Origin of the sequence: Pseudochrobactrum sp. B5 (genome assembly GCF_001939785.1) — a bacterium.
In the GTDB taxonomy this organism is placed as follows: domain Bacteria; phylum Pseudomonadota; class Alphaproteobacteria; order Rhizobiales; family Rhizobiaceae; genus Pseudochrobactrum; species Pseudochrobactrum saccharolyticum.
Genome location: NZ_MOYL01000004.1, coordinates 173,014 through 230,684, shown reverse-complemented (window position 1 = coordinate 230,684; position 57,671 = coordinate 173,014). Strand labels below are relative to the sequence as shown.

The 57,671-nt window shown below is 50.0% G+C and carries 51 protein-coding genes and 3 pseudogenes (2 of these 54 only partly in view); 37 read left to right on the top strand and 17 right to left on the bottom strand.

Annotated features, from left to right (window positions below; all coding sequences use genetic code 11):
- The 9 genes from BKD14_RS13330 to BKD14_RS13290 all read right to left on the bottom strand — a co-directional run.
- A protein-coding gene (locus BKD14_RS13330) for a 3-hydroxyacyl-CoA dehydrogenase NAD-binding domain-containing protein (protein ID WP_245293643.1) crosses the window boundary here: on the bottom strand, positions 1 to 522 show its 5' end (the start). Its footprint begins 1,473 nt before the window's first position; 522 of the gene's 1,995 nt are visible here — the first part of the coding sequence; it begins with the start codon at positions 520 to 522; its stop codon lies off the left edge, out of view.
- A 42-nt stretch (positions 523 to 564) separates the two neighbouring features.
- Positions 565 to 960: a RidA family protein gene (locus BKD14_RS13325; protein WP_022709570.1), complete on the bottom strand. Its 396-nt coding sequence runs from the start codon at positions 958 to 960 to the stop codon at positions 565 to 567.
- Positions 953 to 1,369, bottom strand: a complete 417-nt coding sequence (locus tag BKD14_RS13320) for a thioesterase family protein (protein WP_075656744.1) — start codon at positions 1,367 to 1,369, stop codon at positions 953 to 955. The genes BKD14_RS13325 and BKD14_RS13320 overlap by 8 nt, the downstream gene beginning before the upstream one ends.
- Before the next feature lie 10 nt (positions 1,370 to 1,379).
- Positions 1,380 to 2,558 carry an acyl-CoA dehydrogenase family protein gene (locus BKD14_RS13315; RefSeq protein ID WP_075656742.1) on the bottom strand — a complete coding sequence of 393 codons (1,179 nt, stop codon included), beginning with the start codon at positions 2,556 to 2,558 and terminating at the stop codon, positions 1,380 to 1,382.
- A 2-nt stretch (positions 2,559 to 2,560) separates the two neighbouring features.
- Positions 2,561 to 3,412, bottom strand: a complete 852-nt coding sequence (locus BKD14_RS13310) for an enoyl-CoA hydratase family protein (RefSeq protein WP_022709567.1) — start codon at positions 3,410 to 3,412, stop codon at positions 2,561 to 2,563.
- Positions 3,409 to 4,209, bottom strand: coding sequence for an SDR family NAD(P)-dependent oxidoreductase (locus tag BKD14_RS13305; RefSeq protein WP_075656740.1), 801 nt, complete (start codon positions 4,207 to 4,209; stop codon positions 3,409 to 3,411). Before BKD14_RS13305 ends, BKD14_RS13310 begins: the two co-directional genes overlap by 4 nt.
- 17 nt (positions 4,210 to 4,226) lie before the next feature.
- Entirely contained in the window at positions 4,227 to 6,560 is a 2,334-nt protein-coding gene (locus tag BKD14_RS13300; RefSeq protein ID WP_075656738.1) for a bifunctional salicylyl-CoA 5-hydroxylase/oxidoreductase, read from the bottom strand.
- A 156-nt stretch (positions 6,561 to 6,716) separates the two neighbouring features.
- Positions 6,717 to 8,336, bottom strand: a complete 1,620-nt coding sequence (locus tag BKD14_RS13295) for an AMP-binding protein (RefSeq protein ID WP_075656736.1) — start codon at positions 8,334 to 8,336, stop codon at positions 6,717 to 6,719.
- A 112-nt stretch (positions 8,337 to 8,448) separates the two neighbouring features.
- Complete coding sequence (locus tag BKD14_RS13290) at positions 8,449 to 8,952, bottom strand: MarR family transcriptional regulator (protein ID WP_075656734.1); 504 nt, start codon at positions 8,950 to 8,952, stop codon at positions 8,449 to 8,451.
- A 165-nt stretch (positions 8,953 to 9,117) separates the two neighbouring features.
- On the opposite strand from BKD14_RS13290, the gene BKD14_RS13285 reads away from it, so the two are divergent.
- From BKD14_RS13285 to BKD14_RS13260, 6 genes are all read left to right on the top strand, one after another.
- Complete coding sequence (locus tag BKD14_RS13285; protein ID WP_139316420.1) at positions 9,118 to 9,996, top strand: alpha/beta hydrolase; 879 nt, start codon at positions 9,118 to 9,120, stop codon at positions 9,994 to 9,996.
- A gap of 121 nt (positions 9,997 to 10,117) precedes the next feature.
- On the top strand, positions 10,118 to 11,266 hold the full coding sequence (locus BKD14_RS13280) for an ABC transporter substrate-binding protein (protein ID WP_075656732.1): 1,149 nt from the start codon (positions 10,118 to 10,120) through the stop codon (positions 11,264 to 11,266).
- 157 nt (positions 11,267 to 11,423) lie between these two features.
- Positions 11,424 to 12,344 carry a branched-chain amino acid ABC transporter permease gene (locus tag BKD14_RS13275; protein ID WP_075656730.1) on the top strand — a complete coding sequence of 307 codons (921 nt, stop codon included), beginning with the start codon at positions 11,424 to 11,426 and terminating at the stop codon, positions 12,342 to 12,344.
- Positions 12,345 to 12,416: 72 nt separating this feature from the next.
- Positions 12,417 to 13,397: a branched-chain amino acid ABC transporter permease gene (locus BKD14_RS13270; RefSeq protein ID WP_075656728.1), complete on the top strand. Its 981-nt coding sequence runs from the start codon at positions 12,417 to 12,419 to the stop codon at positions 13,395 to 13,397.
- Positions 13,390 to 14,139: an ABC transporter ATP-binding protein gene (locus BKD14_RS13265; RefSeq protein WP_022709557.1), complete on the top strand. Its 750-nt coding sequence runs from the start codon at positions 13,390 to 13,392 to the stop codon at positions 14,137 to 14,139. Before BKD14_RS13270 ends, BKD14_RS13265 begins: the two co-directional genes overlap by 8 nt.
- A complete protein-coding gene (locus BKD14_RS13260) occupies positions 14,136 to 14,822 on the top strand; it encodes an ABC transporter ATP-binding protein (RefSeq protein WP_175576103.1) in 687 nt (228 codons plus the stop codon). The genes BKD14_RS13265 and BKD14_RS13260 overlap by 4 nt, the downstream gene beginning before the upstream one ends.
- 94 nt (positions 14,823 to 14,916) lie before the next feature.
- On the opposite strand, the gene BKD14_RS13255 is transcribed toward BKD14_RS13260, so the two are convergent.
- The 4 genes from BKD14_RS13255 to BKD14_RS13240 all read right to left on the bottom strand — a co-directional run bounded on the left by BKD14_RS13255 (position 14,917) and on the right by BKD14_RS13240 (position 18,079).
- Positions 14,917 to 15,606 carry a DUF899 domain-containing protein gene (locus BKD14_RS13255; protein ID WP_075656726.1) on the bottom strand — a complete coding sequence of 230 codons (690 nt, stop codon included), beginning with the start codon at positions 15,604 to 15,606 and terminating at the stop codon, positions 14,917 to 14,919.
- A gap of 458 nt (positions 15,607 to 16,064) precedes the next feature.
- A complete protein-coding gene (locus BKD14_RS13250; protein ID WP_075656724.1) occupies positions 16,065 to 16,367 on the bottom strand; it encodes a hypothetical protein in 303 nt (100 codons plus the stop codon).
- Positions 16,368 to 16,370: 3 nt separating this feature from the next.
- The gene (locus tag BKD14_RS13245) at positions 16,371 to 16,877 is read right to left on the bottom strand and encodes an acyltransferase (protein WP_075656721.1); all 507 of its coding nucleotides are present in this window, start codon (positions 16,875 to 16,877) and stop codon (positions 16,371 to 16,373) included.
- Between the two features lie 224 nt (positions 16,878 to 17,101).
- Positions 17,102 to 18,079, bottom strand: coding sequence for a 3'-5' exonuclease (locus BKD14_RS13240; protein ID WP_075656719.1), 978 nt, complete (start codon positions 18,077 to 18,079; stop codon positions 17,102 to 17,104).
- Between the two features lie 495 nt (positions 18,080 to 18,574).
- On the opposite strand from BKD14_RS13240, the gene ahpC reads away from it, so the two are divergent.
- The 20 genes from ahpC (at position 18,575) to ugpC (ending at position 43,399) form a co-directional block, all read left to right on the top strand.
- The gene (ahpC, locus tag BKD14_RS13235) at positions 18,575 to 19,138 is read left to right on the top strand and encodes an alkyl hydroperoxide reductase subunit C (RefSeq protein ID WP_022709552.1); all 564 of its coding nucleotides are present in this window, start codon (positions 18,575 to 18,577) and stop codon (positions 19,136 to 19,138) included.
- An 80-nt stretch (positions 19,139 to 19,218) separates the two neighbouring features.
- Complete coding sequence (ahpF, locus tag BKD14_RS13230) at positions 19,219 to 20,787, top strand: alkyl hydroperoxide reductase subunit F (protein ID WP_075656717.1); 1,569 nt, start codon at positions 19,219 to 19,221, stop codon at positions 20,785 to 20,787.
- A 13-nt stretch (positions 20,788 to 20,800) separates the two neighbouring features.
- Entirely contained in the window at positions 20,801 to 21,706 is a 906-nt protein-coding gene (locus BKD14_RS13225; protein ID WP_075656715.1) for a LysR substrate-binding domain-containing protein, read from the top strand.
- A gap of 520 nt (positions 21,707 to 22,226) precedes the next feature.
- Complete coding sequence (locus BKD14_RS13220) at positions 22,227 to 23,897, top strand: carbon starvation protein A (protein ID WP_210215515.1); 1,671 nt, start codon at positions 22,227 to 22,229, stop codon at positions 23,895 to 23,897.
- Between the two features lie 4 nt (positions 23,898 to 23,901).
- On the top strand, positions 23,902 to 24,186 hold the full coding sequence (locus BKD14_RS13215; protein ID WP_075656711.1) for a cory-CC-star protein: 285 nt from the start codon (positions 23,902 to 23,904) through the stop codon (positions 24,184 to 24,186).
- A complete protein-coding gene (locus BKD14_RS13210; protein WP_075656709.1) occupies positions 24,177 to 25,166 on the top strand; it encodes an ArsA family ATPase in 990 nt (329 codons plus the stop codon). Before BKD14_RS13215 ends, BKD14_RS13210 begins: the two co-directional genes overlap by 10 nt.
- Before the next feature lie 149 nt (positions 25,167 to 25,315).
- Positions 25,316 to 26,662, top strand: coding sequence for an extracellular solute-binding protein (locus BKD14_RS13205; protein ID WP_075656707.1), 1,347 nt, complete (start codon positions 25,316 to 25,318; stop codon positions 26,660 to 26,662).
- Positions 26,663 to 26,678: 16 nt separating this feature from the next.
- Positions 26,679 to 28,574 carry a HAMP domain-containing histidine kinase gene (locus BKD14_RS13200; protein WP_075656936.1) on the top strand — a complete coding sequence of 632 codons (1,896 nt, stop codon included), beginning with the start codon at positions 26,679 to 26,681 and terminating at the stop codon, positions 28,572 to 28,574.
- Positions 28,571 to 29,908 carry a sigma-54 dependent transcriptional regulator gene (locus BKD14_RS13195; RefSeq protein WP_075656705.1) on the top strand — a complete coding sequence of 446 codons (1,338 nt, stop codon included), beginning with the start codon at positions 28,571 to 28,573 and terminating at the stop codon, positions 29,906 to 29,908. Before BKD14_RS13200 ends, BKD14_RS13195 begins: the two co-directional genes overlap by 4 nt.
- A gap of 156 nt (positions 29,909 to 30,064) precedes the next feature.
- Positions 30,065 to 31,384 carry an extracellular solute-binding protein gene (locus BKD14_RS13190; RefSeq protein ID WP_075656703.1) on the top strand — a complete coding sequence of 440 codons (1,320 nt, stop codon included), beginning with the start codon at positions 30,065 to 30,067 and terminating at the stop codon, positions 31,382 to 31,384.
- Between the two features lie 165 nt (positions 31,385 to 31,549).
- Positions 31,550 to 33,259: an iron ABC transporter permease gene (locus BKD14_RS13180; protein ID WP_075656699.1), complete on the top strand. Its 1,710-nt coding sequence runs from the start codon at positions 31,550 to 31,552 to the stop codon at positions 33,257 to 33,259.
- A 17-nt stretch (positions 33,260 to 33,276) separates the two neighbouring features.
- Complete coding sequence (locus BKD14_RS13175) at positions 33,277 to 34,377, top strand: ABC transporter ATP-binding protein (RefSeq protein WP_075656697.1); 1,101 nt, start codon at positions 33,277 to 33,279, stop codon at positions 34,375 to 34,377.
- 85 nt (positions 34,378 to 34,462) lie between these two features.
- Positions 34,463 to 35,119 (top strand): histidine phosphatase family protein, encoded by a 657-nt coding sequence (locus BKD14_RS13170; RefSeq protein ID WP_075656695.1) that lies wholly within the window; start codon positions 34,463 to 34,465, stop codon positions 35,117 to 35,119.
- A gap of 51 nt (positions 35,120 to 35,170) precedes the next feature.
- Positions 35,171 to 36,586: a pyruvate kinase gene (pyk, locus tag BKD14_RS13165; RefSeq protein ID WP_075656693.1), complete on the top strand. Its 1,416-nt coding sequence runs from the start codon at positions 35,171 to 35,173 to the stop codon at positions 36,584 to 36,586.
- Positions 36,587 to 36,748: 162 nt separating this feature from the next.
- Positions 36,749 to 37,801 (top strand): LacI family DNA-binding transcriptional regulator, encoded by a 1,053-nt coding sequence (locus BKD14_RS13160; RefSeq protein ID WP_245293642.1) that lies wholly within the window; start codon positions 36,749 to 36,751, stop codon positions 37,799 to 37,801.
- Positions 37,802 to 37,863: 62 nt separating this feature from the next.
- On the top strand, positions 37,864 to 38,760 hold the full coding sequence (locus BKD14_RS13155) for an ABC transporter permease subunit (protein ID WP_075656691.1): 897 nt from the start codon (positions 37,864 to 37,866) through the stop codon (positions 38,758 to 38,760).
- Complete coding sequence (locus tag BKD14_RS13150; protein WP_083647129.1) at positions 38,760 to 39,662, top strand: carbohydrate ABC transporter permease; 903 nt, start codon at positions 38,760 to 38,762, stop codon at positions 39,660 to 39,662. The genes BKD14_RS13155 and BKD14_RS13150 overlap by 1 nt, the downstream gene beginning before the upstream one ends.
- 31 nt (positions 39,663 to 39,693) lie before the next feature.
- Positions 39,694 to 41,115, top strand: coding sequence for an extracellular solute-binding protein (locus tag BKD14_RS13145; protein ID WP_075656689.1), 1,422 nt, complete (start codon positions 39,694 to 39,696; stop codon positions 41,113 to 41,115).
- A complete protein-coding gene (locus BKD14_RS13140) occupies positions 41,112 to 42,308 on the top strand; it encodes an ADP-ribosylglycohydrolase family protein (protein ID WP_075656687.1) in 1,197 nt (398 codons plus the stop codon). The genes BKD14_RS13145 and BKD14_RS13140 overlap by 4 nt, the downstream gene beginning before the upstream one ends.
- Positions 42,309 to 42,346: 38 nt before the next feature.
- Entirely contained in the window at positions 42,347 to 43,399 is a 1,053-nt protein-coding gene (ugpC, locus tag BKD14_RS13135; RefSeq protein ID WP_075656685.1) for a sn-glycerol-3-phosphate ABC transporter ATP-binding protein UgpC, read from the top strand.
- Positions 43,400 to 43,636: 237 nt separating this feature from the next.
- On the opposite strand, the gene BKD14_RS13130 is transcribed toward ugpC, so the two are convergent.
- From BKD14_RS13130 to BKD14_RS19560, 4 genes and pseudogenes are all read right to left on the bottom strand, one after another.
- Positions 43,637 to 43,870 carry a hypothetical protein gene (locus BKD14_RS13130; protein ID WP_306401455.1) on the bottom strand — a complete coding sequence of 78 codons (234 nt, stop codon included), beginning with the start codon at positions 43,868 to 43,870 and terminating at the stop codon, positions 43,637 to 43,639.
- Positions 43,797 to 44,021: pseudogene (locus BKD14_RS19025) on the bottom strand (ISL3 family transposase); the annotation flags it as partial. The pseudogene BKD14_RS19025 and the gene BKD14_RS13130, both read right to left, overlap by 74 nt.
- 240 nt (positions 44,022 to 44,261) lie before the next feature.
- Entirely contained in the window at positions 44,262 to 44,474 is a 213-nt protein-coding gene (locus BKD14_RS13125) for a hypothetical protein (protein WP_139316418.1), read from the bottom strand.
- Between the two features lie 172 nt (positions 44,475 to 44,646).
- Positions 44,647 to 44,748 (bottom strand): annotated as a pseudogene (locus BKD14_RS19560) (IS5/IS1182 family transposase); the annotation flags it as partial.
- A gap of 171 nt (positions 44,749 to 44,919) precedes the next feature.
- On the opposite strand from BKD14_RS19560, the gene BKD14_RS13120 reads away from it, so the two are divergent.
- From BKD14_RS13120 to BKD14_RS13060, 11 genes and pseudogenes are all read left to right on the top strand, one after another.
- Complete coding sequence (locus tag BKD14_RS13120) at positions 44,920 to 46,197, top strand: ABC transporter substrate-binding protein (protein ID WP_075656681.1); 1,278 nt, start codon at positions 44,920 to 44,922, stop codon at positions 46,195 to 46,197.
- Positions 46,198 to 46,295: 98 nt separating this feature from the next.
- Positions 46,296 to 47,195 (top strand): sugar ABC transporter permease, encoded by a 900-nt coding sequence (locus BKD14_RS13115; RefSeq protein WP_245293653.1) that lies wholly within the window; start codon positions 46,296 to 46,298, stop codon positions 47,193 to 47,195.
- A 2-nt stretch (positions 47,196 to 47,197) separates the two neighbouring features.
- The gene (locus BKD14_RS13110; RefSeq protein WP_175576114.1) at positions 47,198 to 48,025 is read left to right on the top strand and encodes a carbohydrate ABC transporter permease; all 828 of its coding nucleotides are present in this window, start codon (positions 47,198 to 47,200) and stop codon (positions 48,023 to 48,025) included.
- A gap of 5 nt (positions 48,026 to 48,030) precedes the next feature.
- Positions 48,031 to 49,059, top strand: a complete 1,029-nt coding sequence (locus BKD14_RS13105; RefSeq protein WP_075656677.1) for an ABC transporter ATP-binding protein — start codon at positions 48,031 to 48,033, stop codon at positions 49,057 to 49,059.
- Positions 49,060 to 49,072: 13 nt separating this feature from the next.
- Complete coding sequence (locus BKD14_RS13100) at positions 49,073 to 49,849, top strand: ThuA domain-containing protein (protein WP_075656675.1); 777 nt, start codon at positions 49,073 to 49,075, stop codon at positions 49,847 to 49,849.
- 18 nt (positions 49,850 to 49,867) lie between these two features.
- Positions 49,868 to 50,887 (top strand): Gfo/Idh/MocA family oxidoreductase, encoded by a 1,020-nt coding sequence (locus BKD14_RS13095; RefSeq protein WP_075656673.1) that lies wholly within the window; start codon positions 49,868 to 49,870, stop codon positions 50,885 to 50,887.
- A gap of 18 nt (positions 50,888 to 50,905) precedes the next feature.
- The gene (locus tag BKD14_RS13090; protein ID WP_083647125.1) at positions 50,906 to 52,261 is read left to right on the top strand and encodes a hypothetical protein; all 1,356 of its coding nucleotides are present in this window, start codon (positions 50,906 to 50,908) and stop codon (positions 52,259 to 52,261) included.
- 11 nt (positions 52,262 to 52,272) lie between these two features.
- On the top strand, positions 52,273 to 53,559 hold the full coding sequence (locus BKD14_RS13085; RefSeq protein WP_348625529.1) for a glycosyltransferase family 2 protein: 1,287 nt from the start codon (positions 52,273 to 52,275) through the stop codon (positions 53,557 to 53,559).
- Between the two features lie 35 nt (positions 53,560 to 53,594).
- Entirely contained in the window at positions 53,595 to 55,028 is a 1,434-nt protein-coding gene (locus BKD14_RS13080) for a radical SAM protein (RefSeq protein WP_075656669.1), read from the top strand.
- A 403-nt stretch (positions 55,029 to 55,431) separates the two neighbouring features.
- Positions 55,432 to 55,912, top strand: a pseudogene (locus BKD14_RS19555) (transposase); the annotation flags it as partial.
- A 694-nt stretch (positions 55,913 to 56,606) separates the two neighbouring features.
- Positions 56,607 to 57,671, top strand: partial view of an extracellular solute-binding protein gene (locus tag BKD14_RS13060; protein WP_075656663.1) — the 5' portion only. The gene runs 87 nt beyond the window's last position; 1,065 of the gene's 1,152 nt are visible here — the first part of the coding sequence; it begins with the start codon at positions 56,607 to 56,609; its stop codon lies off the right edge, out of view.

Here is a 57,671-nt window from a genome sequence, read left to right as displayed (position 1 = left end):
TGCGGAAATAGTTTTGCCTGATGCGATCATATCGATTGCAACAACAAGGCCGGTCAGCCGTGGCAGACGCTGGGTGCCGCCCGCACCCGGCACAAGCCCGAGTTTCACTTCCGGCAGGCCGAACTTGGCTTTCTCAACAGCCAGCCGGTAATGGCAAGCGAGGATAATCTCGCATCCGCCGCCAAGGGCTGCACCATTAATGACGGCAATCACCGGCTTAGCGGATGCTTCAATCCGTGCTGTCACCTGCGGCAAAGTCGGATCGCTCGGCGGCAGATCAAATTCTTTGATATCCGCACCGGCGGCAAAGAATTTGCCTTCACCGCGCAAAGTGAGGGCACGGATCTCGGCAGACTTCTCTGCCAAAGCCAGCGCTTGCATCAATCCTTCGCGGATGGCGGCTGAAATCGCATTCACCGGCGGATTTGACAGTGTGAGATGCAACACACCATCCTGCACCACACCGGTAACGGCAGATGAAAAACTGATCGGCTGCTGCGTGTCAGAAGGGCTGTGCATCATATGTCCTGTCCGGATTTTCAGTCGCTTACTCAGGCAATTACTTTAGTCGGGCACAACAGCTGTGGCCTGAATCTCGATCTTGGCACGATCTTCAATCAATCCTGCAACTTGCATTGCTGCCATTGCCGGAAAATGCTTGCCGATAACATCGCGATAGGCCTGACCAAGACCGCGCATATTGGCTTTGTATTCCTGCTTGTCGGTGAAATACCAGGTCATGCTGGTAATATGTTCCGGCCCTGCACCATCCACAGCAAGAATGGCGACAATGTTTTTCAGGGTCTGGTGAACCTGTTCAACAAAATCATCGGTTTCGAATTCACATTGTTCATTCCAGCCGATCTGCCCACCGATAAAAATGGTGCGTCCGCGTGCCGAGATGCCGTTGGAATAGCCGATCGGGGCAACCCAGTTATCCGGCTGTAAAATCTTATGCATGAACTGTCTCCAGATGATTGAGAAGCGCGGCGCGGATATCATCGGGCCATGCGCGGGCTTTATGAGTTGTGCTTGAAGTGGCGACGAGCTTGTGTTTCGCGGTCCATAACAGAACGCCATTGGCGCGCACTTCATGGTCGAGCGAGAGCGAACTGCCACCAACCGCAGTGACTTTGAGCGTGAAGTCCAGCTGGTCAGCATGGAAGCCAGGTTTTACAAAAGTCAGATCAAGCCGCACGGTTGGTGTTGCGATCTGCCGGTCATGATTGAGGCTTTTCCAGTCGGCTCCGATTGAGGCGAAGAAGTCCTCCAGAACCCCGATCAGAATATTAAGATAAGACGGGAAATAAGCGATGCCCGAAGGATCACAATCGCCGAACCGCAAAGGTCTTGTGGTGTGAAAAGCCATGATCCGCCCTTTAAACCGTTTTCAGCAATTCGCGGGCGATAATCAGTTTCTGAACCTCTGTTGCCCCTTCATAAATGCGCAGGCTACGGATTTCCCGATAGAGTTTTTCGGTAATTGCTCCGCTTTGCACACCGCGTCCGCCAAACATCTGCAAAGCGCGGTCAATAATCATCTGGGCGGATTCCGTTGCCGCCATTTTAGCCATTGCCGCCTGCTGGGTGGTTGGCAGTTTCTGCACATCGCGACGCCATGCGGCGCGGTAGGTCAGCAGGGTTGCGGCCTCCAGTTCTGTCGCCATATCGCCAAGTGCGGCCTGTGTCAGTTGCAGATCGCTGAGTGTTGCGCCAAATATCTGCCGTTTACGCGCATGGTTGAGCGCCTCATCCAAGGCGCGGCGGGCAAAGCCAAGGGCGGCGGCTGCCACGGAAGCACGGAAAATATCCAGCGTGCGCATGGCAATTTTAAAACCTTCGCCGCCTGCACCCAAACGCCGTGAAGCGGGGATACGGCAATTCTCAAAACGGATTGTAGCGAGCGGATGCGGTGCGATCACTTCAAGCCGCTCGGCAATGGAAAAGCCCGGATCAGTGGCATAGACCACAAAGGCCGAGATGCCGCGTGTGCCCGCAGCCTCACCTGTGCGGGCAAAGACGGTGTAAACATCGGCGATGCCGCCATTGGAAATCCAGGTTTTCTCGCCATTGAGAATATAATCATCGCCGTCCTGTGTTGCGGCGCATTGCATGGCGGCGACATCGGAACCGGCCTCTTTCTCCGACAGGGCAAAGGCCGACAACCACTCGCCGGAAGAGATTTTCGGCAGGATATGCTGTTTGAGTTCATCAGAACCGGTCAGACCGATCGCACCGGTGCCCAGCCCCTGCATGGCAAAGGCAAAATCCGCCAGCCCGTCATGCCATGCCAGTGTTTCGCGCGCCAGACAGACCGAGCGGGAGTCAATCTCGGTCTTGCCGCTGTTACCGGTGACACTATCGAGAAGTCCTGCTTGCCCAAGCAGTTTCACCAGTTTACGGCAGGCAGCATCGGTGTCGTGATGATCGATGTTTTTCAAAACACCGGATGCGGCAAATTCCTTGAGCTTTTGAGCAAAATCACGCTGCTGCTGCTCGAAAAACGGCAGTTCCAGATGTTCATGAACGGGGGTTTCGCGGCAGGCTGTATCTGACATGTTCAGTTCCCTTCAAATTCAGGGCGGCGTTTGGCGGCAAAGGCTTCAAATGCGCGGCGGAAATCCTGTGTCGCCATGCAAATGGCTTGCGCCTGCGCTTCCGATTCAATCATTTCGTCAATGCCCATTGCCCATTCCTGAGCCAGCATGGTTTTGGTAATGCCATGTGCAAAATAAGGGCCGTCAGCGAGGGTTTTGGCGAGTTTTTGTGCCTCTGCCAGCAGGTTTTCACCATCATGCAGATGGTTGTAGAAACCCCAGTCTTTGCCTTCGGTGGCCGACATGAAACGGCCGGTATAAAGCAGCTCCGCCGCACGCCCCTGACCGATAATGCGGGGCAGGATTCCACAGGCACCCATATCCGCACCGGCAAGACCGACACGGGTAAACAGGAATGCGGTTTTCGCCTCATGGGTGGCAAGGCGTAAATCGGAGGCCATTGCGAGAATGGCACCGGCACCGGCGCAAATACCGTCCACAGCCGCAATCACGGGCTGCGGACATTTGCGCATGGCCTTTACCACATCACCGGTCATGCGTGTGAAGGCCAGCAGTTCCGGCATTGGCATTTTCGTCAAAGGCTCGATGATCTCGAAGACATCACCGCCGGAAGAGAAATTACCGCCCGCTCCGGTCACCACTACGGCACGAATATCCGATGCATAGGCCAAATCGCGGAACAGATCACGCAGCTCCGCATAGCTTTCAAAGGTCAGCGGGTTTTTACGATCAGGGCGGTTGAGCGTGAGGGTGGCAACGCGCCCGTCTTCGCTCACCTCCCACAGAAAATGCTGTGCCTGATAGTTCTTAAAAGCTTTCAGATGACTGTTCATGCTGATGGTTTGTTCGCTCATCCTGCCAATACCTCGCCACCGGCAACTGCAATTGCCTGTCCGTTGATTGAGGCGGCATCAGGGGATGCCAGCCATAAGACTGTGTGTGCCACTTCCTCCGGTTTAATCAGCCGGTTTTGCGGATTGGCTTTTACAAAATGCGCCAGCGCTTCTTCTTCAGAGCGTCCGGTTTTCTGCATGATCTGTGCAATGGCTTCACGGATAATCGGTGTATCGGTAAAACCCGGACACACGGCATTGACGGTAATGCCCTTTGTTGCGAGCTCCAGCGCCAAAGCACGGGTGAGGCCGATTACACCATGTTTTGCTGCGCAATAGGCCGAGACATAGGCATAGCCGGTCAGCCCTGCCGTGGACGCGATATTGATAATACGCGCATTTGTGCCATAGGTTTTCAGATCCGGCAGCACAGCCTGTGTCACCTGAAAAACACCGGTCAGATCAACCGCAAGCACCTGCGACCACATCTCAAGACTGGTTTTTTCAAAGGGTGCGGAAGGCGCTTCACCGGCATTATTGACGAGAATACTCACCGGCCCGAAAGCCGTTTGTGCCGCCTGCAAACCTGTGCTGATCGCCTGCGCATTCGTCACGTCAAAACCGCTGGCGACAAAACAGGCTTTGCGTCCCGCAGCCTGATCGAGCTCTGCGGCCAGTGCCGCCAGAGGCTCATGACGCCTGCCGGACAAAGTGACATTGGCACCGGACAAAGCAAAGTCACGGGCAATTGCCGCACCGATACCGCTGCCTGCGCCGGTGATTAAAACATGTCTGCCGTGGAATTTATTATTGCTCATATCCGGTCTCATTCTGGTTATTTCAATGCGGCAGCCGCAGCGGCTTCACGAGCCAGATTGGTTTCATACTGGGTTTTGCCGGAGTAATATTGCTTCGGCCAAGGCACGGAGGTCAGCCCGATTTTTGCCGCCTCATGCAATACCCAAGCGGGGTCTGCGAGATGCGGGCGGGCCACGGCGCAAAGATCAGCACGTCCTGCGGAGATTACCGAATTGGCGTGATCGGCTTCCGATATCGCACCCACAGCAATTGTCGGGATGCCTACCTCATTGCGGATTTTGTCTGAAAACGGGGTCTGGAACAGACGGCCATAAACCGGTTTTTCATGTTTAACGACCTGACCGGACGAACAGTCGATGAGATCTGCACCGGCATTTTTAAACATCTGCGCAAAAATCGCTGCATCATCAGGCGTATTGCCGCCTTCCGCCCAGTCATGACAGGAGAGGCGCACCGAAATTGGCTTATCCTGCGGCCAGACCGCACGAATGGCCTTGAACACTTCCAGCGGAAAACGCGCACGATTTGCGTGGCTGCCGCCATATTCATCCTCGCGCTGATTGGTCAGCGGCGAGAGGAAACTGGAGAGCAGATAACCATGCGCGGCATGGAGCTCCAGCCAGTCTGCACCGGTACTTGCGGCAAGCTCAGTCGCGCGCACAAAATCGGCAATTACCCGATCCATATCTTCGCGCGTCATAGGTTTCGGCTTCTGGCTGTTGACCAGATAAGGCTCTGCCGAGGCAGAAATCAGCGGCCAGCCGCTCGCTGCATCAACCGGCTGGTCAATGCCTTCCCAAGCGGGTTTGGTGGCGCCTTTGCGCCCCGCATGACCCAGCTGAATAGCCACTTTGGCATCGCTGTTTTGATGCACGAAATCGACGAGACGTTTCCAGCCGTCGCGCTGTTCTTGGTTCCACAGTCCCAGACAATTCGGAGTGATACGGGCATCGGGGGAAACGCAGGTCATTTCCGCAAAGATCAGACCGGCACCGCCAAGCGCACGGGAACCGAGATGCACCATATGGAAATCATTGATCAGTCCATCGGTTGCCGAATACATCGCCATCGGCGACATGACGATACGGTTCGCCAAGGTCACACCGCGCAGCTGATAAGGCGTGAACATCGGCGGCACATGGCGTGTGCTGCTGTTGCTCTCTACCGGCAGGCCGGACTTTTTGGCAAACCAGTTTTCATAGCCCTGCAACCAGTTTCTATCGCGCAGACGCAGGTTTTCATGGCTGATACGCTGTGAGCGCGTCAGCATGGAATACATGAATTGTTCCGGCTCAAAATGATCCGCATAGCGCCGGCCAACCACCTCAAACCATTCCATCGCATTGCGCGCGGCATTCTGAATGCGCGCCACATCCACACGGCGGATTTCCTCATAGGTTTCCAGCGCTGCAGGAATATGACTTTTGTCATGACCGTGCAGGTTAAACTGGTTGGTCAGTTCAATCGCATCATCAATCGCCAGCTTGGTGCCGGAACCAATGGCAAAATGAGCGGTATGGGCGGCATCGCCCATCAGCACCACATGGGAATTACCATTATAATGGCTCCACTTGCCGCAGATCAGCCGGTTGAAATTCAACCAAGCCGAGCCGCGCAAATGCCGCGCATTGGTCATCAGCGGTGCGCCTTCCAGCACTTCCGAGAAAAGATTTTCGCAGAAAGAAATGGAATCCTGCTGTGACATCTCATCAAGACCATGCGCCTGATAGGCTTCTTCTGTGGTCTCGATAATGAAAGTCGAGGTCTTGTCATCGAATTTGTAAATATGCGCCTGAAACCAGCCATGATCCGTTTTGCGGAAATCAAAGGTAAAGGCGTCAAAGAGCTTATTGGTGCCAAGCCAGATATAACGGTTTGGCCGCACGATCATATCCGGCTCGAATATATCGGCATAACGATGACGGATTTTAGAATTCAGCCCGTCAGAGGCGATAATCAGATCAGCATCGGGATATTGCGTATCTGCATCCACATCGGTTTCAAATATCAGCTCAACGCCCAGATCTTCGCAGCGTTTTTGCAGAATATTCAGCAGTTTTTTGCGGCCGATACCGACAAAGCCATGACCGCTTGTGCGCTGGCGTGTGCCTTTGAACAGCACTTCAATATCGTCCCAATGGTTGAATGCATCCTGAATTTCCGCCGCACTGGTTTCATCCCAGACTTTCATCGCTTCCATCGTGGCATCGGAAAATACAACACCCCAGCCGAATGTGTCATAGGGTTTGTTGCGTTCGACCACGCGGATGTGATGCTCGGGATGGTTCTTTTTCATCAGCAGGGCAAAATACAGTCCGGCCGGACCGCCACCGATACAAACGATACGCATGGTCAAATTCTCCCCTTGAATGCTCTGTTTTCCGCTATACGGCCACAGTCATTTTTATGATGTGCGGTGGTATCGGGTACCGGCGCACAATTTATTTTATACTTAAAACATATGGATGGAATGGATTTGGTCAAGTGATAAATTTGCATGATGCGCTCAGCCTTGCTTACGCAGCATGAAACGCTGGATTTTGCCGGTAACGGTTTTCGGCAGCGCGTCGACAAAACGGACAGAGCGGGGATATTTATAAGGCGCGATCAGCTTTTTAACGTGATCCTGCAAGGCTTTGCCCGTTTCAGGAGATGGCTGAGCACCATTGCGAAGCACAATATGCGCCTCAACAATCTGGCCGCGTTCTTCATCATTCACGCCGATGACCGCGCATTCCTGCACATCTGCATGGGCGAGGAGGGCGGCCTCAACTTCGGGGCCTGCGATATTATAACCGGCAGAAATAATCATATCATCTGCACGGGCGGCAAAGTGGAAATAGCCGTCAGCATCCTGAAAGAAACTGTCGCCGGTCAGGTTCCAGCCATCGCGCACATAGGCCTTCTGGCGTGTATCGGCGAGGTAACGGCAGCCGGTCGGGCCGCGCACCGCCAGACGACCAATTTCCCCGCGCGGCATTTCCTGCATATTTTCATCAACGATTTTGGCCTGATAACCGGTAACAGGTTTGCCTGTGCGGCCGGGGCCGGAATCGCCCAGACGGTTGCTGATAAAAATATGCAACATTTCGGTCGCGCCGATCCCGTCCAGCATCGGTTTGCCGGTCTTCTCTATCCATGCCTCATAAATCGGGGCGGGCAGGGTTTCCCCTGCTGAAACCGCAATGCGCAAGGATGACAGGTCGGCACCCTCATTCATTGCCTGCAACATCACGCGATAGGCTGTCGGGGCTGTAAAGCTGATGGTCGCCTTATAGGTTTCAATCAGCTCGATCATCTTAGGTGGTGTTGCCTGTTCAAGCAGCGCTGCAGCTGCTCCGAAACGCAGCGGGAAAATGGCCAGCCCACCCAGACCAAAGGTGAAAGCAAGTGGCGGTGAGCCGACAAAAATATCATCCGGCTGCACATTCAGCACTTCCCTCGCATAAGTATCGGCAATCAGCAGCAGATCACGGTGAAAATGCATGGTGGCCTTCGGCTCACCGGTAGTACCGGAGGTAAAGCCCAGCAGTGCCACATCATCGCGTCCGGTTTTCACCGCATCAAAACGCACCGGCTTGTTGAGTGCCGCATGGTCAAGTTCCGCATCATGATTGGCGGTGCCGTCAAAACCGATTACTGTTTTAAGAAACGGGCTTTTTGCCGCGCAAATCTGCAAATCTTCCAGCAGTCGCGTGTCACACAGCGCCAGCGAGATTTCTGCTTTATTGACGATTTTTGTCAGTTCATCTGGGCGCAACATCGGCATGGAATTGACCACGACCGCACCGGCTTTGGTAGCCGCCAGCCAGCAGGCAACCATGGCCGGATTATTGGCAGAACGGATCAATATGCGATTGCCCGGTTGCACGCCGTAATCTTCAACCAGCACATGGGCAATGCGGTTGCTCCAGTCGGTGAGTTCCTTATAGGTGCGCCGCCGTCCGTTGCCGATCAGAGCTGTGTGGTCGCCGAACCCTTTTTCCACCATGGCATCGGAAAGTTCATAGCCGGCATTGAGCCATTCGGGATAGGTGATGTCGCCGGATGACAGTTCCGGCCAGTCCTCAACCGGAGGCAGGTTATTTCTGGTAAAATGGTCTGTATGCGCCGTTGGTCCAAGCATTTTTTGTTCCCCTGCGAGCTTTTGCCCGCGTCGTTATTTTTTAAAAAATGGCGGCAGATGATGTGTGTTTTTCGTAACGGATATCCTGATTATTCGAATGGTATGGTGCCGGTTAAGCCAGATGGTCGTGCTCGTCCTGTAAGGCCAGCGCATGCTCGATTGTATCGATAACCGTAACCAGTTCTGCCGATTGTGCCGGTGACAGCACGCTGAAAATCTCGCTGATCCACTGTTCATGGGCTGCGGCCATGGCTTCAAACTCTTCACGTCCCTTTTGGGTGAGGCGCACCAGCATGGCACGTTTGTCGCCCGCAACCGGAACCCGCAAAACGGAACCGTCGCTGACCAGCCGTTCAACAATGCCGGTGACATTGCCGTTGGAAACCCGCAAGGCCGCAGATAATTCAGTCATTTTGAGGCCGCCTTCAAACCGATACAGCGCTGCCATCACGTCGAAACGGGGCAGGGTCGTATCGAATTCCTGACGCAGCTTTTCGCGGATGACTGCTTCAACATGCTTTGTCGATTTGAGAAGCTTCAGCCAGTTGCGCAGGCTCTGCTTATCGGAAGCACGTCCGCCTGCCACTGTTTGTTGCTGATTTTCGGCACTTTTCATGGTCTCACTCCGTTGCCGCCTGCAAAGATTTTATGCATTCGCAGGGCAGCTGATTTCTTTTATGGTGTCACTTACAAAAATAATTTCAAGTATGAAATTTCATGCTTGAAATTATTTTTTATTTATGGAGATATTTGAGAGGCAGTCATGACGGAGGAACGGGGAATGCAGATCAGAGCGGCAGAACCGGTTTTAAAAACCGCGCCCGCTGAACCGGATAGTCCAGCCAATAAAGACTGGGATCTGGCCTATTCGAATGTGCTGCATGTTCAAAATTCTGCGCAATTTCCACCGCAATGGCAGCAAAGATCACAAAGTTTTCGCGAGCAGATGCAGGCGCAGAACCGGTTGATCGCCGATGTGCGCTATGGGTCGGAAGAGCGCAATCTTCTGGATATTGTGATGCCGCAGGGGCAAGCGCGCGGACTGGTTGTGTTCGTGCATGGCGGCTATTGGGTGCGCTTTGACAAATCTTATTTCACCTATCTTGCTGCCGGTGCCACAGCGCATGGTTTTGCCGTAGCGATTCCGTCTTATACACTTTGCCCGCAAGCGAAGATCGGTGAAATTACTGCTGAAATTGGTATGGCGATTGTGCAGGCCGCATCAATGGTTGCAGGCCCGTTACATCTGACAGGGCATTCTGCGGGCGGGCATCTGGTTGCGCGGATGGGAACAGTTACGACTCCTCTGAGTCGCAGCCTGCAACAACGTTTGCGCAAGATCGTACCGATCTCGGCGCTAAGTGATTTGCGACCTTTGCTGAATCTGAAAATGAATGATGATTTCAGGCTTGATCTGGAACAGGCGCGCAAGGAAAGTCCGGCTTTGCTTGAGCCTCTGAACGGTATTGATGTGACAGCATGGGTCGGCGCGGCGGAATTGCCGGAATTTGTCCGGCAAAATCAGGCATTGGCTAATTTGTGGAGCGGTTTTGACCTCTCAATCGATGAAGTGGCGGAACCGCATAAACATCATATGGATATCATTGACGGTCTGGCAGACGCAGACCATGTGCTGACGCGCAGATTACTCTGTTTATAAGGATACAGGCTTAATTTTGCTTCGGAAATGGCAAAAGCGGAGGGAGAAGCAAAAGCGGGCTTGTAAGTAATGGCATTTTATTATTGAACTGCATAATAACAATAATCGCGAGGGAACACTGATGAAACGAATTACTCTTGGCTTATCAATGGCCTGTCTTGGTCTGGGGCTGGCATTTTCCGGTTCTGCAATGGCTGAACCTCTGAAAATCGGCATGATCACAACGCTTTCCGGCGGCGGTGCCGGACTCGGCATTGATATCCGTGACGGCTTTCTGCTGGCGGTCAAACAATCCGGCAATAAAGATGTCAGCGTTATCGTTGAAGATGATGCGCAAAAGCCTGAACTTGCTGTGCAGATCGCTGATAAAATGGTGCAGAGCGATAAGGTCGATATTCTGACCGGTATTGTCTGGTCCAATCTTGCAATGGCCGTGGTGCCAAGCGTTGTCGCGCAGGATAAAATCTACGTTTCCACCAATGCGGGCCCGTCTGCGCTGGCCGGTGCCAAATGCAATGCCAATTACTTTAATGCTGCCTATCAGAATGATAATCTGCATGAAGCTGTCGGCAACTATGCCAATACCGCAGGCTATAAAAACAGTTTTATTCTGGCACCGAATTATCCGGCAGGCACCGATGCTCTGACCGGTTACAAGCGTTTCTATAAAGGCAAACTGGCCGGTGAAATTTACACCAAAGTCGGCCAGACCGATTATGCTGCCGAGATTGCCCAGATCCGTGCTTCCGGTGCAGATTCCGTTTATTTCTTTCTGCCGGGCGGCATGGGCATTGCTTTCATGAAGCAATATTCACAGTCGGGCATGACCATTCCGGTCACCGGCCCCGGCTTCTCCTTCGATCAGGATGTGCTCGGCGCAATCGGTGATGCGGCTGTGGGTGTGAAGAACTCCTCCCACTGGTCAAAAGATCTCGATAATGAAGCCAATAAAGCCTATGTCGAGGCCTTCAAAAAAGAATATGGCCGCTTGCCTTCGCTCTATGCAACACAGGGCTATGATGCAGCCAATCTGATCCTGTCCGCTGCCGCTAAAGCGAGTGTGAATGACAAAGATGCTTTCCGCGCAGCAATGAAAGCGGCGGATTTCAAATCTGTTCGCGGCAAGTTTAAATTCGGCAATAATAACCATCCTATTCAGGATATTTATATGCGCGAAGTGATCAAAGAAGACGGTGTCCTGACTAATAAGATCGTGGCAACAAGCTTTACCGATCATCAGGACAACTATGCAAAAGACTGCAAGCTCTGATGCAACCGGATGCAGCGACAGTGTGAACTGTCGCTGCTTTTCGCTCAGACTGTCTTCAGTACCGGCCGGACTGTTGCCATAACAGGTCTTCGGGCGGCATAGACGACTTTTTTCAAAGATATTTTTATGAGAACCAATCAACAGATCGGACGCGGTTTTGTCTTCTGCACTTTTAATTGAGCAGTTACTCAACGGGTTACAATTCGGCGTTATGCTGTTTTTGATGGCCGCCGGCCTGACCCTGATTTTCGGGGTTATGGGGGTTATCAATCTTGCACATGGATCATTATTTATGGTCGGCGCATTTGCCTGCGCCGTTGTGGCTGCGGCAACCGGCTCTTTCTGGCTCGGGCTCATTGCCAGCCTGATTGCCGCTGCTGCTGCCGGTGCAATCATGGAAATGGTGCTGATCCGCAGATTATATAATCGCAGTCACCTCGATCAGGTTCTGGCCACATTCGCTCTGATCCTGATTTTCTCCGATGCGACACGCTGGATCTTTGGTTCATTCCCGCTTTATCTGGATATTCCGCCGCTTTTGCAGGGTTCTGTTACGCTGCCCGGCGGCTCGCAATATCAGCTATACCGGCTGGCGATTATTGGTGCAGGCATAGCTGTTGCCGTCGGGTTGTATTTTCTCATTGCAAAAACCCGTCTTGGCATGCGCATTCGAGCCGGTGAGGCAGACCGTGAAATGATCGGCGCATTGGGCGTTGATATTGCGAAGCTTAACACGATTGTTTTTGCATTAGGTGCAGCACTTGCAGGCCTTGCCGGTGCATTGGTCGGGGCGCTGCAATCCGTACAGGTCGGTATGGGCGAGCCGGTACTGATCCTCGCTTTTGTGGTGATTGTGATCGGCGGTATCGGCTCGGTTAAAGGTGCGCTGGCGGGTGCTGTTCTGGTTGGCGTGGTGGATACGATGGGGCGCTTTTTGCTGCCCAAACTCTTTGCAATCTTTATGGAACCATCGCAGGCGGCAACAGCAGGAACCGCGCTGGCATCCATGCTGATTTATATTGTTATGGCGATCATTCTTACGGTGCGCCCACAGGGATTGTTTGCAGCCAATGGATAATTTCACAATGTTTTCTTCATGCTGTGATGCAGTTCGGGTGCTGACAGGTAAGACATGTCAGGAGCTGGCACGATGACACGCGAAACAATGATAAGTCTGGTTTTTGCGCTGGCATTGCCAATCATTGCATTGATTGCCAATCAGATGGGCGAGATATTTTATATCTCACTGGTGACACGTATTGCCATTCTGGCTCTGGCAGCCACAGGGCTTAATCTGGTGCTGGGTCTTGGTGGCATGGTGTCTTTCGGTCATGCGGCATTTTTTGGCATCGGCGGTTATATTACCGGTATTCTGGCCAGCCATGCTGCCGACGGATCGGCGCTGATGAGCTGGCCAATGACGATTTCAGGCAGCGACCAGATGCTGATTATCTGGCCTGTTGCTATGCTGGTTGCCGGTCTTGTCGCGCTGCCGATCGGCATTATCAGCCTGCGTACATCGGGCGTGTATTTCATTATGATTACACTGGCATTCGCGCAGATGATTTATTACTTCGCGATTTCATGGCCGGCCTATGGCGGTGAGGACGGTTTGTCCCTCGCATTGCGTAATAATTTCCCCGGCGTGAATACGCTCAAACCGCTGAGCTTTTTCCTGATCGCTTACGGCGTTTTGATGGTGGCACTGTTTCTGTTTTCACGCATCCGCAATTCCCGTTTCGGCGCGGCATTGGAAGGTGCGCGGCAGAATGAATTGCGGCTGGCTTCCGTTGGCATTGGCCCCTTGCGTATCAGACTGGTCGCCTTCGTATTGTCCGCGATGATTACGGCACTTGCCGGTGCTTTATTTGTCGATCTCAATCGTTTTGTCAGTCCATCCATGCTGTCATGGCATATGTCGGGCGAACTGATCGTGCTGATTATTCTTGGCGGCACGGGGCGTTTGTTTGGTCCGTTGATCGGTGCGGTGCTCTATGTGCTGTTTGAATTCGCACTTGGTGGCATGGTTGAACACTGGCAGCTCTTCTTCGGACTGATTTTGCTTGGTGTTGTGATGTTTGCGCGTGGCGGCATTATTGGGCTTGTTGCAGGGAAAATCCGTTATGGCTGAGACTGTTCTCGACATTAAAAACCTGCGTAAAAGCTTTGGCGGGCTGAAAGCCACCGATGATGTCAGTCTGGATTTACGCAAAGGAGAAATCCATGCGCTGATCGGGCCAAACGGAGCCGGAAAATCCACTCTGATCGGCCAGATCGCCGGTACGATTAAGCATGATAGCGGCACAATCCGTTTTGACGGGCAGGACATAGGCTCGCTCGGCGTGACACAGCGTGCGCAGCTGGGGCTGGGGCGGACATTTCAGGTGTCTTCGCTGATGCCGGAATTTTCCGCCTTGCGAAATGTCATGCTGGCTTTGCAGGCATGTCAGGGTTCCAGTTTCCGCTTTTGGAAACCGGTAATGCAGGATGCGGCTTTAAAAGATGAGGCCGCTGCCATTCTGGATCGTGTTCATCTCGGATCGCGGATGCTGGTGTCCAGCGCCGAACTTTCCCATGGTGAACGCCGCCAGCTTGAAATTGCAATTGCATTGGCTCTGCGCTCCAAAGCGCTGTTGCTGGATGAACCGATGGCCGGAATGGGGCCTGAAGGCTCAAAGCAGTTGACGGCATTTCTGGACAAGTTGCGCCATGAAGTGCCGGTGCTGCTGGTTGAGCATGATATGGATGCGGTTTTTGCTTTGGCCGACCGGATTTCCGTTCTGGTTTATGGCCGCGTGGTCGCGACTGGCACTGTGGCTGAAATCCGCAGCAATGCATTGGTACGTGAAGCCTATCTTGGGGAGGCGGTTTGATGTTGCTGGAACTCAATCAGGTAGAGACATTCTACGGCGCTTCACAGGCACTTTTCGGCATTGATCTGCATGTGGAAAAAGGTGAGGTCGTCGCGCTTATGGGGCGCAACGGCATGGGTAAAACCACCACTATCCGTTCGGTTTTCGGACTGACTCCACTACGTCAGGGTAAAGTCAGCTTCATGGGGCGCAATATTTCCGCGATGCAGCCCTATCGTATTGCGCGGCTGGGGCTGGGGCTGGTGCCGGAAGGACGGCGTTGTTTTCCAAATCTGACGGTTACGGAAAATCTGCTGGCTTCTGCCCGCAAAGGGGAATGGACGCTTGAGGCGGTGAATGAGCTGTTTCCCCGACTGAAAGAACGCAGCCAGCAACAGGCGAATACTTTGTCGGGTGGTGAACAACAGATGCTGGCGGTTGGCCGGGCGCTGATGACCAATCCGGAATTGATCGTGCTGGATGAGGCGACCGAGGGGCTCGCGCCGGTGATCCGGCTGGAAATCTGGAAAGCCGTGCGCGAACTGAAACGGCGTGGTCAATCCATTCTGGTTGTTGACAAAACGCTGTCGGAATTACTGCCGGTGGCGGATCGTTGTGTTGTGCTGGAGCGTGGACGCACGGTCTGGCAAGGCACATCCGGTGAAATGACGGCCGATATTCAGGACCGGTATCTCGGTGTGTAATTTGTAGTGCAAGAACGGGGCTCTCCCCGAACATATTCGTTCAGGGAGAGACAGGTAAAGCCTGCCAGCCGGTGAAAATGCAGTTTAAAGCAGTTTAGCGATCATATTCATCGTGACGCCGGTTCCAGACATATGGCTCCGTCTGCGGCCATCCGGCGGGTGAATCTTCCCAAAATTCCTGACGACCATAAGGGGTCAGATCCAGATAGGTCCAAAGACTGCCGAGATACTCGACCCCGCGTGCGCCGTTAAAATAGGTGCGGTAGATATTCTCGCCATCGCGCAGGAAAACACTGACACCATGTATTTCCTGCATGATGTCCGGCGTGGCCGGATCACTCCTTGTAGCGCCCATATCCTGATTAAAATCGTTATGCTGTGAGGAGTACCAGTTCGGATACTGCCAGCCCATGCGCTCCTGATAGTTTTGCAATTTTTCCAGCGGTGCGCGTGAGATGAGTACGAGCGATGTATCCCGTGCATTAAGATGTGCGGGATGGGTCATTGCATCCACAACCCATGAGCAGCCGTCGCAACCCGCCCGCCATTCGGGTGCAAACATAAAGTGATAGACAATCAGCTGCCGACGCCCCTCGAAGAGATCTGCCAGACTGACTTCTCCTGATGGACCGGTAAAGGAATATGGCTTGTCGATTTTAACCATCGGCAGACGTCGGCGTTGTGCATTCAGCTGGTCGCGCGCGCGGGTAAAGGCTTTTTCCCTATTGATTTGTTCTTCGAGTGCGGCTTGCCATTCATTCATCGAAACAATTTCAGGCAGCATTGCAATAAGCTCCTATTGTTGATGGTATCGCTTAAAACCATTCTCTGATGCTGCGAGACAGGGCTGACGGCTCTGTCTTACAAGCATCAGCATCAGAGATCAGGACGTCTGTTGTAACGGAAATGCGGATGCTTCACCACTTTCTTAACAAAGATGGTGTTGGCACCGGAGAATCCGGCTCAATATTCCGGCTGTTAAACAGCCTTATTGAGCACGCTGTTCTGTTTTCTGGAGTTCATAAATGTTCTGCAATAGCGCAAGAGCGGCCGCTCTACGAACCAATATAGCAGACATCCGACAATAATCGTTGCGCTGAAGACCGCGAGGTAAATCAAATACGGGCTCAACGGGATATATGCAGATATTTTAATCATCACTTTAGCGATCAGGCCGAGAAATGCCAGATGCGTCAGGTAAATCGTGTAGGAAGCATCACCGATGAGGCTGAGAATTTTAAATTACGCAGTCCGGAACCCGCTTTTCTCGTAGGACACTGCACCCAAAATAAGCAGACCGAAGCTGAGAGCATAAATGATCTGGAGATACTGATAGCTGATACCGCGGCTTTCCAGAATATAGATGAGAATAAACAAGGCAAGACCGGTCAGAAAAGCCGGTTTCAGATTGATATTCGTGAAACGATGAAAGGCATAAAAAGCTGCCATGCCGATCAGGAAATTAAAGTTTAGCGGGGAAAAATAAGTGGTTAAAGCCGATCTTGAGCCTTCTTCGGCATATTGAAACACTATGCCACCGGTCATCAGCTATGCAGCCAAGATAATTATACCGAATGTTCTGTTCAGAATAAGTGTTGCAAAAATCAGGTAAAATGCAAGTTCGTGAATGAGCGTCCATGCGGGTGTGATCGGTAGTTCGAAACTATCGAGGCGAATTAAAAATATTGTCGATATCCAATTGCTGAAACTTTCCGGCACAATGCTTGCGCTGCCAAATCCCAGCGCCACCAAACCGCAGAAAATCGCTGTATACAGCCAATAGACGGGAAAAAGTCGTGTGAAGCGTTTCAGCAGATATTTCGGGGCACGCTCCGGCTGATTAATGTCTTTGTGATGTGCAAAAACAATAATAAAGCCCGAAAGCACGAAGAAGAAATCTACGCCTAAATTTCCGCGATGCGTAAAATTTAAAAAAACCGCATCATTAAGGTAGCGGGAACTACCGAGCAGCAGAGACAGATGGAAAGCAACAACAGCCATCGCAGCCAAACCACGACCTTGCTGCAAAGATTTTAGCTGAAGCTGCGTACTCATAGAGAATCCTCAAAACGGAAAAATTTTTACGTTCTGAGATATATTTTATAGTAAAAACAGGATTATGAAAAAATTTTGCAAAGCTCGTATGAAGTGTTTATCTCCTGAATTTTATGTGAATACTTGTTCGCCATGTAAATTTAAGCAGTTAATTAATATTAGAATGTATTAATTATTCGTTCATTTAGTAAAATCTCGAACCGGAACATCAGGCAAGAGTGCGACTAACGGCTTTTAAAGCGATCCTGTGCTGTCAGCCTGATGGATAGCGGTTCAGCATCTTTCCAGCGATAGATTTCCGTTTGAAGATAGTGCAACTCGTCGGCATAGTTGTCTTCGTTAACTTCAACCCACCACGCTTTGGGGCGGCCGTCATTACCGTCTGACCACCGGTAACCTCGTTTTTTGAGGTGATCTTTCATGTCAAAGGGACTGTTTTCCGCGTAAATTCTGACACGGGCTTTGCGGCTGGATTTGAGCAGTTCAGTGAAAGGAACGGTTGCGTCCGCCCCTGCGGGCCGGATCAATACTTCCAGTAATGCGTGGCAATCATCTGTCGCACGGTGCCCGTTATGGAACAGCCCGCTCTGGCCAACCAGATAGCCCAGTTTGCTGCCTTCAAAGCCAAACCCCGCCCATTGCACTTCCGCAACGGAGCATGCCCATGCTTTGGATACGAATAATGGAGACAATTTTTCGCAGAATGGTCTGTCAAATCCGGCATTATGAGCAATAATGAGATCGGCAGGTTCGATCATCGCTTCCAGCGACCGGAGATCAAGTGTCTGACCCTGCACCATTGCATCAGTAATACCGGTCAGCCGTGTAATCTCCGCCGGAATTGGAATTGTTGGCTGCTGCATTCCGCTGAAGACGCCAACCACATCACCAAAAGCACCGTCATCATTATAGGTAAAGGCAACGGCACCAACCTCGATGATCTGGTCGGTCACATGGCTCAGTCCGGTTGTTTCCGTATCAATAAGAACAGCAAGCCGCTCAAACGGACTGTCCTCCCGCCTGACAATCGGGCGTGGTGTCAGTTTGCGCAGAATGCGGAACCGTCCTGTTTCTTCCAGTTGTTGCGCTAAGGCTTCTTCATTGTCCGGCACAGATTTGCGGGTGGTGGCAACAGGCGTCACGTCAACCGGATGGCTGGTTTTCGTGTCAAACATATCAAACTGGACTGGCTTTGAATTCATACCGCAAATCTTACTACTGAGACTTTAGAGCATAATTCCTTAAACCTGGATCAGTTTAAGGTAAAATTATGCTCTAATTTTAAAGTGTTAGAGCGTCCTTTGTGTGCCAAGTCTGGCACACGGCGCTCTAGAATGCGCATATTCTAATTAATCTTGGCAAACAAAGTCAAAGTCCATTTGCCAGACAGGGATGGCGGTGTTTTTTTAAAAGAAGCCTGATTGAGACTAGGTGTAATGTGTAGCTCAGTTCATTGCTGTGAGAGCAGAGATTTCCACAGAATGCAGTGCATTGAAGAAATTGCATAGCTGCTATGCAAAAATGATGACTATTAGAAAACCGGCGAAATTTCTTTCTAACTTATTGTTTTAATTATATTTATAGAATTTTTATGTGTTGATAGCTAATGTCTATCAATTTTATATGATTAATTGACTTTATAAATTACGCTTTAGCCTCTATACGGAGCCCAGACAACATTCTGACAGGAGTGCACAATGGCAACCGTAAACACACAGATCAAACCTTTTATCGCGCAGGCTTACCGTCAGGGTAAATTCATCTCCGTGACTGAAGAAGATGTATTGGGCAAATGGGCCGTCTTTTTCTTCTATCCTGCTGACTTTACATTCGTATGCCCGACCGAGTTGGGTGATCTTGCAGATCATTATGAAGAACTGCAGAAAATGGGTGTTGAGGTCTATTCGGTTTCTACCGATACGCATTTCACGCACAAAGCCTGGCACGATTCATCCGACACAATCGGCAAGATCAACTATACAATGCTTGGCGATCCGAGCGGTGTTGTAACCAATAATTTCGGCGTCATGCGCGAAGGTCAGGGTCTTGCAGACCGCGCAACTTTCATCGTCGATCCGGACGGTATTATTCAGGCCATGGAAATCACTGCTGAAGGTATCGGCCGTGATGCTTCCGATCTCGTACGCAAGATCAAAGCCGCTCAGTATGTGCGTTCGCATCCGGGTGAAGTTTGTCCTGCAAAATGGCAGGAAGGTGAAGCGACCCTTGCTCCTTCGCTCGACCTCGTCGGCAAAATCTGACGCGCCGTAAATAATAAAACGGGCAGCTGTTTCCCGCAGCTGCCCGATTATCTGTGACAGTTTAGCAAGAGGAACACAGTATGCTCGATACGAACTTGAAAACCCAGCTGAAGGGCTATCTGGAGCGTCTGGTGCGGCCGGTTGAAATCATCGCCTATGCCGGAGATGATGCTAAATCGCGCGAACTGCTGCAACTTCTTGAACAAATCCGCGAACAGTCGGACAAGATCACGATTAAGCACGGCGATGTGGCCGGTGCGCGTGTGCCATCCTTCGCACTGACCTCACCGGGTGAAGATATTCATCTGGTTTTTGCCGGTCTTCCGCTTGGTCATGAATTTACCTCTCTGGTGCTGGCTCTTTTGCAGGCCGGTGGTTATCCGCCAAAGGTTGAACAGGCACTGATCGACCAAATTCGTGGCATCAAGGGTAATTTCCGTTTCGAAACTTATTACTCGCTTTCCTGCCAGAACTGCCCGGATGTTGTGCAGGCGCTGAATCTGATGGCTGTACTTAATCCTTGTATTGAACATGTCGCTATCGACGGTGCGCTGTTTCAGGATGAAGTTGCCGAGCGTCAGGTCATGTCCGTGCCGTCCATTTTCCTGAACGGCGAGGCTTTCGGTTCCGGCCGTATGGGCGCTGAAGAAATTCTGGCGAAGATCGACACCGGCGCAGGTGAACGTGCTGCCGAGGCGATTAACGCACAGGCGCCTTTTGATGTACTGGTTGTGGGTGGCGGTCCTGCCGGTGCAGCGGCAGCAGTTTATGCGGCGCGCAAAGGCATCCGTACCGGTGTTGTTGCTGACCGTTTTGGCGGTCAGGTGCTGGATACGATGTCGATTGAGAATTTTATTTCTGTTACCCATACAGAAGGGCCAAAACTTGCCCGCGCTATGGAAGCGCATGTGCGTGACTATGATGCCGAGATCATCAATGGTCAGCAGGCTGTTAAGCTGGAGCGGATTTCTGAAGGCTTTAAGGTGACGCTGGCTTCGGGCGCATCCCTTACCAGTACTTCTGTTGTGTTGTCGACCGGTGCACGCTGGCGCAAAATGGGCGTGCCGGGTGAGCAGCAATATATCAATAAGGGCGTTGCTTTCTGCCCGCATTGCGATGGTCCGTTGTTTAAAGGCAAGCGCATTGCCGTGATTGGCGGCGGGAACTCCGGTGTGGAAGCCGCGATTGATCTGGCCGGTCTGGTCAGCCATGTGACACTCATCGAGTTTGACAAGGCACTTCGCGCTGATGAAGTGCTGCAACGCAAACTGAAAAGCCTGCCGAATGTGACTGTTCTCACCTCGGCCAAAACCACAGAAGTGACCGGCGACGGCAAGCGTGTTACCGGTCTTACCTATGAAGACCGGATCAGCGGTGAGACCCGTTCGCTCACACTGGAAGGCATTTTTGTGCAGATCGGCCTTGTGCCGAATACTGAATGGCTGAAGGATACAGTGTCGCTGAATGCCCGCGGTGAAATCATCACGGATCTATATGGTGCAACCTCGGTTCCGGGTGTGTTTGCGGCAGGTGATTGTACAACTGCACCTTATAAGCAGATTGTGATTGCGATGGGAGAAGGAGCACGGGCATCGCTTGCAGCTTTTGACTATCTGATCCGTCTGCCTGCTGAGGAGCAGGCGGCTTAATGCGCGGTCTCGCATGAACCTCCGCGAGCTCGAATATCTGGTTGCGCTGGCTGAACAGCGCAACTTTCATCGTGCGGCTGAAGTCTGCAATGCCAGTCAGCCGACCCTTTCTGCGCAGATCCGCAAGCTGGAAGACGAGCTGGGCGTCACATTATTTGAGCGCTCATCACGCGGACTTATTCTGACGCAAGCCGGTGAAGCAGCAGTCAGACGCGCACGCATAATTCTTCATGAAGTGACGCAATTGCGCGATGAAGCCGCCGGACATTGTGCTGATGGTACACGGCGCTTGCATCTGGGGGTGTTTCCGACACTTGGCCCCTATCTTTTGCCGCATATTGTGCCGCAATTTATGCGGCATTTTCCGTCCATGGAAATTTTACTGACGGAAGAAAAAAGCACCGTTTTATTGCAGCGGCTGATCGACGGACAGATTGATGCCGCATTACTGGCATTGCCGGTTGAAGACCCGCAGGTCACCGGACAAAAACTATTCTGTGAACCTTTTCATCTGGCCGTACCTTCCGGTCATGTTCTGGCGGGGCAAGACCGCTTATCGGCGGATGCACTTTCCGGTCAGCGTCTGATGCTGCTCGAAGAGGGGCATTGTCTGCGCGATCAGGCGCTTACATTGTGCCGGCGTTATGGTGCACATGAATATGACGGTTTTCGGGGTACCAGTCTCGAGACTTTACGGCAGATGGTTGTGGCGGGTATGGGGCTTACTTTATTGCCGCAACTGGCTTGTATCGGAGCCAATGCGCAAAATCACATCGCTTTTTTACCGCTCGAAGCCGATGGGTTTCAGAGAAATATTGGTCTTTACTGGCGCAGATCAAGTAATTCCGGTGAGTTGATGGAAAAACTCTCATCCATCATCGCCGGTGTTGTAGCTGACCTTATGCCGCAACAGGGCTGAGTTGGGCTGAACATATTGCGCTTCAGCAGAATCATTCCGCGTCAGTGAATATGCGCTTATGTGAAAAACTGAGAACATCGCGCGTGCGTTGAAGTTCTGTGTGTGTCCATAAAGCCGGTTCAGACAAGTCTCGACACAGTGTCATTGCTCGCAAAGCATTAACAATAATAACAATGTGTTACATAAAAATGCGCTGCGCTCGCTCTCACATCTTAATAGCTGCTTGTGCAGATTTGGCTAAGCTCTAATCTTCAATGCATTGAGATGCAGAGAATGGCGCTTGCACATGGAAAATATTTCATTAATAATTTGACATTCGCAATCTGTATATCTTGTTGCCGTATCGCATCATGAAATTTATCTATGACAGAAAACGCATACATTTTGCTGAGTATTTTTATAATAAACGACAATATACTTTATTAGACTTTAGTTTGACTGCAACTTGGAGTGCAACAGAAAAACAGCATCATAATTCAATATAAATCGGCTTGCTATGGGAGGAAATGGTTTGAGCGCGATGATACTTATACTTGTCGGCCTTGCCGCATTTGCAGGGGGCTATTTCGTTTATTCGAAATACATTGCTGAACGCATCTATGCACTTGATCCGGAATATAAAACACCCGCTCATGCCATGAAAGATGGCGTAGATTATGTGCCAACCAACAAGTTTGTGCTGTGGGGGCACCATTTTACTTCTGTTGCCGGCGCGGCACCTATCGTTGGTCCTGCCATTGCAGTGATCTGGGGTTGGGCACCGGCCTTTATCTGGGTTGTGCTCGGTACTGTTTTCTTTGCAGGTGTTCATGATTTCGGTGCGCTATGGGCAAGTGTCCGCAACCGCGGCCGTTCAATCGGTGCACTCACGGAGAATGTTCTTGGCACCCGTGCCCGCTCCATTTTCATGACCGTTATTTTCCTGCTGCTGTTGATGGTCAACGCCGTTTTCGCAGTGGTCATTGCAGGCCTGCTGATTAATTTCCCGACATCGGTGATCCCGATTTGGGGCGCAATTGCTGTGGCAATCGTTATCGGGCAGCTGATTTATCGTCATGGCGTCGGGCTGCTGTGGCCGTCCGTGATTGGCGTGATCGTGCTTTATGCGCTGATCTTTGTTGGACAGGCTTATCCGATTACTTTGCCGGAATCCTTTCTCGGCATGAGCCCGATGGTGCAGTGGATTCTTTATCTCTTCATCTATGCGGGCATTGCATCGCAATTGCCGGTCTGGGTTCTTCTCCAGCCGCGCGATTATATTAACGGGCTTCAGCTCTTTGTCGGGTTGTTGCTGCTCTATGGCGCAACTCTGATTGCGCAGCCGCAGATCGTGGTACCGGCATTCAATCCGGATGTTCCGGCAGGCACGCCGAGCATTGTGCCACTGTTGTTTGTGACCATCGCCTGCGGTGCTATTTCCGGCTTCCATGGTCTGGTCTCGTCGGGCACGTCGTCCAAACAGCTCGACAAGGAAACCGATGCCCGTTTCGTCGGTTATTTCGGCGCTGTCGGTGAAGGCATGCTCGCACTCGCTGCGATTATCGCCTGTACGGCTGGTTTTGCATCTTATGAAGCCTGGCAGGGCGTATATACGCAGTTCTCTGCCGGTGGCGTTAAAGCCTTTGTTGAAGGTGGTGCAAATATCTTGTCAGCAGGCACAGGGCTTGGTGTCGGTATTGCTGCAACCATCCTGACTGTTATGGCCGCATTGTTCGCCGGAACAACGATGGATACAGGTCTGCGTCTGCAGCGCTATGTTATTCAGGAAGTTGGCGAAATCACCAATATTAAGCCATTGCAGGGTGGCACAGTCGCGACTCTGGTCGCGCTTGCAAGCTGTCTTGCTCTTGCTTTCGGTGCAGGTACAGGCGGTAGCGGCGGTATGCTGATCTGGCCGTTGTTCGGTACAACTAACCAGTTGCTCGCCGGACTGACACTTGCGATTGTTGCAGTGATGTTGCTGCGTATGAAGCGTCCGGTTCTGCCGGTTCTGATCCCGCTGGCCTTTGTGCTGGTCATGGCGATCCTTGCGCTTTTCATACAGCTCGGAACATTCTTTGCGAATAAACAATGGTTGCTGTTCGGACTGGGGCTGGTTGTGCTTGGTGCAGCGCTCTTTGTTGCGCTGGAGGCAATCCGGACAATGCGCAGGGAATATAGTGCGCAAGCGGCTGCCGGACTGGCGGATTGACCTGATGTCCAGACGGCTGAATAAAGAAAAACTGGCGGCGCTGTTCAGCGCCGTCTCTCAAGGTCTGGGGGAGTTCTATGCTGCGCCCTACAGACGCACTTTTGCAAAAGCCAGACGTGAGGAGGACGATCTTTTCATGATGCTCGTTTTTTCGGAAAGTCTGGGTATCCCTAATCCCGCTACCTATTACACTCTGGAACTGATGCCCGAGCTCTATGGCCGTTTTCACGATTGGCACGTCCGAATGGGTATGGAACACTCACCACTTGATGGTTTCCGATGCTGCTGAATATCTTGAAAAATCGCAGGGTTCTGTTCTTCGGGGGCAAGGGCGGGGTCGGGAAGACGACGCTGGCCAGTGCAACAGCTGCAGGTCTTGCTCAGCAAGGGCGCCGCATATTGGTGGTCTCGACCGATCCTGCACATAATCTGGGTCATTTGTGGGAACGTGAGATTGGTGCCAGGCCGGTTTCGCTGATGGCCGGTCTGGATGGTATTGAACTTGATCCAGGCAGCACTGTCGATGAGCATCTTAAATCAGTCGAAAATTCATTGCGGAAGCTGATGCCGGAAAGGTTGCATAAGGAAGTCAAACGACATCTGGAGCAGGCGCGTGAAGCACCGGGCATGGTTGAGGCGGCATTGCTGGAGCGGATTGCCGTGACTTTGGAAACAGGGCTTGCTCACTATGACACAGTTATTTTTGACACCGCGCCAACCGGACATACGACCAGACTTCTCGAACTGCCGGAGCTGATGGCGGCATGGACGGACGGCTTGCTCAAGAACCGCGAACGCTCGGGTAATTTCACACGCGCGCTTGGCCAGTTTAAAGCCGTTGATGCCGATAATGATGTTGCCAGTAACCTTTTTGAGGATGAACCAACCCGCGATCATGAAATGCGGGCGGTTTTGATGCGACGGCAGGATCGTTTTCGTAAGTTGCGTGAAATCCTGACAGATAGTGAAACAACGGCCTTCATGATTGTTCTGACCGCTGAGCGGTTGCCGGTTCTCGAAACAATAGAGCTTTGTCAGCGTTTGCATGATTTGCAGGTATCTGTCGGCGGTCTTTTTGTGAACCGTCGTTCACCGCGGGGCGAAAGTGCATTGCTCGATCAGCGTGCAAAGAATGAAGATGAGCATCTGGCGAAATTAATCAAAGCGTTGCAGCCCAAAGTGCCGGAGATTAAACAAATTCCTCTGTCTGCCAATGAGATCATCGGCGGTCAGGAGCTGGTGCATTTTTCCGCCGCCTATCTCGGCTGATTTTTAAAAATGACAGGATATGCTCAAACTCAGATGTCAGATTTCAGGGCAGGCGGCAGGCCAGCCCTATACATGACTTATCCTTGATGCCATGATAGTAACTTCTTCGACTGCGCCTGGGGAGGAGCGTTTCGTATGAACGGGAAGACATGGTCAAAATAAGCACCGTTAACATTCTCAATATGTTGGTGTTTTTCGCCTTTTCTATGGTGCTGTCTGTTGTTCCTGTGCGTTCTTCAGAGCAGGGCGAATTATCGATTATCACGTCATATCCGCCATCGTTTTTTGAGCCGTTTCGCCTCGCATTTGAAAAGCAATATCCTGATATCCGCGTGTCTATCGCCCAAAGAAACACGGCGAGTGCGAACCGTTTCATCATGGAGAAACCGGATATCACGCCGGATATTTTCTGGGCGTCCGCCGCAGATGCTTTTGAATTGTTAAAGCGCAAAAATGCGTTGCGTCCGATCCGCAGCAGGCCAACCGGAGCGCCGCAATATGTTCTTGGCTATCCGGTCAATGATCCTGAAGGATATTATCTAGGATTCGCTCTGTCGGGCTACGGCATTGTGTACAGCCCGTCCTATCTGCTGCAACACAACCTGCCGGTTCCGCGTAATTGGAATGATCTGTTAAAGCCGGTCTATTCGGGTCATATCGGCATTACTTCGCCTTCGCGCTCCGGCACCACGCATCTGATTGTGGAAGTCTTTCTGCAAACCTATGGCTGGGACAAAGGCTGGGCGATGCTCTCCAAACTTGGCGGCAACTTGTCTACAGTAACAGCACGTAGTTTTGGCGTTGCATCCGGTGTGGCGCAGAAGCGTTTCGGCATCGGCATTACGATTGATTTTCTGGCACAGCCTCTCGACGATGCGCATACGGATAATGTTTTCATCATGCCGCCCGATGCGATTTATACGCCAGCCAATATTGCTATTTTGCGGGGTGCTAAAAACATCACCAATGCTGAACGTTTTGTGGATTTTCTACTTTCAGAACAAGGGCAGAAAATCTTGCGCTATCCCGGCATTAACCGCATTCCTGTGCTAAGCAAACTGAATAAAGACCTGTTACCGGCGCCGGACAGACGCGGTCTGATGAATATGGCAGAATTTGACCCGCATTTGTCTGCCGAGAGATATGGTTTGGTCAATCTCATCTTTGATAATTTCATTATTCGCCGCAGAGCAACACTTGGCCGGCTTTGGCGGAAAGTGAATGAGCTGGAAGCGGCTAAATTTGAAAATACAGAAACTCTGAGCACTCTGGCGCGCGCACGGCAGTTACTCAGCACACCGCCCTTGTCGGCACATGAAGCCAATATTTTGAGTGAAGATCTGAAAACAGAATGGCCGCGAAGTGTGGCACGCACAGCGGAGCAGGAGCAATTCTCCGGTGAAATCCGCCGCATCGTTGAACACAATCTGGCAATGATTGAGACCCTGCTTTCATCAGTGTCTCCTGTCACCAATGACAAGAGATGGTACCGGTAATTTGATGGCAGGATTTATGAGAAGAATTGCTACGCCAATAACCCAATGGCGCATTGGTATCGGTGCACGGCTCGGCGCTGCATTTGTGGTGATTGTCGGTCTGGCAGTCGGTGCCTGTATTGTCGGCTGGCTGTCCTATTACCGGCTGTCCGGTGAATTGTCACATATTGCTGAACAGCAAATGCCACGACTGGCTTTTGCGTCCCGTCTGTCAAAAGCAGGTGCGGATATAGGTTCACTGACAGCCGCACTGGCAGGGGCTGAAAGCAGAAGTGAATATACTGCAATGCGGCGTATTTATGCTGCACGGCTCACGGCATTGGAAAACTTGCTGGAAAAAAGTGACCTCAGCGCGACGGTGAATACGATCTTGCCATTGGCGCGTGCTATTGAGCGCAACTTGCAGCAGATTGATCTGACATCGGGCAAGCGCTTCACCTTACTGGAAGCAATACATGCAGATATTGATGAACTGCGCTGGGTGCAGGCTGATCTGATCGATGAAGCCGCACCCTTGGTTGATGATACCCGCTTTAATATTGAAACCGAAATGCGCAATGGCCGTAATGCGGCGGCGCTCAGTGAGCAACGCAAGAGTGAGGCATTGCTGACACTTGTCGCTCAGGCAAGTCTTTCAACAGGTCTGATCGCCCGTCTTGCCAATGCTTCAACATCGGAAGAAATTCAGGAGGCGAATGCCTTTCTCGGTGATAGTGCCGATGAGCTGGCAAACCATCTTGGAACACTCAATAGCTGGCCGGACAGTATAACTGTTCGTCAGCTGGCCAAACGCATTTTGCAAAAGTCTGATCAGGCAACCGGCACGCCAAACCGCAAGCGCTCGCAAATGCGCGAAACTGTGCGCCTCGGGGAACTGGCCGTAATGAACGGACAGCTCGTCAGCGATCTTGGCCGTAATATTGAGACGGAGGTTGTGGCAATCGAAGCAAGTGCGGCGGCAGCGGCCGAACGCGCAGCATCAGCGATTAGCACCGGCAGAAAATTGCTGGCAGTCATTGCTCTGCTTTCTGTGGTTTTGGCCACTGCCATTGGCGTGCTTTATGTTCATAAAAACCTGCTGTTCCGCATCCGGCAACTGGCAACGGCAGCCAGTGCAATCAGTGCGGGGCGACCGGAGATAGAGATACCGGCAAAAGGCACGGACGAGCTTGCTGATCTGGCGGGGGCATTATTACTCTTCCGCCAGACGCGCGACGAGCTTATTCAGTCGGCAAAACTTGCGGCGCTCGGGCAAATGGCGGCGGGTATCGGGCATGAGCTCAATCAGCCGCTTGCAGCAATTCGTGCGCATATACACAGCGGCTCCACCTTGATTACGCGTGGTAAAGGCGAGCAGGCTCTGGTCAATTTTGACAAGATCCGTCAACTGACCACACGAATGGCCGATCAGATCAGTCATATCCGGCGTTTTGCACGGCGACCGGATGTGAAGCAACAAGCCGTTGATCTGTGCAAGAGTGTGCGTGAAGCGCTCAGTCTTCTGGAGCATCGTTTTGAAGATGATGATGTGCGCCTGAAACTCGAACTGCCGGTGTCGGACTGCCCGCTTGTTATGGCTGAACCGGTGCGTCTTGAACAGGTGATTGTCAATCTCATTGCTAATGCTCTGGATGCGGTCAAAGATCAGCCTGTCCGGCAGGTCTCCGTTACTGTTGAGGCGACTGAAAATGGTGCAAATCTGATTATCGCAGATACCGGAACTGGGATTGAGAGCGATCATCTGAAAGCAGTGTTTGATCCGTTTTTCACGACCAAGCCGGTCGGATCGGGATTAGGGCTTGGCCTTTCGATTTCTTATAATATTGTCAAAGACTTCGGTGCCAGCATTGCGGTGCTGGATACAGGACCGCATGGAACGCGGTTTATAGTTTTGCTGAAAGGGCCGGAATGACCTTGCAACCGGATGTTATTCTTATTGATGATGATGCCAGCGTGCTTGAGGCATGCCGTGAAGTGCTGGAGCTTGAAGATTATAGGGTTGCTGCGCATAGCTCGGTTGCATCTGCGCTGCGTGATATGCGTGTTGATAGCGGTGCGATTGTCGTTTCTGATGTGCGCATGCCGGAACATGACGGGTTCGATCTCCTCAAAGCTGTGCAGTCCATTGATGCGGAAATACCGATCGTGCTGATGTCCGGTCATGGCGATATTCCTATGGCTCTGCGTGCTATGCGTGATGGTGCATGGGACTTTCTGGAAAAACCGGCCGATCCGCTGATCCTGATTGAAACTATCCGCCGTGCGCGCAGTCACCGTCAGCTTCTGCTTGAAAATCGCCGGTTACGGCAGGCAGTGGCGGTTGATGGTTGGGAAGCTCGTTTGATCGGCCATTCAGCACCGATTGTACAATTGCGCGAGCGTTTGAAACGTATTTGCGGCGTGGCCACGGATATTTTGCTCATTGGTAAAACCGGTACTGGCAAGGAAGTCACTGCCCGAGCGCTGCATGATTTCAGCAACCGAAAGGGACGTTTTGTGGCCGTGAATTGCGGTGCAATCCCTGAAACAATGCTGGAATCTGAACTTTTCGGCCATGAAGCCGGCGCCTTTACCGGTGCGCGGGAAAAACGCATCGGTAAGATAGAATATGCCAATAATGGCACGCTGTTTCTTGATGAAATAGAATCCATGCCGCTGAGTGCGCAGGTGCGGCTTTTGCGGGTTTTGCAGGAGCGCAAAATAGAGCGCCTTGGCTCAAACACCGAACTCCAGGTGGATATTCAGGTGATTGCAGCCAGTAAAACAGATTTACATAAGCTGGTCGTGCAGGGTAGTTTTCGTGAAGATCTTGCGTACCGGCTTGATATCGCCCGCGTTGAAATTCCGCCGTTGTCAGCCCGCAAAGGCGATGTTGGATTACTGTTCAAGCTGTTTCTTGATCTCGCCGCCAAAAGGCAGGGACGTGCAGCTCCGCGTGTGGATGCAACATTTATTGCCGATCTTGATGGCAGAAGCTGGCCCGGCAATGTCCGCGAATTGCGCAATGTGGCGGAACGCTATGTGCTGGGGCTGGAGAATAATGCGCTGGCCGACTTGTCTTTAGATAAAACACAAACGCTGGAAGCACAGATGGACCGGCTGGAGCGCGCTATCCTGCTTGATACCCTGTCCAACCATGACGGGCGCATTGGCGCTTCGGCGACCGCCTTAGGAATTTCCCGCAAAACGCTTTATCTGAAAATGCGCAAATTCGACATCGCCGCACAGAATGAAGATGAGGAATGATACCCTTATGACCCGCTCGCAGGCCGGTCATGTTACCTTTATGACCCATTTGTGTTTGTGAAAGCCCGCATTTCCGGCGTTTTTGACTTTGGCATGATACTTGCTTCTTTAAAGGTATCGTCTGATCTCAGGCGATACTCTAGGGAGGAGAGTTCTATGTTGAAATCGATTGCAGCCACCATGCTGATGTCAGCGGCTATGATTATCACTGCTTCTGCGCAAAATGGCGGAAAAGTAACTGTCGTCACGTCATTCTCAAAAGACGTGACAGACCCGTTTAAGGCCGGTTTTGAAGCCAATAATCCGGGCTTCACGCTTGATGTTCAAAACAAGAGCACCAGCTCCGGCGTGAAATATGTTGATGAAACAAAATCCAACAATCAGGTTGATCTGTTCTGGGCTTCCGCACCGGATGCTTTTGAAGTGCTCAAAGGTCGTAATCTGCTGAGCAAATTTACCCCGTCTGTCACAGGCCTGCCGGACAAAGTCGGTTCTTATCCGGTTAATGATCCGGATTCTTATTATTTCGGTTTTGCGGCATCCGGTTATGGCATTATGTCCAATGACCGCTATCTGGAAGCAAACAATCTGACAAAACCTGTCGAATGGTTTGATCTGGCCAAGCCGGAATATTATGACCATGTCGCTATTGCGGCTCCGTCACGTTCCGGTACCACTCATCTGACCATTGAAACTATTTTACAGGGTGAGGGCTGGGATCAGGGCTGGGCAACGCTCAAGAATATTGGCGGCAATCTTCAGCAGGTGACAGAACGCTCTTACGGCGTTCCTGATGCGGTGAATTCCGGCCAGACAGGGATTGGCATTGTCATTGACTTCTTTGCCTTCTCGGCACAGGCAAGCGGTTTTCCGGTCAGCTTCTCTTATCCGTCAGTAACAACTGTTGTACCTGCCAATATTGGTGTTGTAGCCAATGCGCCTAATCAGGCGGGCGCGGAAGCCTTTGTTAATTACTTGCTTTCAGAAAAAGGGCAGGCCGTCTTGCTTGAACCGGCGATCCGCCGTCTTCCGATCAATCCGGCCAGTTATGCAAATGCACCGGAAGGATTTCCGAACCCGTTCAAGGATGCGCGTTTTCAGACCATGCTTGTCTTTGACTCTGAAACTTCCAAGAACCGTACCGATGCTGTTGATGCATTATATGATCAGCTGATTTCGTTTCAGCTTGATAATCTGAAAGCCGCAACACGCGCCATTCATGCAGCAGAAAAAGCGCTTGCCACGAATGAACAGGCACCGGCACGCGCGCTCGTGAATGAAGCCCGTGCACTGGTTGCCGCTATGCCGGTCAGTGCTGATGAGGCCGTGAGCCAGCAGCTTCGCGATGCGTTTTCCGGTGGTAAAGAAAAGACAGCCCGTCAGGCCGAGCTTGAACAGCAATGGGCTGCTTTTGCCAAGGAAAAATATTCAGCCGCAAAAGCAAAGGCTGAAGAGGCACTTGCGCTTGTCAACTAAAGTCTGAGCATCTCACGGTCAGACTGTCCGGCTTGACCGTGAGATGCTCCGGCGCATGACAGACCGCCTGCGAAAGCAGGCGGCTCCATCCGATTATCCGCTTTCGTTTGCTCTGGCGCCCTGTGGCTTGCCGGAACAGCCGACTTCATACCGGAGACTGCCGCAATGGCTTTCACATTATCCATTCCAAGAAAACGCATCTCGGCCAGCCCCGGCCAGATCATAACAGCGCTGATTATTGCCCTGTTTCTGGCTGTTTTCCTGCTCATTCCCACCGGAACGGTTATCTATACGGCGTTTACGGAAAAGGGCACCGGCGCACTTACAGCCATCAACTTTATTGATTTTTTTAACACCGAGCTGTTCCGCCGTTCGTTCTTCAATTCGGTCTATGTTGCAGGCATGTCGGTCGTCTGGGCGACGGTCATTGCACTGCCGCTGGCCGTTCTGACCACCCGTTTTGATTTTCGCGGATCCATGATTATCCAGACACTCGGATTCATCCCGCTCATTATGCCGCCTTTTGTGGGCGCGGTGGCGATGCAGCTGTTGTTTGGCCGCAATGGTACGGTCAATCTTCTGCTGAATGACTGGTTCGGCTTCCGTATTCCTTTCATGGAGGGGCTGAACGGCGTTATCTTTGTGCAGTCACTGCATTATTTCCCATTCATTCTCATCAATCTTTCTGCGAGCCTGCGTAATATCGACCGCTCGATGGAAGAGGCTGCGCAAAATCTTGGCTCGTCAGGTTTCCGCCTGTTCCGGCGTATTGTTTTCCCGCTGGCAATGCCGGGTTATCTTGCCGGTGCCTCGCTTGTTTTCGTCAAAGTTTTTGATGATCTGGCGACGCCGTTGCTCCTCAATGTGAAGGATATGCTGGCGCCGCAGGCCTATCTGCGCGTGACCTCGGTTGGTCTGACTGATCCGATGGGTTATGTGATCGCGGTTATTCTGATTGTTGTGTCTATTTTTGCCATGTGGTTGTCCGCAGTTGCCATGCGCGGCAAAGATTATTCCACGGTACAACGCGGCGGCGGCGGGCTGACAAAGCGCAAGCTCACCAGACGCGAAAGTTTCATTGCCTATGCCACGGTCAGTTTCATTCTGCTGCTGGTTCTCTCACCGCATATCGGGTTGCTGTTACTGTCTTTCGCTACGGTCTGGTCATACAGCCCGCTGCCGGACGGTTATACGATGGCGCATTACAGCCGCGTGTTTGGTGAAAGCTCGCTCTATATTAAAAACACGCTGATTTATGTCAGCCTTGCCGGTTTGATTGATGTCATCGTAGGTAGTGCTATTGCCTATCTCGTATTGCGTACAAAGCTGATCGGGCGTCGCTGGCTGGATTGGGCAGCAACCTCGGCACTTGCCATTCCCGGTGTTGTGCTCGGTATTGGTTATCTGCGCACTTTCTACAATATCCCGCTGCCGGACGGCACACCGCTGGCAACGCTTTGGGTTATGCTGGTGCTGGCACTTGCTATCCGCCGTCTGCCTTATGCGCTGCGGGCTTGCTATGCTGCACTTCAGCAGGTGTCTATCTCGCTTGAAGAGGCCGCTGAAAATCTTGGTGCCACCAAACAGAGAACAATCCGCCGCATTGTATTGCCATTGATGACAGGCGGTCTGCTTGCCGGATTTGTCACCAGCTTTGCAACGGCGGCGGTCGAGCTTTCTGCAACGCTGATGCTCATCCAAAGCAATTCTGACGCGCCGATTGCCTATGGGCTTTATGTCTTCATGCAATCACCTGCCGGACGCGGGCCAGGTGCTGCACTCGGGGTTATCGCAGTGATACTGGTCGGGCTCTGCACGTTTTTATCACATTACGTTATTGAACGCCGGCAAAAGACGCTTGGGGCGGCCAAGTAAGATTGGGGAGAAAAAATATGACATTAGACACAAACAGTGCCGCCTTGCCGACAACTCCGGCAAAAGCAATCAGTATCCGCGATGTGAACCTGTCTTATGGTGCGGTTCATGTGCTGAAGGATATTTGTCTGGATATTAAACCCGGCGAATTCTTTGCCTTTCTGGGGCCGTCGGGTTGCGGGAAAACAACATTGTTGCGCCTGATCGCCGGATTTAATGTTGCGCAACAGGGCAAGGTGGAAATTGGCGGTGCGGACGTGCTCGACATGCCGCCGTGGAAACGTGACGTTGGCATGGTGTTCCAGTCTTATGCGCTATGGCCGCATATGACCGTTGCTCGCAATGTTGCTTTTGGTCTGGAAGAGCGCAAACTGCCGCGCAAAGAAGTTGATAAGCGGGTTAAGGCGGCTCTGGAACTGGTGGGGCTGACCCATCTTGCTGATCGTCGTCCTGCCCAGCTTTCCGGTGGACAGCAGCAACGTGTGGCGCTCGCCCGCACAATTGCCATCGAGCCCAAAGTTCTGCTTCTCGATGAACCGCTGTCAAATCTGGATGCGAAAATGCGTGTCGAGGTTCGCCGTGAATTACGCGATTTGCAGCAACGTCTGAAGCTGACGACCATTTTTGTGACCCACGATCAGGAAGAAGCCAATACAGTTTGTGATCGTATCGCGGTCTTCAATGAGGGGCGTATTCAGCAGGTCGGAACGCCGATGAGCCTGTATGAAAAGCCAGCTAATCTGTTTGTCGCCAGCTTTCTCGGAACTGCCAATATTCTCGACGGTCATGTGGAGGATACACCGGACGGTCGTGTTTTTGTGGTGGAAGGGGCGGGCTCTATTCCTGTCCCAGAGGGTACGAAGGTTGCGCAAGGGGCTAAACTGGTATTCCGCCCGCAATATGCAACGATAGGCCATACAGAGGAGGGCGCCGTGGCGCTTGAAGGCACCATCGCGCATCGTGAATTCCTTGGTGCAATCATCCGCTATGGTGTTCAGGTTGGCACTGCGACGGTGTTGATTGATGTGCCGTTTTATACCGGTGACACATTGCTGGAACCGGGAACTGCAACAGTGCTTGGTTTGCAGCCTTCTGCAGCACTCTGGCTGACGGAGTGATAGTGACATCCGCCGGTTGATAACCGGCGGATGCTCCCCCGAACACGACCATAACCGATTACCCCAGCTATTAATTGAGTATATTATGCAGGAACTGCCTGATCTCATTGTTATCCGCCATGGTGAAACCCAGTGGAATGTTGCCGGACGATTGCAGGGCCGGAAAGACACGCCTTTAACGAATAATGGTGTGCGGCAGGCAAAGGCTGTCGGTGTGCGTTTGGCCGATACAATCGCTGCTCATCAAAGTTTGAAATTCTGGAGCAGCCCGCTGCCCCGTGCTTTGCAAACTGCATCCATCCTTGCCGGTATCTGGACTGTCCCTTTTGAGAAATTCACGCAGGCTCCGCTTCTTATGGAGCGGTCATTCGGTGTGTGGGAGGGACAAACATCCGATGAAATCAAACGGGATTTGTCTGATCAGTATCGGGCACAGCAAACTGATCCTTGGGATTATACGATGCCGGAAGGGGAAAGCCGCAATGATCTGAAACAACGGATGCAGACATGGCTGACAACGCTGGAAAAGCAAACAACACATGTTGTGGTAACCCATAGCGGATGCCTGCGGGCGCTGCGCGGTATTTATACAAAAGCATCTTCTGAAGTGATGCTTGCCTATAGCGAACCGCAGACGGCATCATTTTTGCTCTCTTCCGGCCATGAAACCATGCTGGAAATTCCGGCTGGTATTCTACGGGCTATGGGTTGCGAGGGCGCGGGAACCACAGTGCGCCTTTGATTGATTACCATCATGTTCTGATGACATTGCAGTGCAGGATTAACCCGACAAATGAAACAATATAAAAAAGTTAAGATACTCGCGACACTCGGACCGGCTTCTTCCGAAGAGCATATTATCCGGCAGTTGCACGCGGCAGGCGCAGATCTGTTCCGGATCAATATGAGTCATGCCAGCCATGACATGATGCGCCAATTAATCTGGCATATTCGCGCTGTTGAATTACAAAGTGGCCGCCCAATCGGCATTCTTGCTGATTTACAGGGGCCAAAACTGCGTATTGGCAGATTTGCTCAAGGCACAGTAGAACTCAAGATCGGGCAGAGTTTTACATTGGATAACAGGGATGAGCCGGGTGACAACAGTCGTGTTTTTCTTCCGCATCCGGAGATATTTGCAGCGGTGAAGGCGGGGCACCGCCTGCTGATCGATGATGGAAAACTGCATCTACGCGTGGAAAAAGCTGACAATGAGAGCATGACCACCACTGTTGTAGCCGGTACAAAAATCTCTGACCGCAAGGGTGTCAGCCTGCCTGATACATTATTGACCGTGGGTGTTTTGACCGACAAGGATCGGGCAGATCTTGATGCGTTACTTGCAACCGGCGAAATTGACTGGGTTGCTTTGTCTTTCGTGCAAAGGCCGGAAGACTTGATTGAAGTGCGTAAGATTGCCGGTGATCGCGTAGGACTGATGTCCAAGATCGAGAAGCCTCAGGCTCTGGATCATATTGACGAGATTATCAGGCTTTCGGATGCACTGATGGTGGCTCGCGGAGATTTGGGCGTGGAAATGCCGCTTGAATCTGTTCCCGGATTGCAAAAACAACTGACACGGGCGTGCAGACGTGCAGGCAAACCCGTGGTGATTGCCACGCAAATGCTGGAATCTATGATTAGCGCTCCGGTGCCAACGCGTGCAGAAGTTTCGGATGTGGCAACTGCGGTTTTCGAAGGCGCAGACGCCATCATGCTTTCGGCAGAATCCGCTTCAGGTGATTATCCGGTTGAGGCTGTGGCAACAATGGCGTCTATCGCCCGTAATGTGGAGCTTGATCCGCTTTATGCAGGTATTATCAACAAGCAGGGCGCTGCCCCTGAGGCAACCGGTGCTGATGCAATTTCTCTGGCGGCACACCAGATCGCAGTCACGTTAGGGCTTGCTGCCATTGTTTGTTACACCTCGTCGGGTACGACAGGTTTGCGTGCCGCGCGGGAGCGCCCTCCGGTGCCGATTATTGCGCTTTCGCCTGTTGTGCAAACCGCGCGACGGCTGTCTCTGGTCTGGGGTCTTTATTGTGTCACCACGGATGACACCGCAGATATAGATGAAACTGTGAAACGTGCTTGTGCCATTGTGGAAGCGGAAGGTTTCGGCGGGCAGGGAGATAGTATTATCATTTCTGCAGGCGTGCCTTTTGGCATACCGGGCAGCACGAATATGCTGCGTATTGCTGAATTATAGAAGGTATTTTATATTCTCTAACATAAAGCAAGCATTTGCCATCAACAGCATGTATTGATTTCTTGTGTAGTTTGACAGGGGCTCTTGTCAAAGTTTTTCAAGAATGGTAACGTTCCCACAATGATCGATCTAAGAGACCGGTCGCTTGGGAGGAGTGTCAGCTTGAATAAGGATACAGGGCGTCGTGCGACGATCGTCGATGTTGCGAAAAAAGCTGGCTTGTCCAAGAGCACAGTAGCCCGTGTTCTGGCTGGTTCCTCCAATATATCGCAGGATGCTGCCGAACGCGTACAAGCCGCAGTGCTGGCAACCGGTTATGAGCGCAATCATCTGGCAGTCGGCATGCGCTCAGGGCGCAGCGGGTTGCTTGGTCTGGTTATTCCGGACATTACCAACCCGTTTTGGGCGGAAGTGGCGCGCGGTGCGCAGGATCAGGCTGCGAGGCAGGGTGTTTCGCTGCTGGTATTTTCTTCAGACTGGGATGCGGATAAGGAAGCGGCACATCTTCGCGCCTTATGTCAGGCACGCGTAGATGGCGCGATCATCAATCCTGTCGCTGATAATCTTGCTGATCTCGACCGTTTCGGCATGCCTTTTGTGCTGATCGGTTCGAGTGCCGAGCGCTTTCCCGATACGAGCAGTGTCGGGTCAGATATCGTGCAGGGTGTTCGTCTCGGGCTGGATGTGCTGCTCGCGCAGGGGCATGTGCAGCCGGCATTAATCCTCGGGCCTAAATCCCGTTTGGCGCGTGCGCGTTTTCTGCGCGCGGTACGTGAGCATTGCATTGAGCGGGATGTTGACCCCTCAATACTCATCACGGAAGACAGTGACTATACCGTTGAAGGTGGTCGTTCTGCTATGAAACGGCTGTTGCAAGCGCATCAGAATGGTCAGCATCTGGCAGTTTTTTGTGCGAATGATCTGATGGCGCTTGGTGGTATTCTGGCAATCCGTGATGCAGGGCTGTCCTGCCCGCAGGATGTGTCAATTCTCGGTTTTGACGGTATTCCTTCCGGTGCTTTTTCCTGGCCCGGATTGACGACAATTGAAAAAGACGGTCGCCGTATCGGCTCCACGGCAGTCACTGCTTTATATGCAGAAATTGCCGGACGAGCAGAACATGAGCGCATTTATGTGCCGTGCCGTCTTTTGGAGCGCGGCTCACTCGCTGATCTGTCAGAGATGGCAACTGCGCGGCTGGCTGCAAAGGGGTAATTCAGACAATGAGTCATAGTTCTGCATCATCAGTGAGTACTCAAATTGGGAACGTTCCCAAAATGAAGCGCTTTAAAAGCAGCTTCCGCCAGTGGTGGCCTTATTATCTGATGATGGCACCAGCCCTGATTTTCTTTTTTATTTTCCACTATATGCCGGTGTGGGAAGCTAAAATTGCTTTTGAACAATTGCGCATCATTCCGCCGAATATCTGGGTGGGGCTGAAGCATTTTGAACTGTTGTTCTCGTCCACGATTTTCTGGCAGGTGCTGGCCAATACGCTGATTATTTCAGCAATGAAAATCGTCTTTGTGTTTCCCGTGCCGATCATTGTGGCATTGTTGCTCAATGAGGTTCGCGGCACGGGTACCCGTAAATTCATTCAGTCGGCAATTTATCTGCCGCACTTCCTGTCATGGGTAGTAATTGCAGGTATTTTCATTGCTGTTTTGTCGCCGAGCACCGGTGCCGTGAATGAAATTACCGGCTTTTTCGGTTTTCAACCGGTTTCTTTCATGACAGAGACAGGCACAATTCGCTGGGTGCTGGTATTTTCTGAAATCTGGCGTTCTGCTGGCTGGGACAGCCTGCTTTATCTCGCAGCCATTATGTCAATTGATCAGGAACTTTATCAGGCTGCGGAAATTGACGGTGCTAACCGCTGGCAGAAAATTTTCTACGTCACCATTCCGGGTATCGTTCCGACGATTGCTACATTGTTCATTCTGAATGCGGGCATGTTCCTGAATGCTGATCTCAATCAGGTGATCAACTTCACAAACGATATTGTGCGTAGTCAGATCGATATCCTCGATACCTATGTTTATCGCATCGGTTTGCAAACCGGACAATATTCGCTCGCAACCGCAGCTGGTCTGTTTAAGGCAGGGCTCGGCATGATCCTGATTATGAGCGCGCATTTCATCTCGAAAAAGCTGACAGGCAAGGGGATCTGGTGATGGCAGCAGGTAAAATCCGTCGCTCTCCGCTGGAGCGGGCAGAATATGCAATCATTCTCTCTACCTTGCTGCTGCTTGTGGTGGTGATGGTTCAGCCGCTGCTTAATCTACTGGCTGTTTCCCTGTCATCGCCTTCCGAAGTCGCACGGATGAGCGGTCTCACAATCATTCCGGAAGGTTTTTCGCTTGAGGTCTGGAAGCTGCTGATCACTAATCCGGCTGTGCAGCAGGGGCTGATCAACTCGGTCTTTATTACGCTGACCAGTACGGTTCTCGGTGTATGCTTTACAGCACTGATGGCGTGGGGATTGTCGCGTCCGGGCTTGCCGGGACGCCGCATCATTCTGGTCTTCGTATTGGTGACGATTGTTTTCGATCCCGGCATTATACCGGATTATTTTCTCAACAAGCGTCTGGGGCTGATCGACAGCTATTGGTCTGTGATCCTCTTCAAACTGGTCAATGCCTGGTATCTGATCATTCTGATCCGTTTTTTTGAAGAAGTGCCTAATGAAATTCTGGAAGCCGCAGAACTCGATGGCGCCAATGTTTTTCAGACATTTTGGTATGTCGTATTACCGGTTTCAAAATCAGCTTTGGCAACGATTGCTTTGTTCTATTTCGTTTTCCATTGGAACGATTTCTTCCGCCCGATGATCTACCTCAATGACCAGTCCAAATGGCCGCTGCAGGTTGTACTGCGCCAATTTGTGGTCGAGGGCGACAAGATTGCCATGGTCGGGCTGGAAAATTCCGTCAATTACACAGGCGCAAGCCAGATCAATATCAGGGCGCTGAGCGCAGGTATGATCCTGCTCACGATTGTACCGATCCTGGCGATCTATCCGTTAATCCTGAAGTTTTTCACTAAAGGCACGATGAGCGGCGCGCTCAAGGGCTGATTATTCCGGCACATATAAAGGGGAAGGACATATGCTGAAAAATAATCTTATTCTGTCTGTCAGTGTGGTTGCGCTGCTGTCTGCTGCAGCATTGCCGGCACTGGCCGAGCCGGTCACTATACGCGTAGTGGCGAAGGATCTGCTCAACACCAATCCGGATGACGTGAAACTCATTGAGAAATATGAAGCGGCGCTGAAGGCAAAAGGGACAGATCTGAAGATTGAGATCGTCAATCTTCCGGCTTCCGGCTATGCTGATAAGCTCGGCGCGATGATGTTGTCCGGCGACATTCCCGATCTGATTTATTTTCAGGGCGGTGACACGGTAATGGCCGAGCAGGGCGTTCTTGAAAACTGGAACGACTGGCTGCCGAAAACAACTTATCTGAAAGATGCGCTTTACCCGCACAATACCGCTCGTCTGCAGAATTATCCGTATCTGCTTTATGCATTCCCGCCGCGGATTTCGCAGCCGGTTATGCGTGAAGACTGGTTGAGCAAAACCGGACTGGCTGCACCGAAAACGGTTGATGACTATGTTGCTTTGTTCAAGGCGATTAAGAGCGGCAATTTTGGTGGTGCAGGCAGTGACAAATCCTATGCGCTGACCGTGCCGGGCAGCATGGATGAAGCCGATACGATTTTTAATCAGGCATTCGGCGTCAGCTCATCCTGGCTGAAAGACAAAGAGGGCAACTGGATTGCCTCACAGATTTCTGAGCAGGAAAAAGCCAAGCTGACTTTCTATGCATCGCTGCGTGAGCAAGGACTGCTGGATCCGGAATATATCACCACCAAATGGGATACCAAGGAAGACAAGTTCTATTCCGGACGCGTCGGTATGGTGTTCTCGGCATCGGCTGAGAATGTGGATGTTTATCGCGGTAAGATGAAACAGGCGAATCCTGATGCTAATCCGGAACTGGTTCTGTTGGCACCGCCTGCAGGCACCGGTGGCGAAGGTCTGGCCGCTGTTGATGTTTCCAAGGAAACACGTGGTTTTGCAATTTCAGCTCTCTCGAAGCACAAAGAAGAAGTTGTTAAATTTCTTGATTTTGTGGCCAGCCCTGAAGGGCAGGCATTGGAACGCCTTGGTTTTGAAGGTGAGCAATATACCCGTGACGGCGAGACCATCAAGCCAACAGACAAAATGGCAACCTGGTATGTACGCTTTATCGCGGCCGCAAACTGGAAACTACCGGAAGGTGTGAGAAGCCCTGCTGCCGCGCAGTTTCTGACCAATATCACCCAAAGCTACAAGCCTGATAATGCATTTATCTGGCCGAATGAATATGCGCCTGATCTGGATGCGGCGCAGAATGTCTACAAGGCATGGGCTTATAAATTTATCTCCGGACAAGCGGGTTTCGATCAGTGGGATCAGTTTGTTTCTGAGTGGAAGACTGCCGGCGGTGACCGGCTGACTGAATATGCGAGGACTGTATTAAAATGATGGACACATTTGCTCCTTTGTCTCTGCAAGGACGAATTCGGGCAGTTCTTTATGGCGTCGCTTACGGTGACGCCATCGGGGCACCGGTTGAAAAACTTTCAGCCGAGCAAATTCGCCAGCGTTACGGCCGTGTTACCAATCTGAATACAGAATGGCATCGCATGTCGGAGAGCGGCATAGCCCGTAACTGGCGTGTTCGGGGCAGTGGTATCGTGACTGATGATACGCTGATGACCCTGTGTCTGATGAATATTTATAATGACGTACGCCGTCATATTGATGCCTGGGATATGGCGGACGGTATGGTGCGTGAAATTGCATGGACACCGCGCTGGGTTCCTGAATTGCAGCGTGAGGCCATGCTGATTGAGCGCCTGTTCTATCCGGAAAAATGGATTTTTCAGCGTCATCAGCTGTCCAATTGCGATCCGCGTGAAGGTGGTATCGGCAATATGGTGAATTGCGGTGCGGCGATGTATATTGCGCCGGTTGGCGTGATGAATGCCTGCAATCCGAAAGCGGCCTATGATGAGGCGATTGCTTTCGCATCCGGCCATCAGCAGAGCTATGGTCTGGAAGCCGCAGGTGTGTTGGCGGCAGCGATTGCAGCGGCTTTTATTCCGCACATTACCATCGATGAAGTGGTCAATGAGGCCGTTGCATTAGCAAAAGACGGTACAAAACAGGCTATTCTTGAAATTGTAGCCGCTGCAAAGACCCTCAAAGGGCAGGACGCGGATAAAGTCACTGAGGTTTTCCAGACGATTATCGGAAAATATTCACCGATGGGTGATGATGTCACGCATTCTGTGAAGAAAACCGGTGTGGCCAGTGAAGCCTATCGTCCGTCCCGCCTCAATGCGATTGAGGAACTGCCACTGGCCTTAGGTTTTGCAGTGGTCAATGACGGTGACTTCTACAAGACCATTCATGACGGCATTAACTCCGGACGCGACACGGATTCCATCGGCGTCATGGCCGGTGCCATTCTCGGCGCTATGCATGGTGCGTCTGTCATTGACGATACGGATGCGGCATTGCTGGATTCAGCCAATAAGCTTGAGCTGAACAAGTCGGCTGATGCATTTTATCAAACCGTAATGGAAATACAAAAAGCAGACAGGCAGTCGGAGCAGCGCAGAGCATCGATGTGGGATCATCTCACAAGCAATGCCGCTCACGCTGCTGCCTGACGCTATTTTACGATCAATAACATATACCGGAGCCATAAATGTCTGAAATCGAACTGAGAAATGTAGGTAAGAGCTATGGAAAAACCTCTGTGCTTGCAGACATTTCGCTCGAGATGGGTGATGGGGAATTTGTGGTTCTGGTTGGTCCGTCCGGCTGCGGAAAATCAACGCTTTTGCGCATGATTGCCGGACTGGAAGATATTACCTCCGGTGAAATCCGCATCGGGGGTAAGGTCGTCAATGATATGCGCGCGAAAGAGCGTGACATTGCGATGGTTTTTCAGAGTTATGCGCTTTATCCGCATATGAAAGTTGCGGAAAATATGAGCTTTTCTCTGAAGCTGAGTGGTACACCGAAAGAAGAAATCCGCAAACGTGTGCAGGAAGCGGCAGAAATACTCGGCCTTGAGAAATTGCTGGACCGTTTCCCGCGCGAGCTTTCCGGCGGTCAGCGTCAGCGCGTGGCGATGGGGCGTGCCATTGTGCGTGCGCCAAGAGCGTTTCTGTTTGATGAGCCGTTGTCCAATCTTGATGCCAAATTGCGTGTAAAAATGCGCAGTGAGATTAAAAAACTGCATCAACGTCTCGGAAAAACCACTGTTTATGTCACCCATGACCAGACGGAAGCGATGACTATGGCTGATAAAATCGTGGTGCTGAATGGCGGGAAGATCGAACAATATGGGCCGCCGCTGGAACTGTATAATGATCCGGCCAATATATTTGTGGCGGGTTTTATTGGCTCTCCGGAAATCAATTTGCTGAAAACAGAGGCGAGGGGTGATCATGCTGTCACGGAGGACGGTATTGTTTTGCCGCTTGTCTCTCCGTTAAAATCACAAACCAGCATGATGTATGGCATCCGCCCGCAGCATATTGAGATTGCTGATGAAGGTATTGAGGGGCTGGTGACATTGGTTGAGCCAACCGGCGATAGTCAGGAACTGGTGGTTAAAGTCGGTGAGCAGGACATCCATGTCATTGCCAAAGGCGACCGACAGTTTACGACTGGTATGACAGTCAGGCTGGCTCTTGATGCTGCAAAAGTTCTGCTTTTTGACAGCGTATCCGGTGAGCGTCTGCGTTATTAAATCCCGATGGAAGGCAATCTGTTTCCGAGTAAAGCGAAGTCTTATTTGAAGTAGGGCACTTGTGTAGAGCGGCTAGCGAAGTGCAATGCTTTGCACCATTCGCTTAGCTAAAAAATTGACCACTGCCCGTACAGATGGCAATTGTCCGCGGCGATGGAACGGTGATTTAAACACAGCCCGACACAACCTGCCTCAGCCTGTACCCGCGTGAGGCTGACAGGATTGGCGGTGTTTGTTTCATTGTAACCGGCGATCCACAGCACCTCGGCGCGGATAGATAGACAGATCTTCGTCTTCCGGATCGGTTTCAAGGCGTTTCAGGATCGGGCAATGCGGCCGGTGATCCCCCTGACAGGCATTGACCAGCATTGTCAGTGTGTTGGACATATCCTGTAGAGCAGACGATGGTACCGTAGCGGTGATTGCGCCGGAATGCCCAATCATCCACGCCGACCACATTGATTTTTTCATGTCTAACCGCTGATCTTCTTCACACCGTGTGGATGGGCGTGTCGTTGCTCACAGGTATCATCAGGCGTTTGGCAAAGGCTGCAGCGGGACGTCGTCCCAAAGCTAATCCAAGATGATGCACAATAGTATCCAGTCGGACAGTCCGGCGGCTGCACTCGCTCATTAAAATCCATCCCATCTGCAAACTCCCGCATCCTCAAATGCAGAGAGTGTGACATTCTTACTTTGCAGAAACAGGACATTTTAACTTTTCGGCTACAGATGCCAATTAGATAATCTATCTTATGGAACTGAACTATGTGAAGTTAAACGACAGAGTATGTGTCTGCCACGTATAAATGTTTGGTTTTTGCATCTGACTTTCATCTAATCGGTGATTATAATTTCACATTCATAAGTTACCGATCGCTTTGCCTATTTGCCAATAAATGCGCCCGACGATCATACCGCCGTCTACAGTAAGCTTCAGGTTCCACGGAAATACAACGGCCGCGCCAATTTCATCCGGACTTGCGCCACGCGACAATAATGTCGCATTATGTTTACCCTTAAAAAAGGCCCTTGTTTTAGTAACATCGTGTTCGGTGTTTGGCTTCAGTACCATTGATGTTTCCACTAGCTCGATCATAAGGAAAATCGAACGTTGGCACCAGACGCTCAAGAGCCGCATCCTGCTGGAAAACTAGTTCTTCCAAGAGGATATTAAAGCCCAGATCGCGGCGGAAATCCACTTAGCCAAACGCACGAAACTGTTCAGACAATCCGAACCACCTCTTACCGCGATGGCGTAAACTCGCCTCATACTGAGCCCAATTGGTGATCCGGTATTTTTGCTTGTGGATCTTATGGCGATAATCAGAATTGTGTTTGATTGGCATAAGCAGGTTCACGAGCAAGTCAAAACTCAACCTATACCATCCAACTCTATACGATCATTAAAGCTGAAATCGCATCCCTGCACTAACACCTCCAAAGCCCATCAAATTGGGATATTCACGAGTAAATTATCGATCTATCATTTACCAAGATAATTTCACGTGGTGATGAACATGTTTATCAGCTGTTCAAAAATTTCTTATCAAATAATAGCTTTATTGGTTTTATTTTTTTCATCTGAATCCGTATTTGCCGCTGATTTGACCATTGCTTCCGGTGATACTGGTAACGGTCAGGCATTATTACGTAAGCAACTGGATGATTTTGAAAAAATAACCGGCAATAAAGTCGCGATCGTCGATATGCCATCCAATTCTTCCGACCAGTTTGCCCAATATCGTCTATGGCTGGCAGCTGGCAATACGGATATTGATCTTTACCGAACTGATATTGTTTGGGCTCCGCAATTGGCTGATCAGTTTCTCGATCTGAGCAGTGCAGCCAAAGATATTGTAGCAACGCATTTTCCATCAGTCATTCAAAGTCAGACTGTGAATGGTAAACTGATTGCGCTTCCGCTGTTTGCGGATGCGGCAGTGCTGTTTTATCGCAAAGATTTGCTGGAAAAATACCAAAAATCAGTTCCGAAAACTTTCGACGAGCTCACTGAAACAGCGCAATATATTCAAGATAAAGAACGTATGTCTGGCAATAAAGGTATAAATGGCTATGTGTTTCAAGCCAATGCCTATGAAGGCCTCACCTGCACTGCGCTGGAATGGATAAAATCTTTTGGCGGTGGACAAGTCGTAGAAGCAGACGGCTCAATAAGCATCAATAATGAGAACGCCATTAAAGCGCTTGAGAATGCGCATGATTGGGTTGGCTCAATAGCACCGCAGGGGGTGCTAGGCTATGGTGAAGAAGAAAGCCGTGGTGTCTGGCAAACCGGTAATGCGGTATTCCTGCGGAACTGGCCTTATGTTTATCCGCTGAGTAATAATGCAGACAGTCCTATACGTGGCAAAGTCGGCGTAACAGCTTTGCCGTCTGCTCATGCGAATGAACCATCAGCAGCAGCTCTCGGCGGATGGAATATTGCAGTTTCCAGATATTCGCAACACACTCAACAGGCCATTGAGCTTGCGAAATTCCTTGCTTCAAAACAAGCGCAGAAAGAGCGTGTAATTGCGCTTTCTCTGCTGCCGACAATCCGAACACTCTACGATGACCCACAGATAATTGATGCGCAACCATTGTTGCCGCAATGGAAACCGATATTCGAAACGGCCGTTGCGCGCCCGTCAGCGCCAACAAAAACCAAATATAATGAGGTTTCTTCACTGTTTTGGAGCGCTGTGCATGACACCTTGTCAGGAAACGGCACTGCGGCCGACAATCTTGCTCGACTTGAAGAAAAACTCACTATTCTCAAAGGAAGCGCCTGGTAACCGGAGATAGGCATGAAATGGTTACTATAGATAAAGCCGGTTCAAAATATATTGCAAAGCCATTGCAACGCTTCGATTTTTTATTAAGCCGGCAGCGAATGGCGATACTGTTTCTTATGCCTGTCGGCTTGGTTTTAGCTGTGGTTGCGTTCTGGCCATTGTTTCGCACAATCTATTTCTCCTTCACAGATGCCAGACTGACCAACCTTGATGAGGCACGCTGGCTAGGGTTGCAGAATTATCTGTCATGGAGTGAGTTACAAAGTGGACGGGTTATCTATTCCGGCTTGTTAATTGATATGGTGTGGTGGCAGGCTGTATGGAACACCATTTATTTCAGTTTCGTCTCCATTTTTTTTGAGACAGTTTTTGGCATGATTATCGCACTCGTACTGAATTGTTCATTTAGAGGGCGGGGTCTGGTGCGCGCTGCTATTCTTATTCCTTGGGCAATTCCTACTATTGTTTCAGCGAAACTCTGGGGATGGATGCTCAATGATCAGTTTGGTATTTTAAATGACCTTTTCTTGCGCATTGGTGTGATTTCGCATCCTGTTGCCTGGACAGCGAGTGCTGACACCGCGATGATTGCGGTAATCATTGTAGATGTCTGGAAAACAACTCCATTCATGGCTTTGTTGTTGTTAGCCGGTTTACAGATGATCCCGCGTGAAATTTATGAGGCGGCGCGGGTGGATGGTGTGCACCCAGTCAAACAGTTCTTCTGCTTAACCCTGCCATTGCTACGTCCTGCACTGATCGTGGCAATTATTTTCCGCATGTTGGATGCCATGCGAATTTTTGATCTGATCTATGTTTTGACACCTAACAGTTCGCAAACGAAAACTATGTCTGTTCTCGCTCGCGAAAATCTAATTGATTTTGACAAGTTTTCCTATGGCGCAGCGCAATCAACGCTGTTGTTCCTGATCCTTGCATTGATGGCTATTTTTGTGCTGAGCTTTGGCAAATCGCTCCTCCGGAAGGAGCCGCAGTAATGGTGTCAATTTTTATACGAACCTGCGCATTATACTTGCTGGTTGCGATTATTATTATACTTGCGATTTTCCCTTTTTATTATGCGATTACGACCAGCATGCAAACGGGAACGGCTCTGTTTGAAGTGCATTACTGGCCTGAAAATCTGTCTTTGGCGAATTACTACGCGGTTATCAATACGAGCAATTTCCCACGCAATATTTTCAACTCGATATTGGTTGCGAGTATAACAGTATTATTATCACTATTGTTCTCTGTGCTGGCGGCTTACGCTTTATCCCGCATACGGTTTCGCGGTCGTAATTTGATCCTGATGGTGATCCTTTCCATCTCTATGTTTCCGCAAATTGCTGTGCTCGCTGGCCTGTTTGAAACGATCCGTTTTTTGGGTCTGTATAACCGTATTGCTGGTCTCGTCTTTTCTTACATGATTTTTACACTCCCTTTTACGGTCTGGATTTTAACGTCTTTTATGCGTGAACTTCCTTTGGAGATTGAAGAGGCCGCGATTATTGACGGTGCCGGGTCATGGACGATAGTTACACGCATTTTTTTACCTCTGATGTGGCCTGCTATGGTGACAACCGGCCTACTGGCCTTCATTGCCGCATGGAATGAATTTTTATTTGCGCTGACTTTTACTTCATCCTCTGAAATGCGCACCATTCCCGTGACAATAGCATTGTTAACCGGCGTGAGCGGGCATGAAGTGCCGTGGGGTAATATTATGGCGGCATCCACGATTGTCACGATGCCATTGATTATTCTTGTTTTGATTTTTCAACGGAAAATCATTTCCGGTCTGACAGCCGGTGGTGTCAAAGGATAGAACTCATGACACATATCCAGCTGGATAATCTTCATAAATCCTATGGCACATTGCAAGTAATCAAAGGTGTTGACCTTGAGATTGCATCGGGTGAGTTCATGGTATTCGTAGGCCCGTCAGGGAGTGGAAAATCAACACTTTTACGTATGATTTCCGGACTTGAGGATATTACAGACGGCACACTTTTATTCGACGGCAATGTCGTCAATCAGCTGGCACCTTCACAGCGAGGTATAGCGATGGTGTTTCAGTCATATGCGCTATATCCGCATATGACTACTTACAGAAATATGGCTTTCGGTCTTAAATTGGCCAAGCATAGCCGAAAAGAGATTGACCGGCGCGTGCGTGAAGCTGCCGAGATGTTACAAATCACACCCTATCTTGGATCCCTGCCACGCCAGCTTTCCGGAGGACAGCGCCAGCGTGTTGCCATCGGCCGCGCTATCGTACGTAATCCGCGGGTATTTTTGTTTGATGAGCCTTTGTCCAATCTCGATGCGGCTCTTCGTGTTGCGACGCGCATAGAAATAACAAGGCTCAAACAAAAAATGCCGCAAACAACTATGATCTATGTCACGCATGATCAGGTTGAAGCTATGACACTTGCCGACCGCATATGTATCTTACGCGAAGGAAAGGTCGAGCAAGTCGGCACACCGTCAGAACTTTATGAAGCACCATGCTCATTGTTTGTTGCGGGCTTTGTCGGTTCACCCAAAATGAATATTTTGAACGGGCGTTTTGCTGCCGCGTTTGGTGCGCACACGGTTGGGATACGCCCAGAACATCTCAGACTTTCTCCGACGCCTGCGAACTGGAGTGGCAAGGTCATTTTGCGAGAAAATCTCGGCGCAGAAGCTTATCTTTATATTGATATTGGCGCGGGTGAGCCTCTGATCGTGCGGGACAATGCAACGGGCACGCCGGTAATGCAGCAAGCTGAAAAACCGACGCATATCGCCGTTAAACATAGCGAATACCTTTATAAATTCGACGCAAGCGGTCATTTCCTGGGGCGCGGCGCGACATAAGGAGACAATCTGTATGACTATTCAAACGCTCGTCTGGGGAGAGAATGTTCATGAGCAGATTAACCGGCAAGTTGGCCAGCTTTATCCTGATGGGATGCATTGTCAGATTGCCAGACTGCTGACTGAAGATAAAGACCTCTCCGTTTCAACTGCGACATTGCGGGGAGATCAACACGGGTTAAGCGATGAGAGGCTGGAAACAACAGATGTTTTGCTCTGGTGGGGTCATCAGGCACATGAGCAAGTCAGTGACGAAGTTGTGGAACGAATAATCCACCGTGTCTGGCAAGGTATGGGGCTGATTGTGCTGCATTCCGGGCATTTTTCCAAGCCGTTTAAACGGCTTATGGGAACGCCTTGCTCGCTGAAATGGCGCGAGGCCGGAGAAAAAGAGCGGCTGTGGGTCGTTAATCCTTCACACCCGATTGCCAAAGGACTGCCTCAATATTTTGAGCTTGAGAACGAGGAAATGTACGGGGAGCCTTTTACCATTCCTGACCCCTTGGAAACGGTTTTTATTTCATGGTTTGAGGGTGGTGAAGTTTTTCGTTCGGGCCTGACCTATAAGCGCGGTGCTGGTCATATATTTTATTTCCGCCCCGGTCATGAAACCTATCCTACATATTATAATCCTCATGTCGGGCAGGCTCTGCGCAATGCTGTGCACTGGGCATATAATCCAAGCAGAGTGGCTGCGATTGCCGATGCCCCCAATGTACCGGCAGATGAAGCGCCAGAGCAACTTGCCTTGCGGAGTGAGGATAACGGCGCTGGCACTGCTGCATTATAATACATTCAGGACAGGGCTATGCGCTTATTAATCCTCGGTACCGGCTCTATGGCACATAATCATGCGATGCATTTTGGCGCGATCAAAGAAGTGACAATCGTTGCAGCCGTCGATCCCAATCTTATTCGGCTGCAAGCTTTCGGACTGACTCATTCTATCCCGCGTTTATTCAACACATTAGAGGAAGCAATTGCGTGGGGTGAGTTTGATGCTGTGGCAAACGCCACGCCCGATGCCAGCCATTGTGTTACGACATTGCAGGCTCTTGATGCAGATAAACATGTGTTTTGTGAAAAACCACTGGCAACAAATTATACTGATGCTCTGGCGATGGTCACAGCCGCACAACAAAGCGGCAAAATCGGGATGGTTAATCTAAGTTATCGCAACATAGCTGAACTGTCCCAGGCACGGGATATGATCCGTGCCAGCGTAATCGGCACACCGCATCATGTCGAAGCTTCCTATTTGCAAAGCTGGTTAGTGTCAAAGCACTGGGGGGATTGGCGTAGCGATCCGGCATGGCTGTGGAGATTATCGACCAAACACGGTTCAAATGGTGTGCTGGGTGATGTTGGCATTCATATACTGGATTTTGTCACTTTCGGCTCGGATCTCGATATTGACGCTATATCCTGCCGCCTCAAAACTTTTGATAAAGCATCGGAAAATCGGATTGAAGGCTATGAGTTGGATGCAAATGATAGCTTTGTTATGACAACCAGTTTTTCCAACGGCGCACTGGGAGTTGTTCATGCCAGTCGCTGGGCGACGGGGCGTATCAACGAATTAAAGCTATGCGTTTATGGCGATAAAGGTGGCTTGGAATTACGGCACTGGCATCAGGGAACGAGCCTTGCAATTTGTACCGGCGCGGATGTTGATGACGGTAACTGGCAACAGGTAGAGGCTCCGGCCGTGCGCACGACCTATCAGTGTTTTGTCGATGCGGTAATGAAAGGAGACACGCAGGAACCATCATTTGAACAAGCGGCAAAAATCCAGCGACTGCTTGATATAGCGATGAGCTCCATGTGAATTTTAAGGGTATTTATGATGAAAAATATCTGGATAATTTCTTTTGACGGTGTCGCTATCTCGGGGATCATCACCGAAGCACTTAAATTAGCGGCTGTTCTTAAAGAAAAAGGTTTTCATATCCTTTTGGACCTTGGCTATGACATTAAAACGGATAAGGGCAATTTTGGCAAACCTTATGAAGCGTTACGATGTTATTTTCCCGATTGGGTTGAGCTCGCGCGTACTGCTGATATCCGTTCGCTATGTGATTATAATATTAATTTTTTGAATTTTGTTTTCCGTGAAGTTAATAGTATCGGAAAAATAAATTTGATATTTTCAGATTTGTACAAGAGAATAGAAAAAATCTCAGATGAACTATCTCGTAATATTTGCGAATACTGGAAGCGTGAAAACATTTCTTATATTATCGTCGAGAATGGTACACTGCCTGAAAATGTTATTTTTACGAAAGCGCTGTATAAAGCAATCGATATATATGGCCGAGAGTTAAATCTCGGAAAATTTGTAATCTGGCGCGACCATGATTTGATGTGGAGTAGTGAAACAGCAGTGCAAAAATATGGTAATGAGCCATATCACAATGCTGTAAAGCCGGTTCTCTCTCCGTTTATTCAGTATGTCACATTGCATGAAGCTGCGGCTTGGAAATTGAAACAATGGGCTGGTGCTGACATTGATTTCAGCGTTTTACCAAACACTTATAATTTTAAATATTGTGAAAATTCTGGATTTGTCAGGCCGATGCTTAAGATTAAGAGTACGGATGTTGTTCTTACCAGACCCACACGTATAATTCCGCAAAAACGGATAGATCGGGATATTCATCTGGTCAGTCACCTGCGGCAGCGTTTTGCTACTCAAGGCAGAGAAACATATTTGTTGGTTGTGGGAGATACAAATGAAAATAAGCACTGTACGGCAGCACTGAAATTATTGACGGACCAGCTCGGGCTGACAAAAAATATATTGTTTTTAGGCGGGCTTCCGTTTATTTTAGATAAGCATAATAATCATGAATTATCTGTTCAAACAATTATTTTAGCTTCGGATGCCGTCTCTTTCCTGACGTCTTATGATTATGACAGTTATGGCAATCCAATTGGAGAGGCTATATCTCTGGCTAAATGCTATTTAACCACACGTTATGAATATTACGATGCTGTTTATGGCGATCAAGGCTATTTGGCGCCGGTTATGGAGATAACCAAATATCAGGATGGCCTGCCTGATGAGACATTCATAGATGATGTCTACGAGTTGTTAAACTCTCCGGAAAAAATGCAAGCCTACGCGAAATTTAATCATCAACTAGGCCAAAAGTATTTATCTGACCAAGTATTACATAAATTTTGTAATTTTTTTAAATAATTGGCAATGTTATGCACGAGATGAAGGATCAAATACGATTATCAGTCGTTCTTCCCGTTTTTAATGAGCAGGAGATGATTGTTCGTGTTCTTGAAGCCCTGTATTATCAATATAATGATATATCTTTGATTGATCGAGATCTCTATGAGATTGTGATCGTTGATAATAATTCTACAGATAGCTCAATTGTAAAAATTCAGAATTTTCATGCCCGTCACCCGGATTTAAATCTCTACTGCATTTCAGAAAACATTCAGGGTGTCTCTTCCGCACGCAAAAGAGGAATGGACTGGGTTACGATACGTTCTCGCGAACGTGACGAAGGTAAATCAGTCGATGATAAATTTTATATATTTTCTGCAGATGCGGATTGCATTGTCGATAAACAGTGGCTCTACAAACTTTATCGTAAGATGGTAGAAGATGACGCTGATCTGGGCACGTGTAATTATTATTACGATCAAAAGCATTTCCACAGCCGTCCACATTTATGGCGACAAATTGAAAAAACATTGCGTTGCAGAGCATTCACATTTCAGCTTTTTGGCGGATTTCCCGATGGCAAAGGTTTTGCTGTTGAACGGGAAAAATATGAAGCCGTTGGTGGAATAGACATCTTCTATCAAATTAAGAATGGCTGTTTCGTACAACATTTATCAGATGATTGGGATTTTGGCATCAAGATCGTTGCGAATGGAGGGAGCAACACTTATGCCCACCATGCTATGGTGCAGATTAATAGCAGACGTGTAGACTATCTTCTGAAGGAAGTTATAAACGGAATTGCTTATGGTGCGGACGGCATCATCGTCATGAAGGATGTGCGTACCGATATTGATACTGGATTTCAAGGTGACCTGAACGATGATCAGTCGGACTTGGCATGGGATTATTCTATAAAAGATTTTGTCCCAAAGAATATTATACTTCCCTTACTTTTAAATCCGAAACTTTACAATGACCCCCAAGTTATAGATTTTTTTGGCTTTGATCTTTTAAACCGGATTATTGATCGAATTGAAGAAATAAAAATTGAGTCAGGGATATTAAACTTCAGACCAATTCATTTGTATAAAACACCTTCCTATCGACTTTATTTTGAATTTAGAGACGAGATATTCTCGCGTATGCGTAAATATATTGGTCAAGACATAGGGTATCCTCCGGAGCTACCTGATTGTCTTGATGAGGTTTTGCGACTTAATCCTGATGATTTTCACAAGTTTGTTTATTATTTTTGTGAAGATCGGGAGTCCGGCTGTGCACATAATTATTTTGCGAATGGCGGTGTTTTCTAAAGCAACTGAAAGGATTGCTCCATATAGGTAACGCTATGAAGAATATTGAAAAAGCATTAGCATCCTTGAATATTCTTGATCCGAATTATCCGCGGCCTGCGGTAGCTGATATACTGATGAAGCAGGAGAACCGGGATCTCCTGGAATATGTGTACCGGGATCCATTTGGTGCGCATGTTTTTCCCGGAGATATCGACAACTATTCCGCGACTGATTTTTTTGCTGATTTAAATCATGCGTTAAAACAAAATAATCCGATCCATTTGTGGGCATATATTCCGACTTGCCGTTATCGCTGTCATTTCTGCCAATTTCCAATAGTGCTTATAAATCCCAAAGATCCCAAATCACGGGATATGTTTACCAAAGTGATTGATTTAAATATTTCAGAAGCCCGATTATGGCTGAAGGCAGTTCCACATTTAGCTGACGTGCCAATTGGTGAATTCAATTTGTTTGGTGGTACGCCCTCTTTGTTGCCGGTTGAAGAACTCGAACGGTTGCTGGATTTTTATCGCACGCATTTCAATTTCAGTGAGGCGACTTTGCGTTTAGAAGGTGAGCCCGGCAGTTTAACCCTGCCTTTTTTGACGGCCGCTTCTTATTTAGGGATTACAAAAATTTCTTTCGGGGCTCAGTCTTTTTCGGATGAAGTTATCCGTTCATCCGGAAGAATGCATAATAGTCAGGATTGTTTTGAAGCGGTTCATAATGCCAGAATGGCTGGTTTTGAGTGGATTAGTGTTGATTTGATTTATGGATTACGTAACCAAACTGTCGATCTGGTGCGGCAGGATATATTAAAAGCGCGCGAATTAAATTTAGAGCATCTTGTTTGCACAAAACTACACCTTGAAGATTTTATGAAGACAAGAACCGGTGTGTCGATGCAACGGCCGTCAGTTTGGCAAAAAAAAATAAAGGAAAAAAACGATAGCTCCAAATTAAACATTCCAAGCCTTGGTGAACAATATCAAATGCGTGAAATTATCGATGATTTGTTGCTCAATGATTATAATGAACATCCAAATATGTATTATTACAAAAAAGGAAATGAGCCAGAAAAATGGAAAGGAATAATCACAGATCAAGATAAGCAATTTCCAGAAATTGCTATCGGTGTAGGAGGAAGTTCAAAGTGCCGTGGATCAGAATCCATAAATTATACTGAATTTTCTGATTATGAAAATGCAGTCATAAATGGCAAAATCCCTATATTATCCACTAAAGGGATATCTCCATTAAAACAGGAAATTATTTCTTTTAAAATGGCACTTTCCACTTGTCATCCTGTTATTGATGAAATTCATAAAGAAAAATTTTACGGAAAGTCCTTCTTTGACAATGGTCATATATTAAATATTTTGACTGATCTTGAAAAGAAAGAACTGATTGAAATGGATTCAAACTCAGTTACTCTCACTAAAAATGGAAGAGTTCTTTCTGAGGCCATCATTAATACGGTTTAATTACCTGTAATCTCAAAACTCTTCATAATACGTACAAATCTTTAATGGCCCGATTAACCTTACGCATTGCCATATATGAAACTCTGATGTTGAATATTCTGGAAGGCAGTGGTGCAAACTATCAAAGAATCTGAAATTTTCCTTGGCCAATTTGCAAGCGTACAAACTTCAATAAAAGATCCCTATCCCAAGGAACGGGATATTGAACTCAGCTCAAAACAACGCAAGTTTGTGATCTTCATGGAGCTTTTTATAGGGCGCTTAGCGCGACAATGTCTTCTTTGAGCGGCTGTGGCGGTCGATTAAATATGAGAGGTCTATATCCACGCCTATAAAACTGGTCTGCCCCCTAGAAAGTGATCCTTTATGAAGTATGGCTTATTAGCCGAAGAAGGACATTGAAATGGCAGCGAAAAGACACAAGGCTGAAAAGACCGTCACGAAGCTTTGTCAGGTTGACGTGTTTAATACGCAGGGAAAACCGATGGCTGAGGCGATCCGATCGAAAGGCGTAACGGAAGTCACATATTACCGCTGGCGCGCAGAATATGGTGACTGAAGAGCGACCAGTTGAAGCGCCTGAAAGAATTGGAGGCCGAGAACACTCGCCTTCGCCGGACAGTCTCCGATCTGACGTTGGACAAGATGATCCTAACGGAGGCCGCTAGGGGAAACTTCTAAGCCCCGCACGTTGCCGTGCTTATGTTGATCATGTCATCGCAAAACTGGGCGTGCCCGAACGACGGGCCTGCCTGGTTCTCGGCCAGCACCGTTCTACGCAACGTAAGGTCGCAAAGACACCAGATGACGAAGCGGCGTTGACCGCCGACATCACAGCCCCCCAATATGGCCGATATGGATATCGCCGCATCACGGCGATGCTGCATCAGGTGGGTCGGATCGCGAACGTCAAATGGGTCGGGCGGAAACACTACAACACCGTGCGCCCGCACTCATCCTTGGGCTACAAGCCGCCGGCGCCTCTGTCTGGCCACCTCAAAACGGACCTGTATCAACTCCGGCGTTAGCGATTAGGCCCAGCATGCACGAACATTAAACTCGGATCACTCTATGGGGGCAGACCAAAACTTGGACCGGTCCTGAAGGAGTGTCGACTACAACTGTCATTTTTTGATGCCATGAATAAGCTGAGTATCTATACTTATAACCCATAAAAAGAACTGCTATGGCAACAAAAAATCCAATGAAAATCTTCAAACTCTTACATCCTCGGTAGACAATTTACGCCCAGATGTTTTTTTTAAAAATCTTAAAATTTGAATATTTATGAACTACTTGCGAGAAGATTTATAATAAGAATAGAGAAAAATATAAATAAATACGAAACTGCACGGTGCTTACCGAAAAAACATCACATGTTAAGAGCATTCACATGTGCGTATTAATGCATATAAAAAAATCAACGCAACAAACATTACCGGAACCAAGCATCATAAAATGTTCAAATAGTTTTAAAAAAATCACAAGAAACCGTCACTGAACTGTTATCTGCCGCTGTTAGGTGCCTGCTCGAATAACCCGATGAGATGAAATTCATCTTGAACAGGAGAGCGCCTGATGGCCTTTGACAATAAGACATCCACCCGCACTGCATTCCCGCTCAGCCGCCGCACATTTCTGCGTGGTACAGCCGCCACTGCCTTGAGCATGCCGTTTGTTATGCGTGCCGGTGACGCTCTGTCCTCCTCCGGTAACCTGCGTATTGCTGCCTGGGCCGGTTATGTCTCGCCGGAAATGCTTGCTGCTTTTGAAAAAGCCACAGGCATCAAAGCTACCTACACCGCTTATGGCACCAATGATGAAATCCTCAACCTGATGAAAGTCAATCAGGGTCAGGGTTTTGATGTCATCTGGCCGGCGCTTGACCGCGTACCGAATTATGTTGAAGCCTCGCTCATCGCACCGATTGATGAGAGCAAAGTGGAATGGGATCGTTGCATCGACAGCGCTTTGAAGAGTTCTGAAAAACTCGGCGCGGTTGTTGATGGCAAGCGCTATCAGGTGCCAACTGATTGGGGCACAGAAGCCATTGCTTTCAACACGGAAAAATCGCCGCTTGTTTATGGTGAAGCATCTTATAGCGATCTGTGGAAGCCGGAAATGGCTGGTAAGGCCACTGTTCGCGGCCATTCGGCACTTGTTGGTCTCGGCCTGTGGCTGGAAGCCGAAGGCAAACTGCCACGCCCGCTGCTGGAAAGCTTTGCCAGCGAAGAAGCGATGCGCGCCAATTATGATGTGATCCTTAAAGAAGCGATTGCCCGTAAAGGTAATATTGCTCAGTTCTGGGCGAACCAGAATGAAGCACAGGGCGCTTTCCTCACCAATGGTTGCATCATCGGTCAGACATGGGATTCAACTGCGGCCGGTTTGAAAGAACAGGGACAGCCGGTCAGCTATATCTCGCCGAAAGAAGGCGCACTGGCATGGATGGAAGGTGTTTCGCTGCCGGTCGGCGCCGAGAATATCGATCAGGCCTATGCCTTTATGAACTGGATGCTCACACCGGAAGCCGGTGCGATGTATGCAAGCCATGCCAAGGTTAACACCACTGCTAAGGGCGCAGAAGCGCTGCTGCCGGAAGCTGACAAAGCATTCTTTGCCGCTGCCTATCCTAAAGATGCA

What these genes read in the sequence shown, in the direction of transcription:
- BKD14_RS13270 (WP_075656728.1), top strand. Translation starts at nt 12,417, where the DNA reads ATGACACGCGAAACAATGATAAGTCTGGTTTTTGCGCTGGCATTGCCA.
- BKD14_RS13285 (WP_139316420.1), top strand. Translation starts at nt 9,118, where the DNA reads ATGCAGATCAGAGCGGCAGAACCGGTTTTAAAAACCGCGCCCGCTGAA.
- BKD14_RS13245 (WP_075656721.1), bottom strand. Translation starts at nt 16,877, where the DNA reads ATGAGTACGCAGCTTCAGCTAAAATCTTTGCAGCAAGGTCGTGGTTTG.
- BKD14_RS13130 (WP_306401455.1), bottom strand. Translation starts at nt 43,870, where the DNA reads ATGAAAAAATCAATGTGGTCGGCGTGGATGATTGGGCATTCCGGCGCA.
- BKD14_RS13080 (WP_075656669.1), top strand. Translation starts at nt 53,595, where the DNA reads ATGAAGAATATTGAAAAAGCATTAGCATCCTTGAATATTCTTGATCCG.
- BKD14_RS13215 (WP_075656711.1), top strand. Translation starts at nt 23,902, where the DNA reads ATGTCCAGACGGCTGAATAAAGAAAAACTGGCGGCGCTGTTCAGCGCC.
- BKD14_RS13305 (WP_075656740.1), bottom strand. Translation starts at nt 4,209, where the DNA reads ATGAGCAATAATAAATTCCACGGCAGACATGTTTTAATCACCGGCGCA.
- BKD14_RS13295 (WP_075656736.1), bottom strand. Translation starts at nt 8,336, where the DNA reads ATGCTTGGACCAACGGCGCATACAGACCATTTTACCAGAAATAACCTG.
- BKD14_RS13170 (WP_075656695.1), top strand. Translation starts at nt 34,463, where the DNA reads ATGCAGGAACTGCCTGATCTCATTGTTATCCGCCATGGTGAAACCCAG.
- BKD14_RS13200 (WP_075656936.1), top strand. Translation starts at nt 26,679, where the DNA reads ATGAGAAGAATTGCTACGCCAATAACCCAATGGCGCATTGGTATCGGT.
- BKD14_RS13100 (WP_075656675.1), top strand. Translation starts at nt 49,073, where the DNA reads ATGACTATTCAAACGCTCGTCTGGGGAGAGAATGTTCATGAGCAGATT.
- BKD14_RS13195 (WP_075656705.1), top strand. Translation starts at nt 28,571, where the DNA reads ATGACCTTGCAACCGGATGTTATTCTTATTGATGATGATGCCAGCGTG.
- ahpF (WP_075656717.1), top strand. Translation starts at nt 19,219, where the DNA reads ATGCTCGATACGAACTTGAAAACCCAGCTGAAGGGCTATCTGGAGCGT.
- BKD14_RS13115 (WP_245293653.1), top strand. Translation starts at nt 46,296, where the DNA reads ATGGCGATACTGTTTCTTATGCCTGTCGGCTTGGTTTTAGCTGTGGTT.
- BKD14_RS13240 (WP_075656719.1), bottom strand. Translation starts at nt 18,079, where the DNA reads ATGAATTCAAAGCCAGTCCAGTTTGATATGTTTGACACGAAAACCAGC.
- BKD14_RS13250 (WP_075656724.1), bottom strand. Translation starts at nt 16,367, where the DNA reads ATGACCGGTGGCATAGTGTTTCAATATGCCGAAGAAGGCTCAAGATCG.
- BKD14_RS13120 (WP_075656681.1), top strand. Translation starts at nt 44,920, where the DNA reads ATGTTTATCAGCTGTTCAAAAATTTCTTATCAAATAATAGCTTTATTG.
- BKD14_RS13085 (WP_348625529.1), top strand. Translation starts at nt 52,273, where the DNA reads ATGCACGAGATGAAGGATCAAATACGATTATCAGTCGTTCTTCCCGTT.
- BKD14_RS13210 (WP_075656709.1), top strand. Translation starts at nt 24,177, where the DNA reads ATGCTGCTGAATATCTTGAAAAATCGCAGGGTTCTGTTCTTCGGGGGC.
- BKD14_RS13225 (WP_075656715.1), top strand. Translation starts at nt 20,801, where the DNA reads ATGAACCTCCGCGAGCTCGAATATCTGGTTGCGCTGGCTGAACAGCGC.
- BKD14_RS13205 (WP_075656707.1), top strand. Translation starts at nt 25,316, where the DNA reads ATGGTCAAAATAAGCACCGTTAACATTCTCAATATGTTGGTGTTTTTC.
- BKD14_RS13300 (WP_075656738.1), bottom strand. Translation starts at nt 6,560, where the DNA reads ATGCGTATCGTTTGTATCGGTGGCGGTCCGGCCGGACTGTATTTTGCC.
- BKD14_RS13175 (WP_075656697.1), top strand. Translation starts at nt 33,277, where the DNA reads ATGACATTAGACACAAACAGTGCCGCCTTGCCGACAACTCCGGCAAAA.
- BKD14_RS13320 (WP_075656744.1), bottom strand. Translation starts at nt 1,369, where the DNA reads ATGGCTTTTCACACCACAAGACCTTTGCGGTTCGGCGATTGTGATCCT.
- BKD14_RS13220 (WP_210215515.1), top strand. Translation starts at nt 22,227, where the DNA reads ATGATACTTATACTTGTCGGCCTTGCCGCATTTGCAGGGGGCTATTTC.
- BKD14_RS13155 (WP_075656691.1), top strand. Translation starts at nt 37,864, where the DNA reads ATGAAGCGCTTTAAAAGCAGCTTCCGCCAGTGGTGGCCTTATTATCTG.
- pyk (WP_075656693.1), top strand. Translation starts at nt 35,171, where the DNA reads ATGAAACAATATAAAAAAGTTAAGATACTCGCGACACTCGGACCGGCT.
- BKD14_RS13150 (WP_083647129.1), top strand. Translation starts at nt 38,760, where the DNA reads ATGGCAGCAGGTAAAATCCGTCGCTCTCCGCTGGAGCGGGCAGAATAT.
- BKD14_RS13255 (WP_075656726.1), bottom strand. Translation starts at nt 15,606, where the DNA reads ATGCTGCCTGAAATTGTTTCGATGAATGAATGGCAAGCCGCACTCGAA.
- BKD14_RS13140 (WP_075656687.1), top strand. Translation starts at nt 41,112, where the DNA reads ATGATGGACACATTTGCTCCTTTGTCTCTGCAAGGACGAATTCGGGCA.
- BKD14_RS13325 (WP_022709570.1), bottom strand. Translation starts at nt 960, where the DNA reads ATGCATAAGATTTTACAGCCGGATAACTGGGTTGCCCCGATCGGCTAT.
- BKD14_RS13280 (WP_075656732.1), top strand. Translation starts at nt 10,118, where the DNA reads ATGAAACGAATTACTCTTGGCTTATCAATGGCCTGTCTTGGTCTGGGG.
- BKD14_RS13290 (WP_075656734.1), bottom strand. Translation starts at nt 8,952, where the DNA reads ATGAAAAGTGCCGAAAATCAGCAACAAACAGTGGCAGGCGGACGTGCT.
- ugpC (WP_075656685.1), top strand. Translation starts at nt 42,347, where the DNA reads ATGTCTGAAATCGAACTGAGAAATGTAGGTAAGAGCTATGGAAAAACC.
- BKD14_RS13265 (WP_022709557.1), top strand. Translation starts at nt 13,390, where the DNA reads ATGGCTGAGACTGTTCTCGACATTAAAAACCTGCGTAAAAGCTTTGGC.
- BKD14_RS13125 (WP_139316418.1), bottom strand. Translation starts at nt 44,474, where the DNA reads ATGGTACTGAAGCCAAACACCGAACACGATGTTACTAAAACAAGGGCC.
- BKD14_RS13145 (WP_075656689.1), top strand. Translation starts at nt 39,694, where the DNA reads ATGCTGAAAAATAATCTTATTCTGTCTGTCAGTGTGGTTGCGCTGCTG.
- BKD14_RS13090 (WP_083647125.1), top strand. Translation starts at nt 50,906, where the DNA reads ATGAAAAATATCTGGATAATTTCTTTTGACGGTGTCGCTATCTCGGGG.
- ahpC (WP_022709552.1), top strand. Translation starts at nt 18,575, where the DNA reads ATGGCAACCGTAAACACACAGATCAAACCTTTTATCGCGCAGGCTTAC.
- BKD14_RS13095 (WP_075656673.1), top strand. Translation starts at nt 49,868, where the DNA reads ATGCGCTTATTAATCCTCGGTACCGGCTCTATGGCACATAATCATGCG.
- BKD14_RS13190 (WP_075656703.1), top strand. Translation starts at nt 30,065, where the DNA reads ATGTTGAAATCGATTGCAGCCACCATGCTGATGTCAGCGGCTATGATT.
- BKD14_RS13310 (WP_022709567.1), bottom strand. Translation starts at nt 3,412, where the DNA reads ATGAGCGAACAAACCATCAGCATGAACAGTCATCTGAAAGCTTTTAAG.
- BKD14_RS13180 (WP_075656699.1), top strand. Translation starts at nt 31,550, where the DNA reads ATGGCTTTCACATTATCCATTCCAAGAAAACGCATCTCGGCCAGCCCC.
- BKD14_RS13315 (WP_075656742.1), bottom strand. Translation starts at nt 2,558, where the DNA reads ATGTCAGATACAGCCTGCCGCGAAACCCCCGTTCATGAACATCTGGAA.
- BKD14_RS13105 (WP_075656677.1), top strand. Translation starts at nt 48,031, where the DNA reads ATGACACATATCCAGCTGGATAATCTTCATAAATCCTATGGCACATTG.